59 protein-coding genes (2 of these 59 cut by a window edge) are annotated in these 57,671 nt (G+C 41.0%); 26 read left to right on the plus strand and 33 right to left on the minus strand.

What is annotated here, in order from left to right; genetic code table 11:
- The 5 genes from H0R92_RS01945 to uxaC all read right to left on the minus strand — a co-directional run.
- A protein-coding gene (locus tag H0R92_RS01945) for a GntR family transcriptional regulator (protein WP_432960625.1) crosses the window boundary here: on the minus strand, positions 1 to 534 show its 5' portion. 129 nt of this gene lie to the left of the window's left edge; only the first 534 of its 663 coding nucleotides appear in the window; its start codon is at positions 532 to 534; the stop codon falls past the left edge of the window.
- Position 535: 1 nt separating this feature from the next.
- A complete protein-coding gene (locus H0R92_RS01950) occupies positions 536 to 1,081 on the minus strand; it encodes a GntR family transcriptional regulator (protein ID WP_432960627.1) in 546 nt (181 codons plus the stop codon).
- A gap of 182 nt (positions 1,082 to 1,263) precedes the next feature.
- Positions 1,264 to 2,097 (minus strand): SDR family oxidoreductase, encoded by an 834-nt coding sequence (locus H0R92_RS01955; RefSeq protein ID WP_432960629.1) that lies wholly within the window; start codon positions 2,095 to 2,097, stop codon positions 1,264 to 1,266.
- A gap of 35 nt (positions 2,098 to 2,132) precedes the next feature.
- Positions 2,133 to 3,185, minus strand: coding sequence for a mannonate dehydratase (gene uxuA / locus H0R92_RS01960; protein WP_432960631.1), 1,053 nt, complete (start codon positions 3,183 to 3,185; stop codon positions 2,133 to 2,135).
- Positions 3,185 to 4,606, minus strand: coding sequence for a glucuronate isomerase (gene uxaC, locus H0R92_RS01965; RefSeq protein ID WP_432960633.1), 1,422 nt, complete (start codon positions 4,604 to 4,606; stop codon positions 3,185 to 3,187). The genes uxuA and uxaC overlap by 1 nt, the downstream gene beginning before the upstream one ends.
- A 135-nt stretch (positions 4,607 to 4,741) precedes the next feature.
- Between uxaC and H0R92_RS01970 the strand changes: the two genes are divergently transcribed.
- The 10 genes from H0R92_RS01970 to H0R92_RS02015 all read left to right on the plus strand — a co-directional run bounded on the left by H0R92_RS01970 (position 4,742) and on the right by H0R92_RS02015 (position 16,509).
- Complete coding sequence (locus H0R92_RS01970) at positions 4,742 to 6,289, plus strand: sensor histidine kinase (RefSeq protein WP_432960635.1); 1,548 nt, start codon at positions 4,742 to 4,744, stop codon at positions 6,287 to 6,289.
- On the plus strand, positions 6,282 to 7,121 hold the full coding sequence (locus tag H0R92_RS01975) for a response regulator transcription factor (RefSeq protein WP_432960637.1): 840 nt from the start codon (positions 6,282 to 6,284) through the stop codon (positions 7,119 to 7,121). Before H0R92_RS01970 ends, H0R92_RS01975 begins: the two co-directional genes overlap by 8 nt.
- 65 nt (positions 7,122 to 7,186) lie before the next feature.
- Positions 7,187 to 8,179: a TRAP transporter substrate-binding protein gene (locus H0R92_RS01980; RefSeq protein ID WP_432960639.1), complete on the plus strand. Its 993-nt coding sequence runs from the start codon at positions 7,187 to 7,189 to the stop codon at positions 8,177 to 8,179.
- Positions 8,180 to 8,255: 76 nt separating this feature from the next.
- Positions 8,256 to 8,765, plus strand: a complete 510-nt coding sequence (locus H0R92_RS01985; RefSeq protein ID WP_432960641.1) for a TRAP transporter small permease — start codon at positions 8,256 to 8,258, stop codon at positions 8,763 to 8,765.
- Between the two features lie 4 nt (positions 8,766 to 8,769).
- A complete protein-coding gene (locus H0R92_RS01990) occupies positions 8,770 to 9,906 on the plus strand; it encodes an alpha/beta hydrolase (protein WP_432960643.1) in 1,137 nt (378 codons plus the stop codon).
- Positions 9,907 to 9,927: 21 nt separating this feature from the next.
- Positions 9,928 to 11,730 (plus strand): alpha/beta hydrolase family esterase, encoded by a 1,803-nt coding sequence (locus H0R92_RS01995; protein WP_432960645.1) that lies wholly within the window; start codon positions 9,928 to 9,930, stop codon positions 11,728 to 11,730.
- A gap of 120 nt (positions 11,731 to 11,850) precedes the next feature.
- Complete coding sequence (locus H0R92_RS02000; RefSeq protein ID WP_432960647.1) at positions 11,851 to 13,149, plus strand: TRAP transporter large permease; 1,299 nt, start codon at positions 11,851 to 11,853, stop codon at positions 13,147 to 13,149.
- 43 nt (positions 13,150 to 13,192) lie between these two features.
- The gene (locus tag H0R92_RS02005; RefSeq protein ID WP_432960649.1) at positions 13,193 to 13,984 is read left to right on the plus strand and encodes a uracil-DNA glycosylase; all 792 of its coding nucleotides are present in this window, start codon (positions 13,193 to 13,195) and stop codon (positions 13,982 to 13,984) included.
- Positions 13,977 to 16,061 carry a replication restart helicase PriA gene (priA, locus tag H0R92_RS02010; protein WP_432960651.1) on the plus strand — a complete coding sequence of 695 codons (2,085 nt, stop codon included), beginning with the start codon at positions 13,977 to 13,979 and terminating at the stop codon, positions 16,059 to 16,061. The genes H0R92_RS02005 and priA overlap by 8 nt, the downstream gene beginning before the upstream one ends.
- A gap of 7 nt (positions 16,062 to 16,068) precedes the next feature.
- Positions 16,069 to 16,509, plus strand: a complete 441-nt coding sequence (locus H0R92_RS02015; protein ID WP_432960653.1) for a metal-dependent transcriptional regulator — start codon at positions 16,069 to 16,071, stop codon at positions 16,507 to 16,509.
- Here H0R92_RS02015 and truA read toward each other — a convergent pair.
- The 9 genes from truA to H0R92_RS02060 form a co-directional block, all read right to left on the minus strand.
- Positions 16,506 to 17,318 (minus strand): tRNA pseudouridine(38-40) synthase TruA, encoded by an 813-nt coding sequence (gene truA / locus H0R92_RS02020; protein WP_432960655.1) that lies wholly within the window; start codon positions 17,316 to 17,318, stop codon positions 16,506 to 16,508. The two genes, H0R92_RS02015 and truA, sit on opposite strands and share 4 nt — an antisense overlap.
- A gap of 26 nt (positions 17,319 to 17,344) precedes the next feature.
- Positions 17,345 to 18,244 carry a DUF2225 domain-containing protein gene (locus H0R92_RS02025; protein ID WP_432960657.1) on the minus strand — a complete coding sequence of 300 codons (900 nt, stop codon included), beginning with the start codon at positions 18,242 to 18,244 and terminating at the stop codon, positions 17,345 to 17,347.
- Positions 18,245 to 18,272: 28 nt separating this feature from the next.
- Positions 18,273 to 18,650, minus strand: a complete 378-nt coding sequence (locus H0R92_RS02030; RefSeq protein ID WP_432960659.1) for a holo-ACP synthase — start codon at positions 18,648 to 18,650, stop codon at positions 18,273 to 18,275.
- Positions 18,651 to 18,656: 6 nt separating this feature from the next.
- Positions 18,657 to 19,676 carry a CdaR family protein gene (locus H0R92_RS02035; RefSeq protein ID WP_432960661.1) on the minus strand — a complete coding sequence of 340 codons (1,020 nt, stop codon included), beginning with the start codon at positions 19,674 to 19,676 and terminating at the stop codon, positions 18,657 to 18,659.
- The gene (cdaA, locus tag H0R92_RS02040) at positions 19,673 to 20,464 is read right to left on the minus strand and encodes a diadenylate cyclase CdaA (RefSeq protein WP_432960663.1); all 792 of its coding nucleotides are present in this window, start codon (positions 20,462 to 20,464) and stop codon (positions 19,673 to 19,675) included. Before cdaA ends, H0R92_RS02035 begins: the two co-directional genes overlap by 4 nt.
- Before the next feature lie 18 nt (positions 20,465 to 20,482).
- The gene (gene folP / locus H0R92_RS02045) at positions 20,483 to 21,379 is read right to left on the minus strand and encodes a dihydropteroate synthase (RefSeq protein ID WP_432960665.1); all 897 of its coding nucleotides are present in this window, start codon (positions 21,377 to 21,379) and stop codon (positions 20,483 to 20,485) included.
- The gene (dxs, locus tag H0R92_RS02050) at positions 21,370 to 23,355 is read right to left on the minus strand and encodes a 1-deoxy-D-xylulose-5-phosphate synthase (RefSeq protein ID WP_432961175.1); all 1,986 of its coding nucleotides are present in this window, start codon (positions 23,353 to 23,355) and stop codon (positions 21,370 to 21,372) included. The genes folP and dxs overlap by 10 nt, the downstream gene beginning before the upstream one ends.
- Before the next feature lie 277 nt (positions 23,356 to 23,632).
- Positions 23,633 to 24,595: a tRNA (adenosine(37)-N6)-dimethylallyltransferase MiaA gene (gene miaA, locus H0R92_RS02055; RefSeq protein WP_432960667.1), complete on the minus strand. Its 963-nt coding sequence runs from the start codon at positions 24,593 to 24,595 to the stop codon at positions 23,633 to 23,635.
- Entirely contained in the window at positions 24,570 to 24,764 is a 195-nt protein-coding gene (locus tag H0R92_RS02060; protein ID WP_432960669.1) for a DNA-directed RNA polymerase subunit omega, read from the minus strand. Before H0R92_RS02060 ends, miaA begins: the two co-directional genes overlap by 26 nt.
- Positions 24,765 to 25,250: 486 nt before the next feature.
- Between H0R92_RS02060 and namA the strand changes: the two genes are divergently transcribed.
- Positions 25,251 to 26,270: an NADPH dehydrogenase NamA gene (namA, locus tag H0R92_RS02065; protein WP_432960671.1), complete on the plus strand. Its 1,020-nt coding sequence runs from the start codon at positions 25,251 to 25,253 to the stop codon at positions 26,268 to 26,270.
- Positions 26,271 to 26,351: 81 nt separating this feature from the next.
- Here namA and H0R92_RS02070 read toward each other — a convergent pair whose 3' ends face one another.
- The 8 genes from H0R92_RS02070 to H0R92_RS02105 form a co-directional block, all read right to left on the minus strand.
- Positions 26,352 to 27,188, minus strand: a complete 837-nt coding sequence (locus H0R92_RS02070; protein ID WP_432961177.1) for a carbohydrate ABC transporter permease — start codon at positions 27,186 to 27,188, stop codon at positions 26,352 to 26,354.
- Between the two features lie 15 nt (positions 27,189 to 27,203).
- On the minus strand, positions 27,204 to 28,121 hold the full coding sequence (locus H0R92_RS02075; protein ID WP_432960673.1) for a carbohydrate ABC transporter permease: 918 nt from the start codon (positions 28,119 to 28,121) through the stop codon (positions 27,204 to 27,206).
- A 124-nt stretch (positions 28,122 to 28,245) separates the two neighbouring features.
- Positions 28,246 to 29,511: an ABC transporter substrate-binding protein gene (locus H0R92_RS02080; RefSeq protein ID WP_432960675.1), complete on the minus strand. Its 1,266-nt coding sequence runs from the start codon at positions 29,509 to 29,511 to the stop codon at positions 28,246 to 28,248.
- Between the two features lie 172 nt (positions 29,512 to 29,683).
- A complete protein-coding gene (locus H0R92_RS02085; RefSeq protein WP_432960677.1) occupies positions 29,684 to 30,163 on the minus strand; it encodes a pyrimidine dimer DNA glycosylase/endonuclease V in 480 nt (159 codons plus the stop codon).
- A gap of 1,069 nt (positions 30,164 to 31,232) precedes the next feature.
- Positions 31,233 to 31,595: a hypothetical protein gene (locus H0R92_RS02090; RefSeq protein WP_432960679.1), complete on the minus strand. Its 363-nt coding sequence runs from the start codon at positions 31,593 to 31,595 to the stop codon at positions 31,233 to 31,235.
- Positions 31,596 to 31,665: 70 nt separating this feature from the next.
- Complete coding sequence (locus H0R92_RS02095; protein ID WP_432960681.1) at positions 31,666 to 32,247, minus strand: hypothetical protein; 582 nt, start codon at positions 32,245 to 32,247, stop codon at positions 31,666 to 31,668.
- A gap of 28 nt (positions 32,248 to 32,275) precedes the next feature.
- Positions 32,276 to 32,647 carry a hypothetical protein gene (locus H0R92_RS02100; protein WP_432960683.1) on the minus strand — a complete coding sequence of 124 codons (372 nt, stop codon included), beginning with the start codon at positions 32,645 to 32,647 and terminating at the stop codon, positions 32,276 to 32,278.
- A gap of 53 nt (positions 32,648 to 32,700) precedes the next feature.
- Positions 32,701 to 32,826, minus strand: a complete 126-nt coding sequence (locus H0R92_RS02105; protein ID WP_432960685.1) for a hypothetical protein — start codon at positions 32,824 to 32,826, stop codon at positions 32,701 to 32,703.
- Between the two features lie 203 nt (positions 32,827 to 33,029).
- On the opposite strand from H0R92_RS02105, the gene H0R92_RS02110 reads away from it, so the two are divergent.
- The 6 genes from H0R92_RS02110 (at position 33,030) to H0R92_RS02135 (ending at position 39,066) form a co-directional block, all read left to right on the plus strand.
- Positions 33,030 to 35,354, plus strand: a complete 2,325-nt coding sequence (locus H0R92_RS02110) for an alpha-galactosidase (RefSeq protein ID WP_432960686.1) — start codon at positions 33,030 to 33,032, stop codon at positions 35,352 to 35,354.
- A 1-nt stretch (position 35,355) separates the two neighbouring features.
- Positions 35,356 to 36,720 (plus strand): glycoside-pentoside-hexuronide (GPH):cation symporter, encoded by a 1,365-nt coding sequence (locus H0R92_RS02115; protein WP_432960687.1) that lies wholly within the window; start codon positions 35,356 to 35,358, stop codon positions 36,718 to 36,720.
- An 87-nt stretch (positions 36,721 to 36,807) separates the two neighbouring features.
- A complete protein-coding gene (locus H0R92_RS02120; RefSeq protein ID WP_432960689.1) occupies positions 36,808 to 37,077 on the plus strand; it encodes a type II toxin-antitoxin system RelB/DinJ family antitoxin in 270 nt (89 codons plus the stop codon).
- Positions 37,070 to 37,333, plus strand: coding sequence for a Txe/YoeB family addiction module toxin (locus H0R92_RS02125; RefSeq protein WP_432960690.1), 264 nt, complete (start codon positions 37,070 to 37,072; stop codon positions 37,331 to 37,333). The genes H0R92_RS02120 and H0R92_RS02125 overlap by 8 nt, the downstream gene beginning before the upstream one ends.
- On the plus strand, positions 37,320 to 37,976 hold the full coding sequence (locus H0R92_RS02130; protein ID WP_432960692.1) for a response regulator transcription factor: 657 nt from the start codon (positions 37,320 to 37,322) through the stop codon (positions 37,974 to 37,976). The genes H0R92_RS02125 and H0R92_RS02130 overlap by 14 nt, the downstream gene beginning before the upstream one ends.
- 1 nt (position 37,977) lies before the next feature.
- Positions 37,978 to 39,066 carry a sensor histidine kinase gene (locus H0R92_RS02135; RefSeq protein ID WP_432960694.1) on the plus strand — a complete coding sequence of 363 codons (1,089 nt, stop codon included), beginning with the start codon at positions 37,978 to 37,980 and terminating at the stop codon, positions 39,064 to 39,066.
- Between the two features lie 38 nt (positions 39,067 to 39,104).
- Here H0R92_RS02135 and H0R92_RS02140 read toward each other — a convergent pair whose 3' ends face one another.
- From H0R92_RS02140 to H0R92_RS02150, 3 genes are all read right to left on the minus strand, one after another.
- Entirely contained in the window at positions 39,105 to 39,989 is an 885-nt protein-coding gene (locus tag H0R92_RS02140) for an Rpn family recombination-promoting nuclease/putative transposase (RefSeq protein ID WP_432960696.1), read from the minus strand.
- A 79-nt stretch (positions 39,990 to 40,068) separates the two neighbouring features.
- Positions 40,069 to 42,690 (minus strand): FtsX-like permease family protein, encoded by a 2,622-nt coding sequence (locus H0R92_RS02145; RefSeq protein ID WP_432960698.1) that lies wholly within the window; start codon positions 42,688 to 42,690, stop codon positions 40,069 to 40,071.
- Positions 42,687 to 43,364: an ABC transporter ATP-binding protein gene (locus H0R92_RS02150; protein WP_432960700.1), complete on the minus strand. Its 678-nt coding sequence runs from the start codon at positions 43,362 to 43,364 to the stop codon at positions 42,687 to 42,689. Before H0R92_RS02150 ends, H0R92_RS02145 begins: the two co-directional genes overlap by 4 nt.
- A gap of 211 nt (positions 43,365 to 43,575) precedes the next feature.
- Between H0R92_RS02150 and H0R92_RS02155 the strand changes: the two genes are divergently transcribed.
- The 4 genes from H0R92_RS02155 to H0R92_RS02170 all read left to right on the plus strand — a co-directional run bounded on the left by H0R92_RS02155 (position 43,576) and on the right by H0R92_RS02170 (position 45,422).
- Positions 43,576 to 43,794 (plus strand): hypothetical protein, encoded by a 219-nt coding sequence (locus tag H0R92_RS02155; RefSeq protein WP_432960701.1) that lies wholly within the window; start codon positions 43,576 to 43,578, stop codon positions 43,792 to 43,794.
- 216 nt (positions 43,795 to 44,010) lie between these two features.
- On the plus strand, positions 44,011 to 44,454 hold the full coding sequence (locus tag H0R92_RS02160; RefSeq protein WP_432960703.1) for a hypothetical protein: 444 nt from the start codon (positions 44,011 to 44,013) through the stop codon (positions 44,452 to 44,454).
- Between the two features lie 69 nt (positions 44,455 to 44,523).
- A complete protein-coding gene (locus H0R92_RS02165; RefSeq protein WP_432960705.1) occupies positions 44,524 to 44,976 on the plus strand; it encodes a hypothetical protein in 453 nt (150 codons plus the stop codon).
- A gap of 11 nt (positions 44,977 to 44,987) precedes the next feature.
- Entirely contained in the window at positions 44,988 to 45,422 is a 435-nt protein-coding gene (locus H0R92_RS02170; protein WP_432960707.1) for a hypothetical protein, read from the plus strand.
- Between the two features lie 26 nt (positions 45,423 to 45,448).
- On the opposite strand, the gene H0R92_RS02175 is transcribed toward H0R92_RS02170, so the two are convergent.
- The 6 genes from H0R92_RS02175 to H0R92_RS02200 all read right to left on the minus strand — a co-directional run bounded on the left by H0R92_RS02175 (position 45,449) and on the right by H0R92_RS02200 (position 50,232).
- On the minus strand, positions 45,449 to 45,880 hold the full coding sequence (locus H0R92_RS02175) for a DUF2141 domain-containing protein (protein ID WP_432960709.1): 432 nt from the start codon (positions 45,878 to 45,880) through the stop codon (positions 45,449 to 45,451).
- Positions 45,881 to 45,924: 44 nt separating this feature from the next.
- Positions 45,925 to 46,563 carry a hypothetical protein gene (locus tag H0R92_RS02180; RefSeq protein WP_432960711.1) on the minus strand — a complete coding sequence of 213 codons (639 nt, stop codon included), beginning with the start codon at positions 46,561 to 46,563 and terminating at the stop codon, positions 45,925 to 45,927.
- A 58-nt stretch (positions 46,564 to 46,621) separates the two neighbouring features.
- Entirely contained in the window at positions 46,622 to 47,428 is an 807-nt protein-coding gene (locus H0R92_RS02185) for an MBL fold metallo-hydrolase (RefSeq protein ID WP_432960713.1), read from the minus strand.
- A 49-nt stretch (positions 47,429 to 47,477) separates the two neighbouring features.
- Entirely contained in the window at positions 47,478 to 47,855 is a 378-nt protein-coding gene (locus tag H0R92_RS02190; RefSeq protein WP_432960715.1) for a hypothetical protein, read from the minus strand.
- A 76-nt stretch (positions 47,856 to 47,931) separates the two neighbouring features.
- Positions 47,932 to 49,653 (minus strand): tetratricopeptide repeat protein, encoded by a 1,722-nt coding sequence (locus H0R92_RS02195; protein WP_432960717.1) that lies wholly within the window; start codon positions 49,651 to 49,653, stop codon positions 47,932 to 47,934.
- Positions 49,654 to 50,232 carry a LiaI-LiaF-like domain-containing protein gene (locus H0R92_RS02200; protein ID WP_432960719.1) on the minus strand — a complete coding sequence of 193 codons (579 nt, stop codon included), beginning with the start codon at positions 50,230 to 50,232 and terminating at the stop codon, positions 49,654 to 49,656. It abuts the gene before it with no gap.
- A 64-nt stretch (positions 50,233 to 50,296) separates the two neighbouring features.
- Here H0R92_RS02200 and H0R92_RS02205 point away from each other — a divergent pair, with 64 nt between their 5' ends.
- From H0R92_RS02205 to H0R92_RS02215, 3 genes are read left to right on the plus strand one after another with little or no spacing between them, the layout of a single operon-like run.
- Positions 50,297 to 51,388, plus strand: a complete 1,092-nt coding sequence (locus H0R92_RS02205) for a tetratricopeptide repeat protein (RefSeq protein ID WP_432960720.1) — start codon at positions 50,297 to 50,299, stop codon at positions 51,386 to 51,388.
- Positions 51,389 to 51,404: 16 nt separating this feature from the next.
- The gene (locus tag H0R92_RS02210; RefSeq protein WP_432960722.1) at positions 51,405 to 52,616 is read left to right on the plus strand and encodes a transglycosylase SLT domain-containing protein; all 1,212 of its coding nucleotides are present in this window, start codon (positions 51,405 to 51,407) and stop codon (positions 52,614 to 52,616) included.
- Positions 52,617 to 52,627: 11 nt separating this feature from the next.
- Positions 52,628 to 54,040: an OmpA family protein gene (locus H0R92_RS02215; protein ID WP_432960724.1), complete on the plus strand. Its 1,413-nt coding sequence runs from the start codon at positions 52,628 to 52,630 to the stop codon at positions 54,038 to 54,040.
- A 128-nt stretch (positions 54,041 to 54,168) separates the two neighbouring features.
- Here H0R92_RS02215 and H0R92_RS02220 read toward each other — a convergent pair whose 3' ends face one another.
- Positions 54,169 to 54,837 carry a hypothetical protein gene (locus H0R92_RS02220; protein WP_432960726.1) on the minus strand — a complete coding sequence of 223 codons (669 nt, stop codon included), beginning with the start codon at positions 54,835 to 54,837 and terminating at the stop codon, positions 54,169 to 54,171.
- Between the two features lie 161 nt (positions 54,838 to 54,998).
- Here H0R92_RS02220 and H0R92_RS02225 point away from each other — a divergent pair, with 161 nt between their 5' ends.
- Positions 54,999 to 56,990 (plus strand): DUF4139 domain-containing protein, encoded by a 1,992-nt coding sequence (locus tag H0R92_RS02225; protein WP_432960728.1) that lies wholly within the window; start codon positions 54,999 to 55,001, stop codon positions 56,988 to 56,990.
- Positions 56,991 to 57,048: 58 nt separating this feature from the next.
- Positions 57,049 to 57,375 (plus strand): hypothetical protein, encoded by a 327-nt coding sequence (locus H0R92_RS02230; protein ID WP_432960730.1) that lies wholly within the window; start codon positions 57,049 to 57,051, stop codon positions 57,373 to 57,375.
- A gap of 81 nt (positions 57,376 to 57,456) precedes the next feature.
- Here H0R92_RS02230 and H0R92_RS02235 read toward each other — a convergent pair whose 3' ends face one another.
- A protein-coding gene (locus H0R92_RS02235; protein WP_432960732.1) for a hypothetical protein crosses the window boundary here: on the minus strand, positions 57,457 to 57,671 show its 3' portion. It continues 100 nt past the right edge of the window; only the last 215 of its 315 coding nucleotides appear in the window; the start codon falls outside the window, past its right edge — the gene reads right to left on this strand; it ends in the stop codon at positions 57,457 to 57,459.

A 57,671-nucleotide genomic window follows, 5' to 3' on the forward strand; every position in this document is an offset into this window, starting at 1 on the left:
CTGTAAGGAAATATGTGCATATTCGGCAATAGTAGATCTTATTCCCACAGAAAGACCGTTCCACAGTTCGGACAAAATATTTTTAAGCTTTTGATTGCCGCCTGCCAGCCAAATTTCATAATGGAATGACTGATTAAGATCGCTGTATTCATCGATATTATTTTTTTCTATACTTACATCGGCTTGTTTTATGACATTTTCAATATCAGTTAAATCCGCATTATTTTGGCAGCAAAGCATACATGCCTCAGACTCCAGCGCAGCGCGGACTTCATAATGTTCCCTAAGAAATTTTTCATTAATTCCTAAAACAGTTGCACCCTTATTTGTTTTCAGCTCTACCAGACCGTCCCTTGCCAAGATTTGAATGGCTTCCCGCACGGGAGTAGCGGAAATGCCCAATTCACCTGCAATCTCGTCTAAGATAAGAGGCTGCCCTTCTTTTAACTGTTTTGAGATTATTGCCTTTCTTAAAGCAGATGCAACTCGTTCTCTGGCAGGAAGAAGTTTTATCGGTTTAAGTCCTTTTATCATTTCAGCGATTCCTAATATTCCATGCAGACTCTGCAAGTCCATTAAAATACAGAAAAAGGTTTTCTTTTACTGTATCTTTTCTACCCGATTTAATGTCTATAATTATTTTCTGCAAATATTCCGTCATATCCGAACGCCGGGAATCATTAAGTACAAAAGAAATAAAAATTCTCAAAATCGAATCCAACATTTTTTTTATAAAAGTATTTTCAGAAAGCCGGATGATATTCCGGTGAAAAGACATTTCATCGCAAAAGTCAAAATCTTCAAAATTTTTTTCTAAGATTCTCAATTCAATTTCCGCCGCTATTGAAAAAATCTCTTGAAAATATGATAAATTAATTGCAGCTACTCGCACATGTTGATTGGGCAGTTTTTCGATAAGTCCGATATATTCTAAAATAATAAGAACTTCCCGCACGGGAATTCTGGAAATACCCAGGCTCTGAGATAGCTCATTCTGTGTAATTTCCGATCCGCTTTTGATTTCATTCTGTAAAATTAAGGCTGTAAGCTGTTCGATAACCTCATCACTTTTTCTCGGCATTTTTAGCGTATTCAAAGTGTAATAATTTTATCGGAATGAAGTGTAAAAGTCAATGATTTGGGAAAAGGGCATGTAAGCATGAAAAAAACACAAACCCGCAAGGGTAAAAACCGTGTACACTTTTTATATACAGTCTACCGTTGCGGGTTTGAATGTTAATGAGTACAGCACTTTTATGCGGCTTAGACACCCGAATATGCGCTGAATCCGCCGTCAATGGGCAAAATAACGCCGTTTACAAAGCTTGACTGTTGTTCGTCCGCTAAAAAAAACAAGCCACCGAGCAATTCGTCGGCTTCGCCGAATCTTCCCATGGGCGTGTTACGCAAAATCTTTTCCGTCCGTGCGGTCGGCTTACCGTCGGCATCAAACAATAAGGCGCGGTTTTGGTTGCTGACCAAAAATCCCGGTGCAATGGCATTACAGCGTATGCCCGTTTTGGAAAAATAAACCGCAAGCCACTGGGTTAAATTGGAAACGGCCGCCTTTGCGCCGGAATATGCGGGAATTTTTGTAAGCGGGGTAAACGCATTCATACTCGAAATATTAATAATATTTGCTCCTTTTTTACCCATCATATCTGCGGCAAAAACTTGCGTAGGTATTACCGTTCCCAGAAAATTCAAATTAAATACAAATTCAAAACCGGATTTATCCAAATCAAAAAACGTTTTTGTGTCTTCAGGTAAATCAAAATCATGAAATTCATTATCAGTCGTCGCCCGCTTATTATTGCCGCCGGCGCCGTTAATTAAAATATCGCATGTTCCCAAATCGGCGTTAACCCGTTCGCGCGTTTGTTTTAAAGATTCTTGATCCAAAACATCCGCTTTATATCCTTTTGCCGTGCAGCCTTTTTCAGTCAACATGCGGGCATTTTGCATTACCGCTTCTTCATTTATGTCCAATAACGCAACCTTTGCACCTTCTTCGGCAAAGGCCGCCGCAAATGCATTGCACAAAACACCGCCCGCTCCGGTAATAACAACTACCTTATTTTCAAATCTTTTTCCCATAATTAAACCTCTTTTTTCTTACATGTGCCGTAATTTTAACGCGCTTTTTTTGCTTTTTCACAGGCTTCCCATAAGCCGGCCAAATACGATGCTCCCAAAGCGCGGTCATACAAACCGTAGCCGGGTTTACCGGTTTCTCCCCAAATCATACGGCCGTGATCGGGACGGATGGGACCGGAATAATTGTATTTACTTAAAGTATTTATAAGTTCAAACATATCAAGAGAACCGCAGCTGCTCATATGGGCGGTTTCGGCAAAAGAACGTCCCTCTTGCAATAAAATATTGCGGGCATGTACGAAATTTACACGGTCTTTTTTACAAAAATAATCGAGCATTTTTACAAAATCGTTTGACCGTACACAACCGAGCGAACCGGCACACATGGTTAAGCCGTTATGCGGGCTGTCGTATAAAGAAATAAAACGCTCCAAATTTTCCTGACTTGTAATAATTCTGGGCAAACCGAAAATATTATAAGGCGGATCGTCGGGATGAATAGCCATTTTTACATTCGCTTTTTCTGCGGCAGGAATAATACGCTGTAAAAAATAATTTAAGTTTTCCCAAAGTTTTTCTTCATCCACCTGTTTATACGCATCAAACAAATCTTTTAAATCGGCCTTTGTATAACTCGAATCCCAACCGGGAAGCGAAAATTCACCGCTTAAGGGATTTGCTTTTTCGATAATACTTTCTTCAAAAATCAACGAGGTTGAACCGTCGGCGGAACGATGATTTAAATTTGTTCTTGTCCAGTCGAATACCGGCATAAAATTGTAGCATACGACACGAATGCCGAGTTTTCCCAAATGCGTCAAAGTTTGTGCATAATTTTCGATATAGCGGTCGCGTGACGGTTTTCCCAATTTAATATCCTCATGAACGGGAACGCTTTCTATAACCGAAAGTTTTAATCCGTGAGCTTCCACATCGCGTTTTAATTTTTCGATACGCTCAAGCGGCCATACCTCACCGACGGGAACGTCGTATACAGCCGATACAATTCCAGTTACAGCAGGAATTTGTCTTATATATTCCAAACTTACCGGATCATCGTGTCCGTACCAGCGAAATGTCATTTCCATTATAAAGCCTCCAAATTTGTTTTATTAAAATATTCTGCCGCATTGGCATAACAAATATTTGTTATTAATTTCTTTAACAATTTTTCATCATCGGGGAATTCTCCGCTGTCGACTTTTTCCCCGACATATGTACAAAGAATCCTTCTAAAATATTCATGACGAGTGTATGACATAAAACTGCGCGAATCCGTCAGCATTCCGACAAAATTCATCAAAACACCCTGTGTCGCAAGGGAATCCATTTGATCAATCATGCCGCGCTTTGTGTCGTTAAACCACCACCCCGAACCGTGTTGAATTTTGCTCCGAACGCCCGTTTCCGTTTGAAAATTAGCAATTGTCGTATCAATAAGATCGTTATAAACGGGATTTAAATTATAGAATATACATTTCGGCAGTGTTCCGGCCGCATCCAACCTATCCAAAAAACCGTTTAAAGCTCCGGCAAGACAGTTTTGATCTTTTATGGAATCATATCCGGAATCGGCCCCCAAGCGTGTAAAAGCTTTTGAATTGTTATTCCGCAGCGCCCCAAAGTGAATTTGCATTACAAAAGCATGTTTATGATACAGTGTTCCCAAATCGTGCAGCACTGTCGTTTGAAACAGGGCTTTTTCCGCTTTTGTTACGGAATTTCCGCTAAGGCGTTTTAAGAGTATTGCATTTGCCTCATGCACATCGGGTTCAACCGCATACAAACTTCCTATTCCGTGATCGGAAACGTTTGAACCGAGTTTTTTAAAATGCAAAAGCCGATTTTCCAAAGCTGCAATTAAAGACGGATAGTCGCCTATCGTACAGCCGGAGGCGGTTTCAAGGGAATGAATATACCGACAAAAATGCTCGGCATCGATATTAAAAGCCTTATCGGGACGGAATCCGGGAACAACGCATGTTTTAAAACCGGTATCCTGCATAATCAATGAGTGATATTCCAACGTATCGATAGGATCGTCGGTTGTACAAATAAAACGCACGTTTGACTGCGTGATAAAAGTTCTTGGCCTCAAAGATTCCTGTTGTATTTTTTCATTGCATTTATTATAAATTGTTTCCCAATTATCGGTTGTAAGCAATTCATCAATGCCGAAATATCGTTTTAATTCCAAATGACTCCAATGATAAAGCGGATTGCCTACTAAATGCTCCAATGTATATGCCCATGCTTTAAATTTATCTTTTGAGCTTGCAGAACCGGTTATACAATCTTCGCTTACTCCCATTGCACGCATTGCACGCCATTTATAATGATCTCCGCCGAGCCATAATTCGCTGATATCCGAAAAAACTTTATTTTCGTATATTTCTTTAGGACTTAAGTGACAATGATAATCGAAAATCGGCTGCATTTTTCCGTAATTTTCATATAGCTTTTTTGCGGCTTTGCCGTTTAACATAAAATTTTCATCAATGTATGACATGGTAACCGTCCGTCCTCTGCATATAGAGTTTTTTACCGAACACCGGTCGGCAATACAAATAACTATAAGATATCTGTTTTCAGCTGTCAATAAGCAACATGCAATATTTTTTAATTTGTGATACAATAGAAACGCATGATGAAAAAACTATACGATATATGGTACGGTTTATCCATCCGAAGAAAACTGATTTTATATTTTGCCCTGCTTACCTTTGTAATGCTTATAGTAATACTCTATTCTTTCGGAGTTACATACCGGTATACAAAGCAATTTCAATTGATATTGGAAGAACATTTTTTACTTAACGAATTTTTAACGGAATTACAGTTTTACGGGAACGAAATAGATGACTTTTTACGTTATAAATCAGAACGGTCCGAAAAAGAAATTATTGCGCGTGTAAAAAAAAGCCAAAATAAAATGACTCGCGTTTTAATGAAAATGCGACAGCATATTCCCGAGTCGATTGAAGCGCTTTTTGAAATAAGAGCTTTGGAAAACTGTCTTGAATCATATACGCAATTAAGTTCATCCCTTTTTTTAGAACAAAACAAGCATTCGCCCGATTTTTTTCAAAAATTATACACTGTTTCACGTATGCAATATTACATGGAAAGATATATTGCAAACCTACAGCGTATCCGTTTAACCGAAGACAATCTATATTGTGAAAAAATCGAAAATGATATTTTCTTTTTTCGAACAATGTTTTTAGCGGTATTAACGCTTTTTTTATTCTTTTTGATTTCTTTTTCGGTTATTTTTTCCCATCGGCTTTCAAAACCGATAACAAAATTGGCTGAAGTGTCGCTGCGTATGGCAGACGGCGACTTATCCGTTTCTCCGATAGACAATACGTTTAAAACCGGCAAAGAAATGGAAACCGTTATATCGGCTTTTAACACTATGAGCCGAAATATAAAAGATATGGTCGACGATTTAAAAATGAAATCAAAATTGGAAACAATGCTTCATGCGGAAGCAATCGAAAAAGAAAGCGCATTAACGGCCCTGCGTGAAGCCCAATTGGTGAGCCTTCAAAATCAAATAAAACCTCATTTTTTATTTAATACGCTCAACACGATAAACCGACAAGCGCAAGAAGAAAAAGCTTTTCAAACCGTAAACTTGATTTTAATACTATCGAATCTTATGCGCTATAATTTACTTTCGCACCGCCAGTCCGTATCGTTAAAAGACGAATTGTCGGCTTTAAAAGATTATATGCATTTACAGCAAAAACGCTTCGGTAAACGCATCCGTTTTAAAATAGACGCACCTGAAGAAATATTATCGGTGGAAATACCGCCGTTTGCAGTACTCACCTTTGCGGAAAATTCCGTTCGGCACGGTCTTGAACCCTGTATAAACGGGGGCACCCTCTATGTGCGCATATGCAAACGTACCGATACATGCAGAATACAAATTGCGGATACGGGAGTCGGTATGGATAAAGAAACGCTGTATTCGCTTGTCCACATACAAGAAATTCCGCCGAAAATACGAAGTGACGGTTCAGAAGCGGGTATCGGAGTACGTAATATTATGACTCGACTGGATTTATTTTACGGTACCGAATATGCTTTTAAATGTTATTCAAAACCCGGCAGAGGAACTTTAACCGTAATTTCCATTCCCATCCATCCGATGCGGACATTGAGGGAGGAGATACATGTATAAACTGCTTATAGCCGATGATGAGTCCATAGAAAGAAAAGCACTGCGAAACATTATCGGATCACAGTACCCTACAACAATTGAAGTTATCGAAGCGGTAAACGGTATTGACTTGCTTGCTAAATTCGATTGTTTTAAGCCGGATATTATTTTTTGCGATATAAAAATGCCGGGGAAAAGCGGACTCGAAGCTATGCGTGAAATAAAAGCAAAAAATCCCGATCAAATTGCCGTATTTTTATCCGCATACGATTATTTCGATTACGCCCGTGAAGCGGTATCCTTAGGTGTAAAAGAATATTTGATAAAACCGGCAGCGGATAATTACGTTATCGATTTGGTTCAAAAGTTGATTGATATATTGGATAAAAAAAAGCTGCAAGAACAAGAATTATCGGCTCAAATGGAAAAATTGGCAATGCTCGATACGTATTTTCAAAATACTTTTAAAACGGAACAAAACAGCGAACAATATAATCTCTACGAACAGCACGGCGAATTATCGGCCAGATTGGAAAAACTGCTTAAAACCGCCTCGAATATAATGGAACGGGAATATATGTATCCCCTAAATTTGGAAAGTATTGCAAAGCGGGTAAAATTAAGCAGCTTTTATTTTAGTAAAATGTTTAAACTCTATTGGAAAAAAAGCTTTACGGATTATTTGGCCGAAATCAGAATAAGAGAATCGTGTAAAATGCTTGCCGACCCTTCTTTTTCGATAAAAGAAATTGCCGCCGCTGTAGGTTTTTCCAATTCAAATTATTTTTCCCGTGTATTTAAACAAATCAAAAACATAACTCCGGTTAAATATCGCAACAAAATTTTGAATTAAATAGCAAGATATTTTTATTGTGTTCGTTTTTTTTTACCTTTATACTAAAAACGGAGGTTTTGTTTATGAAAAAAACAATTTTAATTATTGCATGTGCGCTTTTAGTTGTTTTCGGTTTTTCCGGAGGAGCCAAAGACGGTAATGGCGGCGGAAAAAACATAGTACTCCGGCTCGCCGATAACCATCCCGACGGTTATCCGACAGTTATCGGAGACTTGGAATTCGCCCGCTTGGTAAAAGAACGCTCAAACGGACGTATCGTTATTGAAGTGTATAACAACGGCGTTTTAGGCGATCAAAAATCCGTTGTAGAACAAGTACAGTTCGGCGGTATAGACTTTGTCCGCACGTCAATTTCATCCGTAGCACCCTTTTATCCCGACATTAATGCTTTACAAGCTCCCTATTTGTTCCGCGATGCGGATCATATGTGGAAAGTGTTAAACGGTGAAATCGGCGATTATTTTTTGAACAGTGTAAAATCAAGCGGCTTTGTCGGTTTATGCTGGTTTGATGCCGGTGCGCGTTCTTTTTACAACACAAAAAAACCCATCTATACCGTTGCCGACTTAAAAGGTATGAAAATCCGCGTACAGGAATCGGCCTTAATGATGGGTATGATTCAAGCTTTAGGTGCCGTTCCCACTCCGATGCCTTACGGAGACGTATACAGCGCTTTACAAACAGGGGTTATAGACGGAGCTGAAAACAACTGGCCCTCATACGACACCGCAAGCCATTATGAAGTTGCACGTTATTTTTCCATAGATGAGCACACCCGTGTTCCGGAAATGATTATCGCATCGAAAATCACTATGGATAAATTAAGCGCCGAAGATCAAAAATTGATTGCCCAAGCGGCAAAGGATGCCGCACCCGTCCAAATAAAAGCATGGGCGGATATGGAAAAACGTTCGGAAGATAAAGTACGCGCTGCCGGATGCAAAATCAACACAATAAGAAATCAATCGGAATTTTCGAACGCTATGGCACCGCTTTACAATTCCTTTTCCGCAGGACAAAAAGAGTGGATCAAAAAGATTCAAGCGGTAAAATAAAATTATAACATTGTTTATAAAAAGGCTGACAGGTATACTGTTCAGCCTTTTTGCAAATTGCAGTATTAGGAATAACATGAAACTTATACAAAAAATTTCCGATATTTTTTTCTCCGTTTTGCTTTATGTTGCCGGTTTTTTACTCACGGTAATGGTTTTATTGGTTTTTACAAACGTCGTTTTACGCTATGTTTTTAATTCGGGCATATACTGGTCGGAAGAAGCGTCATTAATTATCGTTATATGGTTTACGTTCATTGCTTTTGCCCTCGGTGTAAAGGAAGATTTACATATCAGTATTAATATTTTACCGAAAAAAATACCTTCGAAGATTATATCGGTAGTGGGCTTTTTAAAATATGCGGTAGAGATTTTTTGCGGCGGAATCTTATTTGTATACGGAATAAAACTGACACGTGCGGGAGCTTCTTCCGTTTTACCCGCAACAGGTTTGTCGAATGCCGTTTCATATCTTATTGTTCCCGTCAGCGCCGTATTTGTCGTTTTATTTGCACTGCTTCATTTCGTTAAAAAGCATAAAACCAAAAAATCTTTAAACAATAATTCAGATTTGCAAGGAGACTAAGCTAATGTTAAAAAGAAAATCGATTGTATTCAGCTCCATATTAGTATGCTTATTTTTTTCCGTATCTTTGTTATGCAACGCAGAAAATATGCTAACCGATGAAAAAGTGGCCTCTTTAGCCCGTAAAGAGCTAACGATTTGCCGGAATTTTGCGTACTACCCGCATGCTTTTAATGGTGACTTTGAACAATTTTATGTTGACTTTCATAAGCTTTCTCGAAAACTGCGAAAAGGTATAACGGTAGCGGATTACGATGCAGTAATTGAGTTAGGACGAAAACGTGAAAAACTCATACAAATTGTTAAAAATCCGAAAGACACTGTTTGGGATATATGGGGGAAAAAAATGGCATGTGAGAGTTACCCAAAAGCAGGCTGGGATGTATCATATGATAATGAAGGTTTTAGGCCATTCCTCAATCCATATCTCAATGAAAACCAAAAAAATGTAAAAGGGAATGTGATTATCATTGCCGGAGGAGCAAATACTCATCGCTGTAATCAAGTTGAAGGGTACCCCGTTGCAGCATTCTTTCGTGCCAATGGCTATAATGCCTATGTACTGCAACGAAGAGTTTTACCTTATGCGGATATTGATGCAGTACTTGATCTTGCACGAGCAGTTCGCTATATTCGTTACAATGCGAAAAAATTGGGTATCGGAAAACCCGATACAATTATTGCAGTCGGATTCTCTGCAGGCGGCATGAATATTATGACTGCAATTGCTGAACAATACGGGCATGTAACACCGGACAAGTATTACAGTGACTATATTTGTGACGCAGTAGACGCAGAAAGCGCAGATATTACTGTTGCAGTTCCTATTTACGGAGTTGTAAACAAAGGACTTGATTATTCAAAAAACATCAATATCCCGCCTATTTTTTCCGTAGTTGGACAAAACGATGAATATTTCTCGAAGAGCATCCCTGCCTCTATTGAGTTTTTACTCAGTCTAAAAACTGATGTTTCTTTCTGGGTAGTACCGGATGCAAAACACGGGTTTGGTTTATCTACCGGTGTTAAAAATTATGTAAACGGTTATACAGTTGCGCAGTTCTGGCCGGAAATATTACTTAGTTTCTTAGACACCCAGTTAGGCTACAAAGAACGTGTAATAAAATATTTACCGAATTAAGTAATATAGGAACGAGGTTTTATGAAAAATCAATCTTTCTGTGTTTTACTATTTTGTCTATTAGTAGTGTTTCCTTTCAGTATCGCGGCAGATGCAAAATATGTTTTTGACTCCAATACGCCTTATAATGGAGTCGTTGTCGGGCAATATACGCAGACAATTACTGCAAACAATGAAATAGGCGAGTCCGTTATTTATTTACCAAAAGGGTTACAACCATGGACACCGGCCGTTATTATCCTTACTCCAAATGACACAACAGCAATACAATTTGCAGAAAGCAAAGACGGACAAGAATGGAAAAAAGTTGCAGATACCAATCTTATCGCTCTTGCATTTCTTTGCCCACATAACGGAGAAAAATGGAATCTTAATTGTAACACAAATGAACGTAATGACAGTGCAATTTTATCGCAGTTATATATGACTATGCGCTCTAAAAGTACTAAGAATGTAGCACCTTTCTCTATGGACAAATCTCATACCACACTAGTAGGATATGCAGAGGGAGGCGCAGCAGCTTTGCTGTTTGGCACCATGTGTTCAACTGAGTTTAGCGGAATTGCTGCCATTAATGCCACCTCTATAAATAAAGAGGTATTAACTTTGGCTGGAGAAAAGTATGTACTACCCTTTCCGGCGGATACTACTGTTGCTATTGAAGAAATGGCAATAAAAGCAAATAGTGTTAATATCCCGGTTTGGTTTATTAATTCTAGCAATGCTAATTCAGCAGCACTGGAGTATTACATCAAAGCAAATAAAGCTGTTAAATCTAAATCAAACAAACATGCACAAACGGTTTATACAAGTACCACCTCTGTAGCTGAGATATGGATTAGTAATAAAGTAAAGAAACCGTCAGTTATTTATAGCAATTTTCTTTCCAAAACAAAACGGTTTATGGGCATGCAAAGAGGCGGTCGCCTGGCCTTAGCAAAAGATTTTACCGACAAAAAATTTACTATATATGAAAAAATAATCAATGGGGAACAGCGTCGCTGGATGACTTATGTTCCACAAACCTATAATCCGACTAAAAAAACTCCGTTAGTCGTTGTTATGCATGGGTATACAGCATCAATGTATGCTATTGCAGAAGAATCTCAATGGTATGATATTGCAGAAGAAAATGGGCTTATTGTACTGTTTATGCAAGCACTTGTCCGTGAAACACCTATGATTAAGAACATACCTGCTGCAGCATGGATAGCAGGGAAATTTGCTTCTATGTATAAAGATACTACGGTTGACGTTTCTTTTATTTCTGATGTTATTGAGATGACCAAAGCAAAGTACAATATCGATACTGGACGCATTTATGCAACAGGCCATTCAAATGGAGCTATGATGGCTGCACAATTAGGTATGGATAAACCGAATCTTTTTGCGGCTATTGCGCCAGTAGGATATATGACTCCTTCTAATAAGAATAAGTCGCAAAACATGGTCCCCATATGGTTTATTGTTGGAGAATATGATTCTGCTGTCACTGCGGCACTCATAGAGGGAAACAATACTGTAAATACAATCATTAGTTGGAATGATTTTAACGATATTGATGAAAATCTGATTATAAAAGAAGAGCAGTACAACGGTCAATGGCAAACTTTGATTTTTAATACAGTGCAAAAAATACCACTTGTACAATATACGGTTATTAAAAACACTCCGCACACATACATGCCAGAAGAGAGCAAGAGTATCTGGTATGATTTTTTCAGTAAGTATAATCGTGATTCAGATGGTACACTCTATTATCAGAATAAAAAAATTGACCGAGGCGCTTATATTCAAGCGAAAAACTGGTATACTGCACAGTAATTATAAAAGTATTTTAAAAAAAAGTTTAAGATACTTTTATTTTACAATAAATTTATGTCCGTGATAGGATTTATATTTTAAATAACGTCAAATATTCGATTTGACATAGGAGAGATTCCGATGCCTGATTTTACCGTAGCTTCATGGCTGTTGTTAGGGAGTTTTCTATTATTATTGATTTTAAGAATACCCATAACCTTTACTTTATTTACCTCTTCCATCATTACCGCCTTGTATTTAAAAATACCGCTGATGTCAATCGTTCAAAGAATGGTAGGCGGGGTTAATTCTTTTTCTCTTTTAGCTATTCCGTTTTTTATCCTTTCAGGCGAAATGATGAGCCGCGGCGGTATATCGCGCAGATTGATATTATTTTCAAATGTTTTAATCGGACGGGTACGCGGAGGCCTTGCACAAGTAAACTGTTTGGCGTCAATGTTTTTCGGGGGTATTTCAGGTTCTGCGGTAGCCGACGTATCTTCTATCGGAACCATGTTAATTCCCATGATGAAAGAAAAAGGATATGACGATGATTTTTCGGTCGGTGTAACCGTTACCAGCGCATGTCAGGGGGTTATCATACCTCCCAGCCATAATATGATTATATTTTCACTTGCCGCAGGAGGAGGAGTATCGGTCGGTAAATTGTTTATGGGCGGTATTGTTCCCGGTATTATGCTCGGCGTTGCATTAATGATTATCAGCTATATTATCGCCGTAAAAAGAAATTATCCTAAAGAGCGAAAATTCAGCTTTAAAGAGGGAATAGTAATAGCAAAAGATGCAGTACTCGGATTGTTGACTATGATTATTATTATCGGCGGCGTTGTTTCCGGTGTTTTTACCGCAACGGAATCGGCTGCAGTCGCCTGTGTGTACGCATTTATTATTACCTTTTTTGTATACCGCGAAATCAAAATAAAAGAATTCGGCGCAATTCTTTTAAATACACTCAGAACATTGGCAATGGTAATGAGCCTCATTGCAGCGGCAAATGCATTCGGATGGCTTTTAGCATTTTTGAGAATACCGGGCAGCGTTACTTCATTTTTGTTGGGTATATCGCATAATCGAATCGTTTTACTTTTACTGATTAATGTAATGTTATTAATCTTAGGCTGCATTATGGATATGGCACCTTTAATTATTATTACAACTCCGATATTGTATCCGGTTTTGGTAAACAGTTTGGGTATGGACCCCATTCAATTCGGTATTATGCTTATACTCAATTTATCTATCGGTTTATGTACGCCTCCGGTCGGTTCCGCATTATTTGTGGGTTGCGCTATCGGCAAAATATCAATCGAAAAAGCTGCAAAAGGTATGCTTCCCTTTTATATTGCAATGATAATAGTTTTACTTCTTGTTACCTTTGTACCTGCAATATCTACTGCAGTGCCCGATATGTTACATTAATCCCCGATCTTGCAAAAAAAGCTTTGTCGAGGTATAGTAGAGCATGCACAATTTATCCGCTTCCGATGCCCGGCTTTTGACGGACGTACTTAATCTTGTCGATACATGGGTATCGGGAGTGCATACAACACGATTTGATGCTCAAAAAATCCGCTCGACTGCGCCTTCGGCCTTTGTCAACGGTAAAATGCAAGCCTCTAAAACCGAAACGCCGGAAAATACCGATTCAGCCGCAAGTGAAACAAACGCTTTTTCTATGCAAAACATTGCCGAAAAAATAGCACAATGTTCTCGCTGCGAACTGTGCCGTATGCGTACCAAAACGGTTCCCGGCTTCGGCTGCCCCAATCCGGTTGTTATGGTTATAGGTGAAGGACCGGGTGCAGATGAAGACAGGTCGGGTCTTCCCTTTGTCGGACCTGCCGGGCAGCTTTTGGATAAAATGCTTGCAGCCATTCAACTTTCGCGCCATTCAAATTGCTTTATCGGAAATGTCGTAAAATGCCGGCCGCCGCATAACCGCGACCCTAAACCCGAAGAATCAGAGGCATGCGCTTCTTTTTTACATGCGCAAATTCAAATCTTAAAGCCGAAAATGATTTTAGCCGTAGGACGCATTGCCGCACAAAACCTCTTAGCCACAAGTGAGGGCATAGGTAAACTGCGCGGCCGTTTTTTTTCGTATCGGAACATTCCGCTTATGAGTACCTATCATCCGAGTGCCCTTTTGCGCGATGTTTCTTTAAAAAAGCCGGCATGGGAAGATTTAAAGCTTTTCCGCTCACGGCTTTTAGAGCTTGATCCCTCCTATACGGAAACATTTATCGATGGCTGATATACCATATAACGATACCGAAAATCCCGTACATATGTTATGGGTTGAAGTTTTTTTAAACCTGCCTTTAAATAATTCGTTTTTTTACCGTTGGGAACAGGGAAATGCTTCCGATACGGTACCTAAAACAGGGTTACGCGCTCAAGTGAATTTCGGCAAACGAAAAATGACCGCCTTTATTGTCAAAACATACAAAACGGTGCCGGAAAAAGTCGATTTTCCCTTAGAAAAAATAAAACCGCTTACCCGTATTATAGATACGCTTCCCTTGTTTACGGAAGAACAAATACAACTTGCTTTATGGATGGAAGAATACTATCTATGCTCGCGCGGTGAAGCTTTAAGCGCAATGCTGCCGTCCGGAAAAAAAGAAAGCGGAACACCGGCTTTTCCTTCCGGAGCCGAAGCCGAAGAATTCGAAAAAAAAACGCTTTCGGCCGAACAACGTAATGCCGTAGACGAAATTCTCGGCAGCGACGAAACGCTTCATTATTTATACGGAACAACAGGATCGGGTAAAACCGAAGTTTTTTTACAAATTGCGGAACAAAAACTGGCCGAAGGCAAGGGAGTCATATACCTTGTGCCCGAAATAGGACTCACAACTCAAGTAAGGCAAGCCGTTATATCCCGTTTTGGAGAAACCGCAGCCGTTTTACATTCGGCCCTTACCGGAAGTCAAAGGCTTTTACAGTGGCGCAGAATAATACAAAAAAAAGCCCGTGTGGTTATAGGTGCGCGCAGCGCAGTATTTGCGCCGGTTCCGGATTTAGGCTTGATAATTATAGATGAAGAACACGACGGCTCTTATAAATCGAGTAATTCGCCGCGATATTCCGCACGTCAAATTGCGATAAAGCGCTGTACCGAATGCCGTATTCCGCTCGTAATGGGCAGTGCAACACCTTCGGTAGAAGCATGGTACATGATAAAACAGCGCAAAATACAAGAGCACCGTCTCAGCAAGCGGCTTGCAGGGGGCAAAGAACCGACAGTAGAACTTATCCGCTTAGCAAACGCCGGTTCGGAAAGCGGACACACGGAAAGCGGGCGTATGGAAAACGGAATAAAAAAAAGTCCTGCGTCCGGTTGTATTTCACTTTATCTTGAAGAAAATATACGGCAAACACTCAAAAACGGCCGTCAAGTAATTTTATTTTTAAACCGCCGCGGCTTTACGCATTTTTTCAGATGTAAATCCTGCGGTTTTGATTTAATGTGCAAAAACTGCTCCGTATCGCTCACTTATCATAAAAAGGAACGAATATTACGCTGCCATTACTGCGGCTGGTCAATAAAACCGCCGCAAGAGTGTCCCGAATGTGCATCTTTGGACATTGAGTATGCAGGATTCGGTACCGAATTTATCGAAGAAGAAATTCGTATAAAATTTCCCGAAGCCCGTATTGTACGTGCAGACAGCGACAGCTTAAAGCATCGCGGAGAATTGGAAGAAAAACTCACCCTTTTTAAAGAAAAAAAAGCGGATATTTTACTGGGAACACAAATGGTCGCAAAGGGATTAAACTTTCCGGGCGTACAACTAGTAGGAGTTGTGATGGCGGATACGGGCTTACATTTGCCCGATTTCCGTGCGGCGGAGAGAACGTTTTCCCTTATCGTGCAGGTGGCGGGAAGAGCGGGACGTTTTTTTCCGGATGGAAAAGTTATCGTACAAACATACAATCCCGATAAAACCGCTATCGCATTGGCTTGCAGCGGCAATATCGATGAATTTTACGCACAGGAATTGCAGGTACGTAAAGAACTTTTTTTTCCGCCCTTCAGCCGCTTGATACGCTTGGTTTTCAGATCTGCAGATCCCCGAAAAGCATACAATGCAGCCGAAGATGCGGCACGGATTATCAATGATGCTTTAACCTCCGAGCACGTGCAGCTTTTAGGGCCTGCCGAATGCCCCCTTGAAAAAATTGCGGCAAACTATCGTTATCAGCTTTTATTGCGCGGAAAACGGTTGGTTTATATTCAGCATATCGTACGCTTTTTTTTATCCTCATATAAACCTGCTGCAGGATTGTATATTGAAGTTGACGTAGACCCGATAAGCCTGTTATAATATATGTATGACACAAAGCCTTGAAGATTACCTTGAAACAATAGGAAACCTTGCCCAAGACGGAAATATTCCGCGGGTAAAAGACATCGCAGCAACTCTCAAACTTTCAAAGCCTTCCGTTCATGTTGCACTTCATTTGCTTGAAGACAGGGGGATGATAGAACACGAACCCTACGGTGATATTATTATAACCGAATTGGGTAAGCAAAAATACCTCGAAATCAAACACAAGCACGATACGATAAGCAGCTTTTTGCGGAATAATTTGGGAGTGTCGAGTGAAAATGCCGAAAAAGATGCCTGCTTGATGGAGCATATTCTCAGCGATGAAACACTTGAAAAAATAGAAAAATGCGTACAAACTGCGGGAATTAACACCTGTGCCCTGTGTTCCGAAGTTGCCGTTTCACATAAAAGCGGCACTGCCAAAAAGAAAAAAACGAACTAGGGATAAACTCTTTTTCCTTTAAATGCCACGTTCCATAAAAAAAGTCCCTGCGCAGGAGCGGTTAAACCCGCTTTTTTTCTGTCGCCCGCTTTAAGGACCGAAAAAAAATCTTCGGCAGTGCCGCCTTTTTTTTCGAGTTCAATAAACGTACCTGCAAGAGAGCGTACCATTTTCCATAAAAACGCATTTGCACAAATTTCAAACACCAACTTTTCTCCCTGCATAAAAAAAACGGCATGGTCTATAAAACGGTACTTTGAAACGCTTTTATCTCCGGCGGCGGCAAAAGCCGAACAATCCGTTTCCCCGCGAAGGCAGGAAGACATTGCATTAAGTTTTGCAACATCCGGATAGCGGTATAAGGGCCATACATAATTCATTTCCCACGCAGGCGGTGTTTTTCCGCAGTAAAAAAAATAACGGTACGTACGGTTTACGGCATTAAAACGGGCATTAAAATTGAGCGGTTTTTCTTCCGCCGTATGTATGCGTATATCGCGGGGAAGACGGGCATTTAAAGCGGGAATATAATTTTCAAGCGGAATACTGTCTATCGGTGAAATAAAATTTGCAGCTTGCGCCGCCGCGTGCACCCCCGAATCGGTACGCCCGGAACCGTAAAGAACGACAGGCTGTTTGTGCACAATTTGTAAAGCGTTTTCGATTTCTTCCTGAACCGTTCTAAGCTTTTTGGTACAACGCGTTTGTTCCGTCTTCCCCTCGCCTTTTGAGATTTTTCGGTACTCCTGCCGCTGCCAACCGCAAAAAAAAGTTCCGTCGTAAGAAAGAGTCAGTAAAATATTACGCATAGCAGCTGTGCCGTATATTTTTAAAATCAATCATCATCGTCAAAAGAAAGAACATTGGCTTCTTTTAATTCTGCCGTTAAATTATCATATAAATCGCGCGAGTGTTCCAAAAGAGGGCCGGGTTTGCTTTTGGATGATTTTCCCAAACCGAAAATACGGGCAATTGAACGTTTTAATTCTCCCAGCTTTTGCAAACGTTCATTAAGATTTTGACGCTGTCCGTATTTATATTCCAAAAGTGCACATAAATACACAACACCGTCGTAGCCGTAATTTTTATCGATATCCGGGCCGAAATTTCCTATAGCAGTAATATTTTCAATACGGTTTATTTCGTAGTCCAGAGCTTCTTGATATAAAAACAGAGCTTTACGGTAAAAGCGACTTTGTATATAGTCAAACCCCCGATCCGGGCATAAGTTATTTAAATCACCTGACAACCATGCAAGCCGCAAACTGATTTGCGCTTTTTTTATTGTCGGAGAATATGCGTGCGATAATTTTTCGTAACATAACAGTGCAAGATAATAGGCCGCAGCACCGTCTAACAAGGTTCGCTCCCGTTTTAAATCGTAAAACGGAAATACGGTTTGAACCGATTTTTTACGGGCATCTTCATTATCGAGAATGGCTTCTATGCTTTCTTCATCGGCAAAGCGTTCAAAATCGCTCCACAATAAAGCGGCGTGACACACCGGGCAGGCGGCAACCGAATAAATCATCGGATAAACCGGGCCGAATTTTACGGAAGGCTCAAAAATTCTGCGAAGCTCATCGGTCAACTCTCCGGCTATCATTCTTCCGCCGCCGGAAAGCATTTCTTCTCTTGCAAATTGTTTTTTACAAAAAGGACACAAAATTTTTTGCTTTGAATAAAATGAAATAGCGAGATTTTTAGGTTCTTCCTTTTTCTTATACCGGTTCATTTATTCTCCTCATATGCGGCTTCCCGTTTTATACATATTCCAATATAACTTGTGCAACGGCATAGTGTTTTTCATGCGATAAGGAAAGATGTATGCGGTTTGCACCGTTTTTTTTTAAAAGTTCCGCAGCCGCTCCGGAAAGCCGCATAACAGGTTTTCCGGCTGCATCCTTATCCACACATATATCGCTTAATTTAAATCCGGAAAGACCCGTTCCGAGCGCTTTACCGAAAGCTTCTTTTGCCGCAAATCTCACCGCCAAACTTTCCGCAGCTTTTTGGCTGCCGAAAGCGTTTATGTACCGGCTTTCATCCGGATGAAAAAAACGCCGGACAAGCGGCGGATTTTCCAACCAACCCGAAAAGCGCTCCACATTTACGATATCGATACCGCAGCCTGTAATCATTTTATTTTAACCTTTTTTATCCAAAGCGGCTATAGTATGAGAACCGAAATCTTCGTCGGCAAAGTCGTCCGGCGGAAAAGTCACGGATTCTTTTTCTATAATTTCAACCTGCAAAACCGGCGGGTTAATACTTACAATAGAAAATTCATTGGGAATATTTATCCGCAGCGGAACGGTATACGTTCCGATACCGTTTACATGCGTGAAGTCGGCTTGAACGGTAGAAACGTCGGGAATAAAAGCCGACAAACTTTTTTTTGCTCCCGATAAAACCATATTGATTTTTTGAAGCTCTTTTGCAGGACGGAAAGCGGGATTTAAATATACGGCTTGAACTCGTAAAGACAAGGAACGGGTAAGGTCTTGCGCTTTAATCTCAACTTTCACTTCGGCCCTTTGGTTGTCCGGTATGCGTATGTTTTTTAAATTATTTTCAATCGTTACAAAGGCGGTAAACGATTTTGTTTTATTTTGCAAATCTATACTGCCTGTATAAAGCACATCGGTGGATTCTACGATTGATTTCGCTCCTGCAATCTTTATATTTTGCGGTTCGATACTTTGAGAAGCGATTTCATATCCGTCCGGTAAGGTGCCTAAAAAAAACGGTTGTATTTGTACGGATTTATATACATTCGGTTCACAATTGAGGATTAAACGGTTCGGTTTTACCTGTACATCCAGCGGATCCATAAGCGTAAAATAATCTTTTAAATCCAATAAAACCGGCAAAACGGCATTCCCTTCGGACGAAACGAGGGATGTATCGATATATGCTTGTATATCGTTTTTTTGCACAGCTGCAATTTGCTCCGGTTTTCCTCTTACCGTAACGCGCACAAACTGCGGGGGGTCTTCCGCTAAAACAAAATTGCCTCCGTCGTTTACGCGAAGGGGTATTGAAAACGATTTTGAATCAAGAGATACTATTTGATAGGAAAAATATAAAATAACGGCGGCGGCAAGAGAAAGCAGCTTAAACGGTAAATTATCAACCAGTCCGGCAAAGAATTCCCGTACTTTCATACTTTTTCCTCCTGAACCATATCTACGGCAATATCCAAAAGCATTTCAAGGGTGGCCGTTAATTGTTCCATCGTCAAATCATAATGTAAATGAGAATCGTAAGCTAAACTTACGGCTCCCGTTTCTTCGGAAACGACCAAAATAACGGCATCGGTTTCTTCGGACAATCCGAGTGCAGCCCTATGACGGGTACCGAAGGTTTTGCGTATATCATATTGTTCCGACAGCGGCAAAAAACACCCGGCAGCAATAATTTTCCCGTTATGTATAACGGACGCACCGTCGTGCAGCGGGGTGTCGTGGCCGAAAATCGTAACCAAAAGACTGGAGGTAAGGTCCGCATTTAAATACGTACCCGTGTCCATAATATCTTTTAGGGAGGTTTTTCGGGTAAAAACGGCAAGCATACCTCTTTTTTGTTTGGAAAGCATTTCCGCCGCTATCAATACCGAATCAAGATACGTATGTTTGGTTCGATTGCGGATTTTAAACCATTGGGTTTGTCCCAATTTAAAAACTATTTTACGCAATTCGGGCTGAAAAACAATTGCAAAACCGATAAGAACTCCCGGAGCAAATAAATTCAATATCCACAATAAGGTCGATAAATCAAAAAAAACCGCAATGGCATAGGCGGCTAAAATGGTAAATGAAAATTTGATAATTTGTAAGCTTTGCGTTTTTACGATGATGCCGTACATTTTATATAAAATAAACGCAAGCACTCCTATATCCAATAGCGGGCGGATATAGTCATGTATTTCCGGAAAAATTCCCAAACTATCCATAGTACTCCCTTTAGACCGTCACGTTTGCCCGGTTTGTAAAAAAGCGGTCAATACATTAAGCATATCGGCGGTTTGTGCCGTATCATGAACACGTAAAATATTAAAGCCGTGTTGTACGGCTATAAGGTTTGCCGCTATCGAACCTGCTAAGCGTTCTTCGGTATTTTTTCCCGTAAGAGCACCGATAACGCTTTTACGGGACAGCCCCATAAGCATATGCTGCAATTTTACGCCGCTTTGTTTATAAATCAATTCGGCAAGCGAATATCCGCCTTGAATAAGCGCAGTGTTCGCACGAACATCTTTTCCAAAACCGATCCCCGGATCCGCAATAATTTTATCGGGCCGTATTCCCTGCGATACCGCATATTGTATTCGGTTTGAAAGATACAAAGCAATCTCCGAAACAATATCAGTATAATAGGTATTGTTTTGCATGATAAGAGGGGTTCCCCGCTTATGCATCAAAATAACCGGAATTTTTTCTTTTGCAGCCCAAATTCCCAATTCCGCATCGTCTTCCAATGCCGATATATCGTTTAAAATATCCGCCCCTGCTTGACGTGCGGCTTGCATAACAGGCAAAAGGCGGGTATCGACAGACAAGGGAATGTCGCTGTGACGCCGTATCTGTTCAATAACCGGAACGATGCGCTTAATTTGCTCATCGGCACTTACATACTCCGAGCCCGGACGGCTTGATTCTCCTCCTATATCTATAATATCGGCACCGCACTCAAAATGAGCCAGTGCTTGTTCGGCAGCTTGCGAAGAAGAATATGTACGTGAGAGCTCCCAAAAAGAATCCGGAGTACAATTTACAATCGACATAATATAGGCGCTTCGGCGGGCTGTAAGTACGCGATCCGCTAAGGATATGGGCGGAGGAATAACGGAACCCATAATCAATCCCACATTTTTAAAGCTTTATGTGCGAGCGAGGAGCCGTCCAAATGGGCGTCCTGCAATATTTCTTCTCTGGTTCCCTGAGCCAAAAAGCGGTCGGGAAAACCGCTGACGCCAGTTTTTTTACCGTCCAAATGACGGTCAAGCAGGGATTCCAAATAAGTACCGATACCGCCGATTCTTATACCGTCTTCGATAAATAAAACGCGTTCATAAGCCGAAGCGACGGACAAAAAATAGGCTTTATCAAGCGGCTTTAAAAAACGTAAATTGTAAATATCCGCCGATTTACCCTGTTTTTGTAATTCGCATGCGGCCTCCAATACTTCGGGAAAAATGCCGCCCGTACATACTAAAAGTATTTTATTTTTTGATTGTATGTTTTTTTCCGCAGCGGAAGTTTCGGCGGCAGGATTTTTTGCCGAAACGGTTTCACTGACGGAATTTTTCGGCAAAGCGGGATTTTTTAGCAAAACGCCGCGGCCGATACAAATGCTTTGGGAAAACTCGTCGTATTCGGAAGGGCATAGGGCTTTCGGGTAACGTATGACGACCGGACTGTTTTGTTTTAGCGCCCATTCAAAACACAGTTTCATCTCTTTTTCTGAAGCGGGTGCCAAAAGAGAAAGATTCGGTATGGGGCGCAAAAGCGAAATGTCGAAAATCCCCTGATGCGTTTCTCCGTCGCCGGGTACCGCCCCGGAACGGTCGAGTACAAAAACCGCCGGAATATTTTGTAAAGCTATATCGTGAATAAGCTGGTCTACCGCGCGCTGAATAAAGGTTGAATAAATCGCCGTTACGGGTTTTAAGCCGGATTTTGCCAAACCGCCGGCAAAGGTAACCGCATGCTGTTCGGCTATCCCCACATCGAAAAAGCGTTCGGGAAAACGGTGCTCGAATTCGGCTAAACCCGTACCGTCGGTCATTGCGGCGGTAATTGCGGCAATACCGTGATCTTTTTCGGCGCATTGTACGAGAATGCGGGAAAACACTTGCGTAAAAGAAGGCTGCAAAGCTTTTTTTGAACCCTGCGGAGAAAATCCGTGATAGGAAACCGGATCGTTTTCCGCAGGCGCATATCCCCTGCCCTTTTGGGTTATCAAATGAACGACAACCGGCCGGCGCAGTTTTTTTATGCGCTTGAATACCGTAATCATTTGTTCCATATGATGACCGTTTAAAGGGCCGACATATTCGAAGCCCAAATCGGAAAAAAAGTTACTCGGAAACACCAAACCTTTTACCGCCCGCTTTAAGCGGAATACAACATTCATAAAGGGTTTTCCGATAAGGGGAATTTTTTCAACCACGCGGTCAAAATTATATCGGAAGGTTTGATAAGGAGCGGTCATCGTGAGGCGGCTTAAATAACGCGAAAGCGCTCCGGTATTGCCGTTTATGGACATTTGATTATCGTTTAAAACAATCACCAAATCTTCGGCAAGCTGCCCCGCATGCGAAAGAGCTTCCATAGCCATTCCGCCGGTAAGCGCTCCGTCGCCGATAACGGCAATTACTTTGCCTTTTTGACGATTTAAGCGCTTTCCGACAAGCAATCCTAAAGCCGAAGAAATGGATGTGGAAGCATGACCGGCATCAAACCAATCGTGAGGACTTTCTTCATGTTTGGTAAAACCGGCAAGACCGCCTTTTTGACGCAGCGTGTGAAACTGTGCGTTACGGCCGGTAAGAATTTTATGGGCATAGCATTGATGGCTGACATCCCAAATAAGGGCATCGGACGGACTTTCAAACACCCTGTGCAAGGCAATGGTTAAATCCACCACTCCCAAATTACTTGCAAGATGTCCTCCGGTTCCGCTTACGACGTCTATAATACGCCGACGTATTTCATCGGCCAGCTGTTTGAGTTCTTTAATTGTAAATTGCTTTAAATCATCCGGACCGTTTATTTTTTCAAGCAGCGTAAAGCACTCCTTAGTATATGGGTTAACATCATTATTTAAATACCGTACCTTAATTCAGGTTACATACTGTATTAAAGTATAGATACGGTAAAAAAAAGACCGCCGGACGATAACATTTTATCGAACCCGCAGCCTTCCTGTTGCATAGTCAATAGAGTACACAAAAGAGAATCTATTTGTTTTTATGCCGATTTCTTCTGAGCTTTTTTTTCCTCTTATGAGTAGCTATTTTTTGACGCTTTCTCTTTTTTCCACAGGGCACAACAGCACTCCTTATCTTATTTGAAAACTTAATATATTATGACCGAATTTCAAATCTCCGTCAAGTACATCACGCCGTACCGCTTATAAATTCCCCTATTTTTTTTATACCGCCTTGAACATCTTCGGCTTTGAGCGTACATGCGTCGGAAAAAGCTTTAAAAAAAGTTTGCTGCCGCTTTGCATAGGCGCGGCTGTCTTTTTTTATGCGCTCTTTTACCACATCGGTATCGCTTTGCAAAGCGCCCTTGTCGGTAAAAAATTCGCGGTAACCTATAGCCTGCATTGCAGAATCCTCTGCACGGCAGCCCGATGCGACTAAAGACCGAACTTCATCGCAAAGTCCCTGTTCAAACATAAGGTCGACGCGCTTATCGATACGCTCGTAAAGCTCCGCTCGGCTTCGCTGTAAGGATAAAATCAAAAACCGGAATCCGCCGCGCGGCTTCGGGGCGACGGAAAACGCGCTTAGGGGTTGCCCGGAAGCGGTACATACTTCCAAAGCACGCTTTATGCGGTATTCATCGTGAATGTGAATTTTTTGTGCGCTGACCGGATCTAAAGATGAAAGTTCTTCCCACAGCTTTTGTGCCCCTTCCCGTTCCATTCGGCGGGCTATTTGTTCGCGCAAAGTCATATCGGCGCGCGGAGTCGGCGGCAATCCGTACATAAAATTCCGTATGTAAAAACCCGTGCCGCCTACAATAACGGGCAGTTTTTCGCGCCCGTATATATCCGCACAGGCTTTAAGGGTTGCACGCACAAAGTCGCCGGCCCCGAAACTTCCGCGCGGATCACAGATGTCGATAAGATGATGTGGAAGTTTTTTAAGCAGATTTGCATCCGGTTTTGCCGTTCCGATATTAAAGCCGCGGTATACTTGCATGGAATCCGCGCTGATGATTTCGGCTTTTCCGGCAAAAGGCGAATCGGCATCCGATGCAAATAAAAGTTCGGCAAAGGCGGTTTTTCCGCATGCGGTAGGAGCGCAGATAACGACGACGGGCTTATTCTTTTTCGATACGGTATTCAACCTGTTTTGAAAAAAGCTGACGGGCGGCAAGAGAAACAACTTTTCCGTCGTTTTCTTCAATACCGGCATCTTTTACCATTGAAAGCTGGTATGCACGGCGGCTTGCCGCACAGGTTATTTCGTAGACATTATCTTCAAAACGCACCAGTTCCTGTAAGGGAAAAATCATATATAAAACTCCGTCATATAACATTCGGCTTATGCCGAAAATCAATGTATTATATAAGAATAACAAGTTTTTACCGATTGGTCAATAGGAAACACAGCGTTTTACGTTTTGTGCAAAATTTCAAAGCCCGTTTTTTATATATTCATATATTTTAAAGAATTTTGCCTTCAAAGACGGAAAAAAAATCGTTCCGCTGTATGCCGCCTTTTGTATTTAACCCCGAACCGGCAAAAAAGTAATCGACTTTTTAGCCGAAGGCGGTTATAATAGGGTTTGGACATGTGAAGAAACCGTCAACTTTTGAATGATTTTTTATAGGAGAATGGTTAAAGCGGGCGTCTAAAATATCGCCGCCCGCTTTAACTTGAGTTTTGCGCCTAGCGCAAAACATCATATGATTGTATGCACGTTCTCACTTTGTTGCGAACGTGGGTAAAAAATCATTCAAAACTGTCAACTTTCGAATGATTTTTTATAGGAGAAAAGATGGCTCATTTATTCAGTAAATACGCGATTAAAAATCTGGAACTTAAAAACCGGCTTGTGATGGCGCCGATGTGTATGTTTTGCGCACCGGAAACGGGTACGGTTACGGATTTTCACATTATGCACTATGCAGCAAGGGCGCTCGGAGGAACAGGCCTTATCACCGTGGAAGCGACGGCGGTCAGTCCCGAAGGAAGAATCTCGGAAAACGATTTGGGGATTTGGAGCGACGATTTTATTCCGGGATTACAAAAAATAGCGGATGCAATTCACGATTACGGAAGTAAAGCCGCCCTGCAAATCGGTCATGCAGGAAGAAAAAGCCGCGTGCAGGGTATAGAACTTGAAGCGCCTTCGGCGATAGCCTTTGATGAAAAATCGGCGGTTCCCAAAGAGATGACAAACGAGGATATACAAGATACGGTGGAAGAGTTTAAGCAAGCCGCCGCAAGGGCCGACAAGGCGGGCTTTGATATGATTCAACTTCACGCCGCACACGGCTATCTTTTAAGCGAGTTTTTATCGCCGCTTACGAATAAAAGATGCGACGAGTACGGCGGAAATCCCGAAAACCGGGTACGAATTTTAGGCGACGTACTCGACGCGATACAATCCGTATGGAAGGATAAACCGATTGAAGTGCGGGTATCCGCCGATGACTATGCCGAAGGCGGCAATACGGCCGAGGATATTGCGCTTATGCTCAATATCGTAAAACATAAGGGGATTGACTCGGTGAACGTCAGCACCGGCGGCACGGTAAATGTTGCCCCGAATGCTTTTACGAATTACCAGATTCCTCATGCAAAGGTGATTAGGGAACAGACGGGACTTCCCGTCGCGGCGGGCGGTCTCATCGTGAGTGCAAAAGAGGCAAACGATGTGATTGCAGCCGACGGCATCGAACAAGTGTATGTAGGAAGAGAACTTTTAAGAAATCCCTACTTTGCATTGAATGCTGCCAAAGAGCTTAAAGCGGATATAGAGTTTCCCAAGCAGTATATGAGAGCTTATGTATAAAAAACGCTGTGTTAATTTGATTTAAGACAGCCCGAGTTTTACATCCCCTTATACAGGGTACATAATCCGTCAGCTTGTAACTCAGCCCTTCACAGCTCCTGCGGTTAAACCTTTGATAAAGTTTTTGGACATGGTAAGATACAAAAGCAAAACGGGAACGGCCGAAAGAGTAAGAACTGCCAAAATGCGCGACCAGTCGGTCATGTATTGGCCGAATAAGCGCGTTACGCCGAGCAAAAGAGTTTTATGTTCGTCATTATTGATAAAAATCAAGGGAAACCATAAATCGTTCCAAAACGGAATGAGGTTGTAAATGGCAACGGTTGCAAGGGCGGGACGCAAAAGCGGCAGGATAACAATCGTAAAAACCCGGCTTCTTCGCGCACCGTCGATTACGGCGGCTTCCGTCAATTCGGCGGGAATTTGCCGTATAAATTCGGTTAAAACAAAGACCGCTATCGGTAAGCCCATCGCCGTATACACGGGAAAAAGGCTCCATACGGTATTTAAAAGGCCGAGGCTTTTTACAAGCTGCAAAAGGCGGATACTGCCTATTTTTATCGGAAGCATCATACCTGCAATAAAAAACACGTATAAAAAGCGCGAAAGTTTATGCTTCCAATTTACAATCGCATAAGAAGCAAGGGCGCCGAAAAGGAGCACTAAAAAAATGGAACCGAGGGTTACAAAGAGGCTGTTTCTGAAATACAAAAAAAAGTCGCCCTCTTTGATAACCGAAACATAGCTTCCGAAATTCCATTTTTTAGGCAGTCCGAACGGATCCGTATAAATGTCGAATTTAAATTTAAACGAGTTTATAATCATTGTCCACAAAGGGAATATAACCAAAAATGTCCAAAACAAAAGGACTATATGGGAACCGAGATGCAGTCTTTCGCGTGCCAAAGATGATTTTATTTTCACGGTGTTCTCCTATATGTCTTTGTCGCCGCGGGTTAAGCGTAAAATAACGGCAACACCCGCCATAAGCATAATAAAAGTAACGGTTGCAATAACCGAGCCCATTCCCGGATTGGGTATTCCCACCGGATGCTGACCTGCAATTCCGACGCGGTAAAAGAGGGTTCCGATTAAGTCGGTTGCATACTGGGGAGCTCCGTTTACGTTTTCCATTGCAAAAACGACGTCAAATGCATTAAAGTTGTTGACAAAGGTAAGGATGGCAACCATACCGATAACCGGCTTAATAAGCGGAAGCTTTATATACCAAATCTTTTGCCAGCCGCTGCATCCTGCAATATCGGCGGCTTCAAACAAATCGTCGGAGATGGTTTGTAAGCCCGCCAAAATCATCATTGCCGGAATGCCTACCCACTGCCACGAAGAAACCAGCGATATGGCGGTAAGCGCATACTTTTGCTCGCCGAGCCAAGGCTTTACGAATGATTCAAGGCCGATATTTTTTAACAAAAGCGGCAAAGCGCCCCACTGCGGATTTAAAATCAATTTCCATAAATAACCGGTTACCAAAATAGCGAGGGTTACCGGAATAAAAATAATCGTTTGATAAAAACGTACCCCCTTCATTCCTTTGGAGGTAAGCATCAATGAAAAAACCAAGCCCAAAAAGTTTTGTACGAGTATGTGGATTAAAAAAAAGTACCAGGTATTGCCGAAAGCTCCCCAATAACGCCGCGCATTTTCCGCATCGGAAAAGAGGGCCCGGTAGTTGGCTAAGCCTGCAAATACGTTTTTACCGGAAGCGTTTGACGTAAAAAAACTCATACGGATTGAATCGGCCAAAGGAAAGGCCATAAACACGGTATAAACGATTAAGGCGGGAATGATATACGGCAGCCAGGAATACCGATCGTTTTTTTTCATAATCATTTAAAAATACCCCTGTATTTTAAAATAATTTTTATGATGTATTTTATACATACCGTTAAAAGATGAACGGGAAGCCCGAACGGGGTTCTGGCCCCCGTCCATCAAAAGCAGCACAATCCCTCTGTCAGGGTTTATACCACTTAGCAACACCGGCAGCCAATTCGTCTGCGGCTTGCTTGGCGGTTTTTTCACCCTTCATGACGGAAATAACGCCCTGATTCATAAGCACGTAACCGCTGGGCTGCTCATCCATAAAGCGTTCCCAAACAAAGCGCGCATCCTGTAATTTGCCCTGTGTAAGGGCGAGGATTTCGTTTGCATGTGCGTTTTCGATTTTAATCGAAGCGTTTATCATCGGGAAGAATCCGGTAGGCATAAATTTAGCCGAAACGGTAGCGCCTTCAATCGTACAAAGCCATGCAAGAAATTCCTTACATTCTTTTTCGTGTTTTGTGGCCTTGTTGTAAGCCATACCGGTGTCGGGATGGAAACAAATAGCCGCTTTTTTACCTGCAGGGGCGGGAAGCGCAAAGGTGCCCCAATTAAAGGGTACATCTTTAAAAGCGCCTGCATTCCATGAGCCGTCTACCCACATTGCCGCTTTGCCGGTTGCAAACAAAGCAATCGAATCGTTGTAGGTAAGAGCGGAAAATCCTTCGGGGCAGTATTTGGCAACATCCGCCATAGCTTGGAAGGCGGCTACCATCTTTGCATCGTTTAAAGGAACCTTACCTTTTTCGTAAGCGGCACGGCCCTCGGCTCCGCCTACAAAGCCGGGCAAAATACCCATCATAAAGCATTCGTTAATGTCCCATTCATCGGCAAGGCCGTTTGAAAGCGGGGTAATGCCGGCTTTTTTCAAGGAGTCGCATGCTTTAAGGAAGTCTTCCCATGTTTGAGGAATAGCGACACCGGCTTTTTTGAAAATATCTTTGTTGTAGTAGACTACCTGTACGATAGCGTTAAAAGGAACTGCAAAGGCTTTTCCGTTCGGAGCAGTCCACGGAGCGCGGTTTCCGGCCGTAAAGTTTTCTTTTAAACCGGGAATGTCGGTTACATCGGCAAAATAACCGTCGGTAAAAAGTTTTGCGCCGGTTGCATAGGAACGGGCATACATTAAATCGGGGCCGGTACCGCTTTCCAACTGTAAACGCAATGTCGCATTATAGTCGACGTTGATTGTGGGCTTAAACTCAATCGTTACATTAGGCTTTACTTTTTTGTACTCTTTGAGCAGCGCGGTAATTTGCACCACATCATCGGTTCTCCATGAGCCCATAATCAAAGTTACTTTTTCGCCGTCTGCGGCATCTTTGGAACCGCCGGCAAAAACAGGCAACAATGCCGCGACCATAAAGACTGCAAGCACCGAGATTGCAATTTTTTTCATACAATACTCCTTTGTGGGATTTAAAGAAATGCAAAAGAATAAAACAACTTCAGCCGCCGCCCAGGCAGGCTGTAATCGTTTACATTCTTTTATATATTATCACCCTGAAAATTCAATCTGTCAAGAAAAAAATCGTTTTTACATATAAGAAAAACCGAAAAGCACTCGGTTTTTAGACATCCTCGTATATGTCCGGCATCGCTTTTACCTTTTCCCAGTCGGCTATTCCGCCCGGAACAACCTTAAAAACGGGATTGACGGCAATATCGGCTGTCAATGCACGGTTTTCGTTATATTTTTTTATATCGCGTTTTAAAAGTTTGTGCTGTAAAAAACCGAATTCATATTGAAGCTGCCCGTCGGTTACCGTAATAAATTCGGCGATGAATCCGCTTTGCGGTTGAGGCGGAATGTCTACCTTTGTTTTATCGAACGTATAACCGCGCAGGCATGCTTCGGTATATACTTCATGCAAAAATAAATTGATGAACTTCAAGGGATCGCCGGACGCATAAAAACGCGCAAGCTGAGGATGATGTTTATAGCCCCTTGTTTTATTTTCCAGCACTTTCCGGGCAAGCAGGGCTTCCCGCCACAAGGCAACCAAGCCCTTGGCGTCAAGATATTTCGGGTGTAAAGACCATAAGCGCATGTTTAATTACCTAAGATATTTTTCCGTCACGGCATCTTCAAGAAGTTCCCGGTAATCGGAACCGACCGGGAAACTCGTCAAATCGGCTCGGCAGCACCGCCGTTCCTTAAAATTCATTAACCGAAAACTCTATAAAGAGTTGAGATTGATGACTTGCCGCCTCTTCGTAATACAATAAGAAACGGCATATAATCTTGCGACGTTTGCCGAAAGGCAAACTCGAGTTAAAATGAGCGGCGCTGTTTTAGACGCTCATTTTAAACAGTATCACATAAAAAAGAGCGGCGGTCAAGTTCGGAAAAGCACTTAAAAAAACGGTATTAAAACATCACAAATTTTTTCAAACATTATTTACTCCTGATGATTGTGCATACTCGCAAGCTTTGAATATACAGTATAACTCCCGCATGCCATAGCAAAAAACACAATTATAAAAATGTCCATAATATATATATCAGTTGTTGCGATTTTTTTATGCATGAATATTTTTAAAAGGATTCCTGCAACTAAACAAAGAACACTGTACAGCAAACATAAAAAAGGCACGATTTTATTTATATGCGTATTTTTTAACCTTTCCATAACCGATAGACTTACTATATGCGTAATTACGAGCATAAAAACATATATACACATCATAAATAAAAACAGGCCGAAATGTACTTTCGAAATTTTAATAATCCCCCATAAAAATGTTATCAATGTTAAAAACATTACGGGTATTTTTTTCATTGTCCGCTCCTTATGAATAACAACTAAACAAAGAACACTGTACATCATCCCAAACCGAGCGGGAGATAAACTACCTTTCATATCTTGTATTCCGTTCTTTTACTCTCCCGGCCTCTTAAAAAACCGTGTAAAAAAATCAAAAAGAAAAGAATACTTAAAACCGATAATCCTTTGGGCATATTGCCTAAGTAAAAAATATATGATACGGAAATTATAAACGATATTATGGGAAACTGTGAAGTCTTTTTTGTAAATTCAGTAGACTGTGATAAAAAATAATGATGCGGGTATATCCCGTAAGCAACTGACAGCGGCTGTTTCTTTATCTATCTTTGCTCTAAAATGTAACACATTTTCCATACTCAATAGAATAGAAAACAACCCCTATATCATTTTCATTTTTTGACCAAACTTGAAGAGTCGAATAAGTAAATTTCCAAACGATATGTCTAACGGTAACTCCGCCATCCAACTCTTCTTTGGTAAAATATGCGTTAAAATCGGGTTCCATTTCATATCCCGAGATATCTTTGGGAATGGTTTTGTATTCATCTAAATACGGAGCACCGATTTTTTTAATCAGCTCATCAATATTTTGTCCGACATACGTATCATATGTACAGCGGGGAACGCATAAACAATTCATGCAGCTACATAGACAGATAACGGCAAAAAATAATAAAAACAACTTTTTTATCATTGACATCCCCCGGTACAACATCCGCCAAGGCTTCATATTCCCACATTTACGCCGATATCGATACTATAAATCAGCGGATAGCTTCTAAATACGTATCGACATAATCGATAGACAAAGCGTTATTCTCCGATTTTAAATGAGCTAAAAATAGTTTTTGTATCACTTTGCCTTTAGATCCCGACACATGTACGACAGTTAAAAAAGTATCATTTTTTGAAACAGCTTGATTATAACTTTCCAGATATTTTTGTATTCGTTTGCGCTCGCTATACAAAAGTTCTTTTTCAAAAACGGTATATTCTTTTTCTTCGAATTCTTTTTTATGGTAAGAAAAATAATCCTTATAATTTATAAATGTTTGTTTATCTATATCCGCTACAGTGAGAGCATACCGATGTGAAGATAAAAGATAGCTGCCTTCCTCTATACCGCTCCATTTGTAAGTATAATCCGGTATAAAAGATAGACCGACACAAGCTGTTCCCGACACAAAAAGAATTATAGACAGCATTATAAAAGCTCTTTTTCTAAAAACTTTATCCCGCTCGGACAGCGCAAAACTATGTTTTATTTTTTTTACGACAATAGTTAAAAACAAAAATCCTGCTGTAAAAAAAGAAAGTCCTGTTAAAAGATATCGTATGTTATTCATTTTGTGTGTCCGAATTATTGTCTGTTATTTACTTTCCACATTCCGTTAAATTATTACGGCGAGTATACGAATTTACAGCTTTTAAATCATCATATAAGATTCCGTCGTCATGTGCTCTCAAAGAAAAATCTCCTTTAAGTTCTTTTTCCGTAAACGTCTTTATGATAAGCGTTTTTCCGTCATATTCTTCGTATCGTTCAAAGGATCGATAAGGTATACCAAGCACTCGGTCGGAATTGTTCCGCAATAAAACTTCTACTGTTATTTTTTTTCCAACCGGAATGTAATTAAGACCGATACACTCCATTTCTTCTTTTATTTTGTCAACATCTTCAGCGGAAGCATATACCATTACAATGCTCAAAGCCGAAGTTACTGCCGCCAACACTATTTTTTTCACTTATCCGGCCTCCTTATTTCATAGTCCGCTTCGGGAGCCGACGTTTAAGCATTTTAATCAACATCGGCACGTTTCTTTTCTATTTTGATTTTCTCATCTTCATCGATGTTTTTACACATATACAAAAAATCATTCAAACCTTTTTGCGTTTTTTTTGTTATATAAGCATTACTATCCATAAAACTGTTTGTATCGCGACATAGATTAATATTCTTTTATATCTTAACTTCATTATGTACTCTCAAAACCCCTTTCACAGTAGCATAAGAAACTTTTGCGGTCAAGTTCGGAAAAGTCCGCTTTAAAAAGCGGCAGGAGTAAAAGCAGGACAGTCTCCCCCGCCCCTTTATATTTCCGGCAAAAATCGTTATACTTTTCGGGTATGATTCACTGTGAAAACAAGGTATTTAATTTGGAAACGGATAATTCAAGTTACCGCTTCCGTGTTACCGAGTACGGACATTTGGAAACTCTTTATTACGGCACAAAGCTCGCAGATGAGGATGTTGAAACCCTTGCTTTAAAACGTACGGCGCAAAGAGGCTCTTCGGTTTGTTACGACGAAAAAAATCCCCTCTACGTACTCGATAACATTCCCTTACAGTGGTCGGGAAACGGACGCGGAGATTACCGGTATTGCCCTGCGGAAATCCGTATGCCCGATACAAGCTTTACCCACGACTTTATATACACATCTCATAAAACGGAAAAAGGCTGCATGCCGCCCTCTTCCCTCCCCTCGGCCGTTGACGGAAACAAAGACGCCGAAACCCTCGTCATCAATTTAAAAGATGCGACAGATGTCGAATTGATACTCTTTTACACGGTTTTTCCGTCCTGCGATGTGATTACGCGGCGGGCGCTTTTAATTAACCGAAGCGAAAAACCCTTGGAAATACGGCGCATAATGAGTATGATGATTGACCTTCCCGACAGAGGATTTACCATGCATACCTTTGACGGAAGCTGGGCAAAGGAAGCTCATATTCATTCAAAAGAAATTGCGTACGGAATGTGGGTAAACGAATCGACGACCGGAACAAGTTCCAATCGGCACAACCCCGGTTTTTTAATGACTTCGCGGAACGCCGATGAAGATTCGGGCGAAGTGTACGCCTTTAATCTTGTGTACAGCGGTAATCATTTCGGATTTATTCAAAAAAGCCATACGGATTTAATACGCATCGGTATCGGTATAAGCCCCCACTGTTTTTCGTGGGATTTAAAACAGGCAGAACGTTTTGAAACACCGGAAGCGGTTCTTTCGTTTTCGGCGGCAGGGTTTAACGGTATGCGAAAAAATATGCACCGTTTTGTAAACAACTGCATTGTGCGCGGCGAATGGAAGGAAAAAGAACGCCCGGTTTTATTCAATAATTGGGAAGGAAACTTTTTTAAGTTTAACCGCCGCTCGCTTTTAAAGGCGGCACAAAAGGCAAAAAAAATCGGCATCGAACTTTTTGTACTCGATGACGGATGGTTCGGAGAACGCAACAGCGATACGGCAGGCTTGGGCGATTACAGCGTAAACACTAAAAAACTTCCCGGCGGTATAAAACGCCTTGCCGACAGCGTACGCAAAATCGGCCTTGACTTCGGGCTTTGGTTTGAACCGGAAATGGTAAACGAAGACAGCGATTTATTCCGCACTCATCCTGAATGGGCGGTAAAAGAACCGTCAAGGCAGCCGGTACGCGGCCGCCATCAGCTTGTTTTAAACCTCTGCCTTCCGGAAGTACAAAACTATATCGTAAAAAACGTATGCCGTATTTTGGATGAAGCGGATATCTCCTATGTAAAATGGGATATGAATCGTTATCTGGGCGCAGCCTTTTCGCCGTCTCTCGAAAATCAGGGTGAGTTTTTTCACCGTTATGTTTCGGGCTTGTATGAAATCCTTCACCGGATTTTCGATGAGCGGCCGCACATCCTGCTTGAAAGCTGCTCGTCCGGAGGCAACCGCTTTGATTTGGGTATGCTTTGTTTTTCGCCGCAAATATGGACATCGGATAACACCGACCCTGTCGAACGCCAGCGGATTCAATCATCTTTAAGCATTTTGTATCCCCTTTCGACAATGGGTGCCCACGTGTCGGCGGCGCCTCACCAGCAAACGCTGCGCGAAACTTCTTTAAGCACACGCTTTAATACGGCCTGTTTCGGTGTTCTCGGCTATGAACTTGATTTGCAGTTTTTAACGTATGCGGAACAAAAAGAAATACAAGAACAAATCGCTTTTTATAAAAAATACCGAAAAGTGTTTCAATTCGGTGATTTTTCGCATACGAACGGTTTTAAAGACAATCAGTTTTTTTGGCAATGCACACGGGATAATATCGCGCTTACCGGATTTTTTCAGGGGACTGCAAAGACCGCCGACACTCATACGGTTTTAAAAGTCAGAGGCCTTAAAAGCGATACCGTCTACACAATCAAAACAAAACCGCAGCGGCTTTTTCTTAAACGTTTCGGCGGCCTTGTAAAGCATATACTGCCGATAAGCCTCGATCCGGACGGTTTTATTTTGCGGACGGCAAACCGCTTTTATACTTTGAATGACTGCGTTGAAACCTATAAGGCTTCGGGCAAACTTTTGGAGCAGGGCATTTTTTTAAACAACCAGTTTACGGGTTCGTATTATAATACAAAGACACAGCTTTTAGGAGATTTCGGCTCCTATTTATTTATAACAAAGGAAGCGGGATAAAATGAAACAAAACAGATGGACCTTCGGCTTGGGAACGATAGGCCGCGATATGGTGTATTCCCTGGTCAGCATGTATTTGATTTTTTACATGACCGACGTTATTTATGTTCCGACAAACGTATTGTGGAGCATTACGGGTATAGTCCTTGCAGCCCGCATTTTCGACGCATGTAACGATCCGATTATGGGCTTGATAGTCGATAATACCAAGACCAAGTACGGAAAGTTTAAGCCTTGGATAGCCTTCGGTGCCCTGACCTCGGGGATTTTAACAATCCTTCTTTTTACCGATTTCGGGATTAAGGGCGGGGTCTATGCTGTCTTCTTCGGTATTATCTATCTTTTATGGGGAATTGCCTTTACCACAAACGATATAAGCTATTGGTCAATGCTTCCCTCTTTAAGCGTCGATCAAAAAGAACGGGAAAAAATAGGCGCTATTGCCCGTATTTGCGCAAATGTCGGCCTTTTCTTTGTCGTTGCAGGTATATTGCCTATTACAACCGCTTTAGGCCATAAAACGGGCAGCCTTGCCAAAGGATATTTTTTCTTTGCAATTATGGTTACCGTGATTATGTGGTTCGGTCAAATTATAACCTTAATCGGAGTAAAAGAACCCGAAATAACAAAGCCTCAAAAGCATACCTCCCTCAAAGAACTTTTAAGCGTTATCGCAAAAAACGACCAGCTCCTTTTGACGGCAATAGCCATGACCCTCTTTATGATAGGCTACATGACTACAACAAGTTTCGGCCTCTACTTTTTTAAGTACGCTTACGGCGATGAGGGTATGCATTCCGTATTTGCGGTTATTCTCGGCCTTTCCCAAATTTCAGCCCTCATTATTTTTCCGGTTTTAAGTAAATTTTTTGTAAGGCAGAACATATATACGGCTTCCATAATAATGGTTTTGGCGGGCTACCTCATCTTCTTTTTTGCACCTGTAAATACCATGCTTTTTATAGGCATTTCGGGCGTTTTGCTCTTTGTGGGTCAAGCCTTTATTCAGCTTATGATGCTCATGTTCCTTGCCGACTGTGTTGACTACGGCCATTGGAAACTTGGCAAGCGGAATGACAGTATTTCGTTTTCGATTCAGCCCTTTATCAATAAGCTTTCGGGAGCTATCGGAAACGGCATCGTAAGTGCAGTCGTCATCCTTTCGGGAATCAAAGAAGCTTCATCCGCCGCCGAGGTTACAAAAGAAGGCCTTTTGATGATGAAAAGCGCCATGCTCGTCTTTCCTCTTTTTTGCATTGTCGGCAGCTACATCCTCTACCGCCTCCGTTATAAAATCGATGAGAAAACCTACGAGCGCATTTTAACGGAACTTGAAGAGCGCGGAGAGCTGGTAAGGAAAGAGTAAATTTATCATATTTGTAAACAATTATATTGACATTGTAAATAATCGTATGTATAATATAAATATATTTTAAGACAATGGAGATTTTCTATGGCTCAAATAAATGTTAATATAAGAATGGATGCTGACATAAAAAAAGAGGCCGAACAGCTTTTTGATAGTTTGGGAATGAATATGACAACAGCATTTAATATTTTTATTCGTCAATCGTTAAGAATCGGCGGTATTCCGTTTAAAATTATGAGTGACGAAAAAGGTTTTTATAATAAATATAATCAGGAAAGACTAAAAGCGGCAGCTGAACGGATGAATCAGGGAAAATATATTGTGCATGACACGATAGAGGAAATAAATGATTAAAGCATGGGATGAAGATGCTTGGGAAGATTATATTTATTGGCAAATAGAAGACAAAAAAGTATTAAAAAGAATTAATCAGTTAATTAAAGATATTGAGAGAAACGGCAATGCGGGTTTAGGGCATCCTGAAGCATTAAAAGGAAATTTATCCGGATTTTGGAGCCGCCGAATTGATCAAAAAAACAGACTGGTTTATAGAATACTCGGTAATCAAATACAAATAATTCAGTGCAAAACTCATTATGGTGAGAAATAATTTGGATAAAGATTCCGATGTAATTCTTATGACCCTCCTTATAATTGAAGACGATGATGCGATACGAAAAGAGATAAAAACCTTTTTTAAGGCGGATTTCGATATTGCGGAAGCCGCCTCGATAAAAGAGGCTTTGCCCTATCTTGATTCCGATATTATACTCCTCGATTTAAACCTTGGCAGAGAATCTTCTTTACCGCTTATCCCGAAAATAGAATCGGCTTGCATAGTTATTTCGGTTCAAGATGATGAGCAAACGATTGTCAGGGCCTTGGAAGAAGGTGCTTGCGATTATGTAACAAAGCCTTTCAGCCTCAATGTGCTTAAAGCGCGGATAAACGCAATTTTACGCCGGAACAATAATCAGGATATTTATTTGAATATAAAAAACGGAGAGCCTATAATTCTCATCGATAAAAAGGAAATTATATTGACAAAAAAAGAATATCAAATAATGAGCCTTTTTTTAAATAACTCGAGCACGGTTTTAACGCGCAGCCTTATCTTGGAACATATTTGGGATAAGGACGAGGCATTTGTCGAAGATAACACGCTGACCGTTACGATGAGCCGCCTTAAAAACAAGATAGGCAGCTCAAAGATAGAAACCGTAAGAGGAATAGGCTACAGGTGGAAGGGTTAACATGCGAGGCTTAAAAATACTCTTTGCCGTTTATTTTTGCATTTTGACGGCTCTCGGTTTTTTTGCTTACAAAAACTTTCAGGAAAAATATACGGCTTCTCTTTCCGCAGTTTTACAGTATCTTCCCGATGAACAAAAGATTGAAGCCCTGCAAAAAATAAAAACGGATAGTATACGGACGGAAGGCGTAAAAACGGAACTCCTTGAAAAACTCATGTACAGGGAAGACAATTCCCCTTTTTATCTTATGCTCTGTGCCGTTTTTGTTTTGATTTTGAGTGCCTGCCTTTTGGAATGTTTTTTTTACAGGCGGCAGAATAAAAAAGAAACGGACAACATCGCCTCCTACCTTGATTCCCTTGAAAAAGGAGAGGGAAAACTGATTCCTAAAAACGGGGGGATTCTTTACGATAGGCTTTACAAGCTGTATACCGAACTCATTTTTGAACGGGAAAATGCTCAAGCCGAAAAGCTTAGATTTCAAAAAAATCTTGAAGATATAGCCCATCAAATAAAAACACCCATTACGGCAATGCTCCTTTCCTTGGAAAACTCAAGCCCGTCCGCAGATAATTCTCCGCTGCACCGCTTAAATGAGCTTACCGAAAGGCTGCTTCATTCGGCAAGCCTTGAATCCGGAACCGTGCCGATGAAAAAAGAACCTGTTTCCGTTTATGAAGCTTGTTTTGAAGCTTATGAGGCTTGCGAACATCTTTTTGAACAAAAAGGCATTGCCGTTCATATCGAATCTTCCGGTATCCTTATAAGTGCCGACTATTATTGGATAACCGAAGCCTTTATGAATATTTTTAAAAATGCAGCTTCCTATCTTTCAAAGGGAAACACTGTAAACGTCTTTTTTAACGAAACACCCCTTTACACGGAAGTTATCTTTAAAGATGACGGGAGCGGTATTCAAAAAGAAGCCTTGCGCTCCGTCTTTAACCGCTTTTATAAAACTCCCGATTCCAAGGGTTTCGGCTTAGGTTTAAACATCACAAAATCCATTGCCGAAAAAAACAACGGCACCCTTTGCGCTTACAACGAAAACGGTGCCGTATTTAAATTTACGTTTTATAAGGGAATTTGAAGAATATTATTGCGAATAATTAACTTATACTTTTTCAATCACAAATTTTCCACTTCCTCTATGGAAAGACCTGTAACCTTTGAAATCAAATCACTACCCAGATTTTCAAATCTCATCAGCTTTGCCGTTTCAAGAGCTTTTTGATATAAGCCATCGGCAAAGCCCTCGCTTCTGCCTTGAGCTATACCCGCTTTTATACCCTCTTTTCGGCCTTCTCTTATACCTTCTTTTCGGCCTTCTTCTCGGCCTTCTTTTATACCTTCCTGTCTACCGTAATAGCGGGCGTCCATTTCAAATCCGGATATAAAGCGGTATTCATTTCTTGCCTGTTCAGTGCTTTTTACTTTTTCTATCATCTTTTCTATCCTCCCTGTAAACTCTGTCGTAACCGTGCCGGTTTTGACGTATTCCAGAAAGCCGCTTAAATTTTTGTCTTCGGCTTTTTTAAAGGCGCTTGCATTTATTATAATCTTTTTTGTGCCGTCTTGTAAGAGTGTTTGCCTGTCTTCAAGGCAGACATTTTCAAATGTGTAAACAGGTTTATCTTTTCCAACCGAATCGAAAAGACACAAAAAGATTATGTAGGTATCGTTCAGGCTGCTATAATGCTCCCCCTTGTCTAAAAACAGAATATCGATAGCCGCCTGATAGTAACGCATTCTTTTCGGAAGATTATGTTCATTAACGGCCTGCATTTCTATATCGTAAGTTTTACCGTTTTCATCTTTGGCCAGTATATCAAGACGTATGCCTTTTGCTTCCGAACCGGTGATTATTGCGTTTTGCGATGATAAGTATATGATTTTTCCGATTTGACCGGTCAGGGTCATTTCAAGAAAAGTTTTGCAGACTTCTTCATCCTGCATTACCTTGCAAAACATAAAATCATCGGCGATGGTTAAATCATCAAAACTTTTGTGCATTTTTAACCTCCCCACGCCTTTAATTATAGCACGAAAATCACACGTTTTCAATTCATAATGCAATAATTATCCGCTTTAGTTACTCCCTTACTTCCTCCGCTATATTCATGCCTTGAAAACGCTTTGCGCCAAGGCGGAAAAAGAGGTAGACGGCAGCGGCAATCAGTACGGTAAGAACTGCGAGCACAGGATAGTTCATATTGAGCAAAAAGCGTTTAAACGTAAACGAAATGCTCACTGTTCCGTACCAAAGCGTTAAGCCTGTACAAAGCGGTACGGCATACAGCACCGAGCGAAACATAAAATAAAAATAGTCGCGCATAAGTAAGGCTTTTAGTTCAGCTTCCCGAATGCCGCACGATTTGAGCAAAAATATTTCGCGCTTGCGGCGGGCAAAAAACATGTTTACGGCAGCGTACACGGTAGCAAGGGTAATCAAAGTGCAGACGGCACATACCGAATACAATAAAAGGGAAAGCACATCGGATGCCGATTTATTGGCCGAGCGCAATTGTTCACCGTCAACACTGAACCGCTCTTTTTCCTGTATGTAATTTTTTAAAAGATTGTTATAATAGTTTTCATCGGCAAGCGGAGTGTTTTTATGTTCTTCGGTGCGGAGATTCATAAAGTATTGGGTAAACGTATAATCGTATTCGTTTTTCGGAGTAAAATGTTCATGCAAAAGCCGATCCAGTTCTTCCGCCGGAATAAAGATTACCGCATCATAGCCGCTTGCAATTTCGTTTCTATCGTATAAAAAATCCTGAGGAAGTTTCCTAATGTATTTTTCGACAACGAATTCTTTTTCCGCCATATCACTGCCTGTACTGCCGATTCCGTACAGAGTTATGGGAAGACTTTTTACGCTTTCGTCAAAATAGGGAATATATTGAGCTTTGGAAACCTCATCTTCAAAATTTTTGCGGACAGAGTTAAGCACCACAATACCGCGGTAATCGCTGTGCCCCGTTAACTTTTTAAAATCATCAGGCAAAAGGCCGGTAAAAAACACCGAGATAACCGCCTTACCGTTTTCTCTTTTAAAAAGTTTACCCTCCGCCTTTTTATAAAATCCCTTTTTTTTAAACTCGCTCGACAAAAACGCTTCAGGCTTCATTGTTGCATATTTTTGCGTGTAAATTAAATAATCTTTTTTATCAAGCTTGTCTTGCAGGTGCTGAAAGGGTTCGGGGATTCCCTTTCTGTGGGTGCGCAAAAAAAGATAAAAATTGTAAACGCTTTCGCTTTTCCAATAATTAAGCTCTACATGGATTCCCGTTTCCATAAGCAAAATAAAAAAGATGAGGCTAAGGGAAAAGATAACAAGGGCGGTACTCGCTTTAAAAAGAGTAAAGTTGTTTTTGCGCAATTCTTTTTCAAGGCTTTTTGCCTGCCTTTTCCGTTTATCTTTTTTAAGCTCAAAGCCGCCTTTTAATGCTTCGATAATGTCCATGCGGGAAAGCTTACGAGCGGGAAGGCTCGCCGAAAGCGCAACGCAGATAAAGACAAAGACTCCTGCAATAAGATTCATCGTTATACTGAAATTATAGCTCGAAACAATTTGATATTGAGCGTTTTTAGAAGTCCCCTTTATAAACTCGATAATAAGAAACGAAAGGATATTGCCGGGAATAAGGCTGAGAAGGACCGCAGGCAGGGCTTGCTTTAAGGCTTCTTTTACCACGAGTTTTTTGAGCTGTTTACGAGAGGAGCCGATACTTTTATACATTGCAAGCGTCCGTATTTTATTGAAGGCCCAAATGCCGTAAATATTTTTAAGCATCAGCACAAAGACGAGAACCGTTCCCACCGCAAGATAGAGAGGAAAAAGCGTTACCGTAAGGATTTGCTCAATAGAAATTTCTTTTCGGTCAAAGGCTCCGTATACGGCAAGAAGAAGATCGTTTACAAAAAAGACATTGCGGAAGTCTTCGGTTTCAGGCTCTATTAAAGAAGCGAGATCTTTTACGGTTTTATAGCCCTTCCATTTATTTGCAAAAACAAGGGCTATGTTTGCGGTCTTTCCGTCCTTAAAAGCATCGCCTACGGCTGAAGTCTTCACATTCGGATTTGCCGCGACGGTAGTCCTGTTATTTTTAAAAATGCCGGTAATGGTAAAGGAGCGCTCTCCTTCAGGACGGAAGATTTCGCCTTTTGCAGGATATTCTCCCGCAGGCACAATCCGCTCATTACCTTCTTCGGTGCCGGTTTCGGCGGAAGTTTCGCTTTCGGCTGCCTTTCCCCCTTCCTTTAACCGCACAATGCGCTTCCCCGCGGTTACGCTCAGTGTATCGCCTATTCCAAGACCGAACCTTTCTTTAAATTCCGTAGAGATTATAAGCTCCGTGTTGTCTTTCGGGAACTTCCCTTCAATCAAGGCATCTCGGGTGAGCATACTGCCTTCCGCTTCTTCAAGCGTGCATAAAACACCCTCATGCCGAATCGAAATCAAATCCCGAATGATGCGGGTTTCCTTGACGTTTTTGTGAGCGGCGATGAGGCTCCGCACTTCCTGCGTATAGGATTTACGCGTAACGGCATCGTAGGGGAAGCGTTCTTTAAGAGAAGCAATCTTACTTGAATATGAAGAATAAGCTATATTCACAAAGAGCGAAAAAAATATGCCCGTCATTGTAACGGCGAGGAGGACGGCTCCGTTTTTTTTCACATCGTAATTTTTTATGCAGAGTTTTTTCATACAGCCTCGTCCTTTACAATTTTACCGTCCGACAATTCCACAATCCTTGACGCGGAAAGGGCGAGCCGATCGTCATGAGTTACCATTAAAACGGTTTGATTATATGTTTTATTTGCATATTGAAGGAGGCTCATAATCTCGTCGGTGTTTTTGCGGTCAAGGTTTCCCGTAGGCTCGTCCGCCAAAAGGAGGGCGGGAGAATAAATGAGGCTCCGCGCAATGGCCGCCCTCTGCTGTTGTCCGCCTGAAAGTTCGTGCGGAAAATTGCTTAGCTTATTTTTTATGCCGAGCTTTTCGGCAAGATTGATAAGTTTATCCTTGTCGACCTTTTGCTTATCAAGCACAAGCGGCAGGCCGATATTTTTTTCGATAGAAAGGTTCGGGATAAGGTTATAAAACTGATAGACAAGCCCCACCTTCCGCCTTCTGAAAAGGGCCAGTTCATCTTCCGTGTATTTCGAAATCTCTTCACCTTGAATAAAAATTTTCCCCGAATCCGGTGAATCTACCCCTCCCAAAATATGTAGGAGGGTACTTTTTCCGCTCCCCGAAGAACCGACAATCGCAACAAACTCACCCCTGCCAACCGAAAGGCTTACGTCATCAAGGGCTTTTACCGGTATATCGCCCTTGCCGTAGGTCTTGGACACATGTTCAATCCGTATAATTTCCATAAAAACCTCACAAAAAACAATGCAGGTGCTCCCACAGCATAATGGTAGACGGTCTACCATTATAATGACGGACGGTCTACCATTACAATGACGGACAGTCTACCATTACAATGGGGCACCTTCTTTATGGTACCCGGTATAGCAGATAAACCTTACATTTATGTGACATTTTACAACTTATATGCTATAATCTTTAATATAGGAGGAAGCTATGTCCTATGAATTGTTGGAGCAACGCATAAAGGCTTTACCGTACTATTACTATCAGGAATCGGTAAATTATCTTGATTATCTTACCGAAAAGGCTGCCAAACATAAAACCGTATCTGAAGAAAATACTTTAAAAAAAATGAGCGAAGCAAGTATTCAAAGCGTATGGGAGACTTTAAAGAATGACACGTGGTGGCGAAAAAGTGTGAACGTTATTTAAAGTCTATATTCCCGAGAGCAACGCTGTACCATGGAAGAATTTGAACATTTACCGCCGTATAACGGATTTAAATCATATCGAATATTAAAATACGCTGATTTTAAAGAACACTATCTTGAATTTATTACCTGTTTTCTTATGGGAAAACACTTAAAAATTATCGAAAAACGAATCATAAAGAATTTTAAAAAGAATATATACATTAAAGAATCGTTTATGCTGCTTGATGAAATGTGCGGCCGCTCAAAAAAGATATTCAGACTGGGTACGCTCTTGGATATTTTTTCAAGAATCGATTATATAAAATATAAAAAAGAAATCCTGAATATTTTATCTCTACAACTTTTTTTCGTAAGTTTTAATAAAAAAAGAAAATTTAAAAAAGAATATAAATTATATACGTATTTTAAGAAAGAATACGTAACATTTGATAAAGAGGATTTTGAAAATTACAAAATAAAAACAGATTCACTCTTATATATTTTTTATCAAGCATTGATATATACCTGTGGAAAGAATATTTTTGAAAAACTGTGGAGAATCGATAATCTCCTTTTTATACTTGAAAAAGATTCCATAATGGAAATTAAAGATTTCCTTGAAAGCAGCACAGCGGGATTGAATACATTGATAAAGCGGCAATCCTGCAGCCCGATATAATACTATCAATCACTCCCTTGTATTCTCAATAGAAACATGTATAATAGATAGAATAGGAGGTATATTTAAATGAATATTTATAAAACAAAGGTGTACAGAATTCTTTTGAATTGCATATACGGATTTTTTGCCGCTGCAATTATCGCCTTCATTGTAAGCAGGTTTTCAAGTGCCGTATTCGTCGGGTGGCTGATTTTTTTCCTGGCTCTCGCCGTTTATTTTAAGGTAATTATAGTTGATAATATAATGACCGTTACCCTTGACGAAAAAACGCTTACGGTAAAAAAAGGTAAAAAAACCGATGTGTTTCCGTTGGACAAGGTGTCGTTTCGGGCAAAAATCGTAAGCTCAAGAGGAGAAAATGCCTGTACCCTGTACGCCGTCGATTCCGGCGGTAAAGAAACGAAAATAAATTGTGAATTGATCGGTATTACGCAATTTGAAGATATGCTGGAAAAACTCGGCGTTACCGGAGATAAAAGTCCGGCAACAAAGCTCGATACAATCGAAAAAAATAATTAAGGAGAATGTATATGAATAATGTTCCGATACTGTATATCGCTATTCCCGTATTTTTTATCCTGTACGGAATAGTAATAACGGTAATGACGAAGGGAAAAAAAGGCCGTGTAAAAAAATGGCTGGAACAAAACCCGAACGCCGTAAAAGTATATGTCAATAAAACAAGTATAGCGGCGGCCGTTTTTTCGGGACAGATTACCGTGCACAGTGTAGACGGCGAAGAGCCTCAATTTTTCTATGAAAAGGTCAGTTGGGGGTTTTACGTTACGCCGGGAAACCATATAATCGAGTCTTCTTTTTCGAATACCCGTCCCGGTATATTGCATAAACGAGTTACAACCGTTTTAGGGCCTTCAAAGCAGGAAATAAGTGCGGATACGGGTAAAACATATAATTATGTTTTTGACAACAAAGAAAAAGCCTACCGGTTTGAAGTGCTGAGTTAACGCCTATAAATCCGGTACGGAAAGCGTTATTTTCCCTTCATCCGCAAAAGCTTTACGGTTATTTCCGTATCGGACTGCACACTGAACTTTAATTTTTTAAAGCCGCCGGGAGGTCCTCCGCCTTCATAGTTTGAAAAACCGGCCGGTTCTTTGGGAATGCCGATAAAATTTGTGTCGAGCTGCCCGTTAGCGTTTTCATCCTGAAATACGGCGCATACGTATTCGCCTGCGGGAACGGATTCGGCTATTGTAAGGGTTTGCGAATCCGGAGAAAGCTCAAACAGCTTGAAAAACTTTTTTTGCTTTAAAGCTTCGGCACTGTCGTGAAGGCCTAAAAAAACCGTTCCGCCCTTCGGAGTAACGTTTTCGAGGGTAATCGTCAAATTAAAATTCTCGCCGAAAAGAAAAGCGGCGGCACACATACAAAGACACAGGATCAGCGCTTTTTTGACATTCATTTTAAACACACTCCGTTGAGGAACGAGGATACGGCGCAAAGTTTTCAAAAAAACGATATTTCTAATTCCACGGCAACCGCTCCGATAATGGTCATGGGCAGCTGAACAAGATATGTTTTTCCTAAATCAATATAATCGCACACAATATTTTCATAGGGAGTTTTAAGAACAACTGTATTGATGTTTGACACAATCGATTTGTCAATCAATAACTTATATTGTGCCATAGCCAATAAAAATTCGGTGTCGTCATCAAGTTCTTCATCGGGTTCGATAAAAGCAAAATCGAGCGGCAGCACAATCTTATTGCGCTCATAGCGGTATAAAAAAGGGAGTTCATCGAAGTCGGATAAAAATGCTCCTTTAACATCAGGATCATTGTAATCCATATTTATTTGCATTACAAAGCCCGTATCAAAGTCATCGTCTATATTTTCTATAGTGGCCGATATTCCTTTTTCTTCAAAAGAATCCGCATGCACAAAAAAGAATTCTTCCCCCATATCGTCAACTATTTCCTGATTTTCCCCCAAAAGCTCAAAAAGCGCCTTCGGCATGGTGAACCGTATAATATTATTTTCCGTGCCGTCGTCTTTGCGGCTTATCGAGTGGAAAATATCAAAAAAAGCAAAAAGGTTTCCGCACACAAAGACAGCACATATAAAGCCGACAATCTTTTTCACAGCTTCCTCCAAAAAATCGGTTTCAAAAAATCGGTTTACAGATTATACATTTTTTATATCAACAATACAAGTCATCGGGTGCATCTTTAATAAAGGCGAAGTTTTTACGCTTCCACTGCGGAACCTTATCTATGCGCGAAAAGGCGGCACCGACATTCATCGTAAAGCCCGTATGCGAAGTGATAATGAGTTTGCAGTGCCGCTCGAATACAAGTTCTTTTAATTTAAATAAAGATGCGATATTTAAGGGCGTGTCAACATTCCATAAATCGTACATTGACCAGCCGCCCTCTTCGTTTAAAAGAAGGCAGTCGCCCGTAAAAAGGATGTCGCGGTTTAAAATATAGCACACGTGCCCCAGCGTATGGCCGGGCGTATATACGGTTTCAATCGATATTCCGTCAAGTTCGGTAACTTCACCGTCGCGTAAACAGGTATAGGGCTTGCCGATTTGTATCGGTGTTTTTAAGTTAAAAAAAAGAAGCTTTTTGCGAAAATAAATCGATTTAAGATATTTTTCTTCTTCTTCGCTCAAATACACATGAGCATTCGGAAACACATCGGTACAGCGCTCATCGACGCCGCCTGCATGATCCAAATCAAGGTGGGTTAAAAATACCGCCCTCACCTTTTGAGGATCGATGTTCAGTGTTTTTAAGCCGCACTCCACATTTTCGCTGTTTTTATAGCCTGTATCGATTGCAATGTAAGCTTCTTTTGTTTTGATTAAAAAGAGGTTTACGTCTTTGTCGCGTATGCAAAAAATGCGTTCGGCAATGCGGCCCGTTTCCAAAGGTTTGAGCATTTTTTTTCCCTTTGTAATAAACGGCTTTACCGTTGTACCGAAAAACTCGATTGTATTCACAGCGCCCTCCTGAAAATCGAATTCAGTATTATGTTAAACTAACACTTTGTCAAGGATTATTTTTTAAAAGGGCGGCAAGTTTTCGAGCCTGCAAAAAATTGTCGTCGGTCGGTTCATATTTGTAGACAATCCGATTGCGCTTTTTATTATCACGGACTGTTACAACTATAGCACAGTATTCATTTGTATGATAAGTAAAATTTCCGGCCGGTAAATCCTTTTTAAAATTCTCGCCTATCTTTATTTTAGTCATTTTCGGTACACGTCCTACATACGCCGTACGTAATTCTGCATGGACTTCAAAATGCGAATATCCTTGTGCGGCAAGGGTTTGAAGTTGTGAAAAATCGGCAAAAATATCGACATGTAAGATTCGTTTTCGCTCGTAAGTCACTGCAATAAACGAAGCGACACAGAGGCATAGCAATATAGAGCATATAATAATTATAATAATAGAACCTCTTTTTTTTAACAGTATCGGCGTTAATTAAAGCGTAAATCTTTTATTTTAACAAGGTTTCCAATTCCGCATTGAGTTTTAAAAAGCCGGCGTCGTTGGGATTAAGGGCAATAACTTGTTTAAGGTAGTATTGGGCTTTGCGGTAATCTTTTTGGCGGTAATAGTATGCGTACAAATCGTAAAGGGCGTTTTCGTTGCGCGGATTTGCCGTAAGACTTGAACGAAGGTCGGCAAGCACTTGGGCGTCGCTTGAACCTAAGCGGCTGCGTTCATAATATAAAACGCTTTTCATTTTCCCTGCGGCATTCGGCAATAAACCGTTTATAAGCGAAGCCGCTTCGTTTTTTTTGCCTTCGGCAATCAAAAGGCGGATATACCATTGCCGGATATGCTCATCGGTTGTTTCGCTCGTATACAAATCTTTTAAAAGAAGGCGCGCTTGCTCGATTTTATTAAGGGCAAGGCAGATTTGCACATATAAAAGAGTATGTTCCACCGAAAGCGTTTCCAACTGCGCCAAAGCGGTAACGGCATCGTAGGCATTTTGCCAATCCTTTCTTTTTACGGAATCTTGTGCAAGAACGGCAAGAGCGCGCGGGTTTCCGGGTTCTTTTTCCAAAACGGCGGCGGCCAATTCAAGGGCTGTTTTGCCGTCAACGGTTTGACCTGAAACGGCGGAAAGTTCGGCTGCAAAAATCAATACATCGGTATCGTCCTTATACTGTATAAATGCTTCTTGAATTGTGGCAACCGCGGCACTGATATTTTTATTCCATACGGCTTGAAGCCGTGAACGCAGTAAAAGATATTCTTTAGAGGTTTTGTCGCTTTTTGCGCATAAATCAAGTAAGGTGGATACGCTTAAATATTCTTGAAGTTCAAATAAAACACGTGCACGAAAAAGCAAAAACTCAATATTATCCGGTTCGCGCTGAAGTACACGGGCAGCCGAATTTTCCGCTTCCGTATAACGTTTTAATGCAAAAGCCGAACGGGCATAGAGCTTAAGGTATTCCGCATGCTGCGGTTCTTTTTGTAAAAAAGTATGCGTAAGTTCATAGGCCGCCGCCGCTTTTCCAGACTGCAAAAGCGCATTTATGTACATGGGAACTATATACTGATTATCCGGTTCAATATCAACCGCTTTTTTAAAAAAATATGCGGCCCGCTCATATTCCTTTGTCCTGAATGCAACCGTTCCCGCCAAATATAAATTAAGCACCGAGTCAGGATAGATTTTTAAAACTTTTTCCAAAGAAAGGGCTGCTTGCGCATAAAAACCGTTAACTGCGGAAGAAGAAAAAACGGCCAAACAAGGAAGCGTAAGCATAAACACGTCATCATCGGCAGACGGAAAGGCAAAAATACCCTTATCGATTGAATCGAGGGTTGCCGTATATAAATTATCGACCGACACGGAAGGAAGCGTCCATGTTACCCTCTCTTTCGGCCATGCATATTTTATAATTGCAGAACATATTGCAAAAAGAACCTGTTCTTGTTCCGAATATCTTCCGTCCGGTTTATGCAAAGCCGAAACGGCACGGCGTATTGCAAGCGGGCTTCCGTTTTGTATATCAACTAAAACGGAGGTATTTACCCCCTTAAAATACGAAGAAAAATATGTGCCGGCAACCGGTGTTTTTATAACCGGCAAAGAATTCCCTTCGGAATCCTGAACGGGCGGAGAACCTTTTTTTTGCGGAGCCGACGAGCAAGCAACAAATAAAAGTAAAGCGGCACAAACAGCAAAAAAACGAGTCATTTATTGCAAATCCTCTTCGTCATCGTCCTCGGAATCTTCACAAAAAACCGGTTGTTTTTGCTTTTGCATATAAAAGAATAAAATAACCAAGGCCAAGCCGAAAATAATAAAAATAATAGGCCACCATGTCCGGGCAAAATCCGCAAACGATATTTTAATGATATCAAGCGAAAAGCATAAAAAAACAAAGCCCAAGCCGGTAAGCGTCAGCCCCGGAACAAGATAGGCTGCTTGCAATTTGCGAAAGCGGACATAGCCTGCAGGAAATAAAAACAAACCCGATAAAACAACCAAAAGCGGCCATATTTCATGTAAAGAATACGGTAGAAGACGGGCATCCGTAATTAAAAACAACAAACTGCATGACGATAAAAATAAACCGGTAAAAATAAAAAATGCGGGTTTTGTTCCGGTAAGGGCAAGATACAGTGCTATGCCGCCGCTTACGGAAAACAACAAAAACCGTAAAATATACATACCGAGAAATATATCCGAAGTCAAATGTACTAAAAGCAGGATTCCGCCGAAAATAAAGAGTAATCCCGCTGCAAGCAGAATGTTATTTTTATCGTGTTTCATTCTTATAGCATACATTATGTACGCAGTCTTGCCAATAACCCGCCGTGCATGTTACAATAAAAAAATGTTCGGAAAGGTTAAAAAAAGCGGTTTTTCAAAGGCCGCAGTGTTTTTTATTTGTGCAATGTTGCTCTCTTTATTTGTTGCAGCCTGTATGTTTCCGGCGGGAAAAAACAAACACAATAAAAGCGGCGATAAAGAATTTTACCGCAATCAAAATGAATTATTCGGTCTTTTGGAAAAAACGGAAACGGCAACGGAACGCCGTTTTTCGATTATCAATCAAATAGCTTCAAACTACCGCCGAGAAAAAAAAGACAATGAGCTTATATTGTTTTTAACCGATTATGTAAAAAAATATCCCGACGATAAATATAATGCGTATTGGCTGCTTTTAACCGCCTATATTTACCAGGAAAAAGGGGCCGAGCCGATTGCCGAAATGTATTTTGAACGCATTATAAAAAATTACGGCGATTTAAGCATACAGGGAAAATCCATTCATATTTTGTGCTTACAAAACCTTGTACAAATCAGTACCAGCCCGGAAAACCGTATCGATTATTTTAATCAGCTTATCACACATTTCCCCGACGAAATAAACAAAACCGAATTATACGTGCGCCTTGCCCTCGAATACGAAAAAATGGGCGAATGGAATCAAGCGCTGCAATCCTATTCTCTTTTTTTAGCGCAAGAAGACGCTTCAAAAATTCAAATTCCGACTATTCCGGATGCATACAGCCGCGCACGGCGGCTTGTCGATTTTAACAATTCGCCCAAAGATTGGACATTCGAAAGTCTTGCCGCTTTGGAAACGGCGGTAAAAGATGCAATTTCGGCACAACGCTTTACCACCCTCGATAAATACCGCTCAAAGGTAAACTTTTTTGCGATGTCGTGGAAACAGGATGCCGGCGATCCTAACTCGCAGGTAACTTTTTCAATGCGCGATTTCGGCTATGCAAGCCGTATACGGTACAATGTCCGCTTGGATGCGGCATCGAATCCGAACGAAGCGTATTTGCGTACGTGGGGATGGCGTTCGTATATAAAAGTGTGGTACTTGTATTTTAGAAAGGTAAATTTTCCGCTTAATCCGGAAATTCACGGCCGCTGGGAATGGGCGGGAATTTATTACGGAGAAAAACTGTGAAATACGGAGAAAGATTGTGAAACGTGTATTTGCCGGTGCCGCCTTTTATATGTTCTGCTGTGTTCTTATTTTTATACGTTTTCCTCTGGCCGCCGAAGAAGACACTATGCAGAGTCCTGCGGCGCATACAAAACCGACAGTACAGACCGGAAGTGCAGTTCATTCGGAAACTGTAATACAGACCGAAACTGCGGTACAGTCGGAAACTGTAGTACAGACTGAAACTATGGTACAGTCGAAAACTGCAGTTCAGGCGGCACAAAAAATAAAACCCGCCTATGTTCCGCTTGACATTCCTTACAGCGAACATAAACTGATCGATAAATACCGTAAAGAATTTATGTCGGATTTCGGGCGCAAATGGCTTGCAAGCGTTATGCAAAATGCAGCCGTATACCGCCCCTACATACGCAAAAAACTTGCCGAATACGGTTTGCCCCAATGTTTGGAATTTTTACCCGTAATAGAATCAAGTTACAATATTTACGCCGTATCCAAATCGGGAGCAACCGGTTTGTGGCAATTTATGGAAAACAGTATCACAGGTCTTTTGGAAAAAAACGAATGGCTTGACGAACGCAAAGACCCTTGGTTCAGTACAAGGGCGGCGGCGAAAAAACTGAAAAACAATTACGATTATTTTTCGAACTGGGAACTTGCCCTCGCCGCTTACAATATGGGTTTAGGCGGCATAAGCCGAATTGTGCAAAAAGCAGGCAAAAAAGATTTTTGGTATTTGGCGGATAAGGGACTTTTACGGACGGAAACAAAAAATTACGTGCCGAAGTTTATCGCTATTGCCGACCTTATAACAAATGCCGCATATTACGGTTTGGAAATACCGCCTTATAACGCAGATGCGGCTCTTTCGTTCAGCGAATGTATCTTGCCCCGACAAATTAATCTTGAAGTTCTTGCCGAAGATACGGGAATTGAATATGAAATTTATAAATTCTTAAACCCATCGCTGCGCTATCCGATAACGCCGCCCGTTGAATCATATCGGCTCAGAATCCCTGAAAACTGCGAAAACCTCGTCCTAAATGCACTTTCAAACCAACAAACAAGCCCTTTTACCCACACATATACGGTAAAACAAGGAGATACCCTGTGGGCGCTTTCGCGGCGTTTCGGCATAAGTGTAGAAACCCTTTGTGCGATAAACAATCGGAACCCCGATGCAATTTTAGGTATTGGGACCGTCTTATTTGTGCCGATACTTAAATGAGGTAATCTAAAATGTCAGCCAAACAAAAAACCGTTTGTGTACATACCCTTGCGAGTGTCTATAAGCGTCTTACAGTGTATATGTTTATCGCATGTATCGGTTTAGCGGGACGTTTTTACACGCTTCTTTCGGCACAAACCGTTGCCAAACCAAGTATTTCATCCGAAAGTTTTATAAATTGGCAAACAAATATGTTTTTATCAAAAATAAAACTCGATATGAATGCGGCAGGCTTTGCCTTACCTGCGGGCCGCACGGCAGGAATAAACCGTATGCATCAGCAACTGCCCCTGCTTATAAAATCTCCGCTTTTAACCATTACCGTCGATTCGTCCACTCTTCTAGGAGATGTTATCATTATGAACATACTCAGTTTGGAAGAATTGACCAATATAATCGATGAAGGTTTCGTAAGTGCGGGCGTATACGGTAGAGAAACGGAAACTCTTCACATGGAACACCGCATTGTGCTCCATAAAATAACCGAACATATGGTACTGCACAAAACCCCTTATGCCCCGAAAGTTCCCATAGAACAAGTATCATCCCGAGCCTATACGGGTATCATTATAGATGCACGAGGAAGTTTACCCGTACACGGCGAATTCATAAACGAAAAAGCAAACCCCTGTTTGTTTCCCAAAATTTGGGACAGCAATATGGAACTTTTATATGAACGCAATATGGCAGACCCTGCCGTTGTAAAAACAAAGGGGCTGGTAACATACGGTGCATTTCCCGGTTTACGCGAATATGCGGACAGAATCGGTAAAGATCCTCTGTATATAGCGGCAAAAGAAATATTCGGTATATACCGCACCGATCCGGTTATATCGCGCGCGGATGCATTAAAGATTTTATCGGTAGAAGAAAACCGAAAGCTTCTTACAACGGGAAAAATCGTCATACTGCTCGATGAAGATGTTCTTACACATGCCGTTGCCGCCCCGCTTAAGGATAAAAACTACTATTTTGAATACAAACAACTTGAACAATTTGTCTTTGAAAATAAAATCCCCGATGTTGAAGTAAGCAATCCGCCGAAAGGAAAGCTTATATCCATTCGCAATCTGCGTTTTAAAGCGGACTCCGCCGTATTGCTCGCAGACGAAGAAAAACGTCTTGATTTGCTGGCCGAAGCGTTGAAAAAAGCTACAATCGGAAGCGAAAATACGATTTTGGTGGAAGGCCATACGGCAAGCGTCGGAAAAGAACAGGGTGAAAAAATACTTTCGATTCAGCGCGCCAAAGCAATTATAGCGGAAATGGTTAAGCGCGGCGTAGACGAAAAGCTTTTTTCTCACCGCGGATACGGCGGAACCCACCCTATAGGCGATAATACTACCGAAGAAGGCAGGGCACAAAACCGTCGGGTGGAAATTACGATTATTCCCAAGGCAACGTATATTCAAAGAATTTATTAAAAATATATGTTGTATCCGAAAGAAACGCTTTTTATATAAAAAACCGGGCCGGCGAAAAAGTTGCACACTTTTTTGGCAGCCCGGTTGAGTTGTTGAGTCAGTACTGCAGCATTAAAAAACCGAAACTTTTAAAGACCGCTTTCTTTTATAAGAGCTTTTACTTTGTTTACGGTTGCTTGTTGGTCGGCATTCAATTTTGAATTTGCCGCTGTTTTATCGATAACCGAAAGCACTTGGCGATCCAGTAAATCACGATCTATCGTATAAAAAACATATACGCGGTATTGATCCGAATATTTGCTTTTTACGTTTTGATCGTAGCGGCGCACCAATACCCACCAATCGTTTATTTTACGTACACCCGAATATTCTATATTTGAAGACGTTTTTACAACGTTTTCAAAATACGTACCGTAGGTTCCGTCGGTTCCGCCGCTGGAGGCCCCGCTGAACAAGGCATCTACCCGGGTTGAAACATTCCGCGCAATCGTTTGAGGCATATTAAAGCTGTTTACCCACGCTTGTCCCGCGTCAAGATTTGAAGCCGTTGTTTCGGCAACAAAACAATATACGTTTTTATAATCGTTCAGTTTTTCCAAACCGGTAATCCCCGTTTGAATATAGGTTTGTACCCAAACCGGCAATTCGTTTATTCCCAATGAAGAACCTTTATGTTCAAGAACTTCGGATCTTACGGTTCCCTGCAATTCTTTTGCCTCAGGTTCTGCTTTGTTTGTTTTGCATCCGGCAAACAAAAGCGCCAAAGCCAAAACGGCAGTAGTGATTTTAATATGCATTATAATACCTCCATATTAATGTTTTAACTATAACATAAATAAAAAAGACAAACAAGACACTGTACGAACCTCTATCGCAGAAACAACAAGCATGATATACTGTGTATACAAAAAAATATTTTAAAAGGCAAATCGGTAAACTTATAGCGGAGGGTGCAGCGATGAAAACAAAAAATAAAATACCGTTTATAGTAATTTTTACAATTTGTATGTCCGCCTTAATCGCGGGTTCCGGCAAAAAATTCAATCAAGACGATATTCCGCTAAAAAACGTAACGCTGTATTCGTCAGGTGTGGCTCATTACGAACACGAAGGAACGGTTATCGGTTCCGGCAAAATAGATTTACTTTTTTTACCTTCTCAAATAAACGATGTGCTAAAATCGATTTTCATAAAAGATTCCGCCGCAAAAAATTTAAGTATCAATTACCAATCGGAAGATACGTTAAAAAAAACAATGGAGAGTTTAAAAATCGATTTATCGTCGGACGATTCTCTTTTTAAACTTTTGCGCGCACAAAAAGGAGCCGCTATTGAAGTTTATACGCCGAACAAAACAAGCGGTAAAATTTTAAGTGTCGATAAACTCGATTCTGCCGATACGGGTATAATTCTTTCTATAGCTTCGCATGAGGGCGTTAAGGTAATCCCTTTTAATGATATACAGTCCTTTAGATTTACGGATTCTCAAAGAAACGAAGATTTGCATAAAGCTTTGGAATTAATTTTGGAAGCTGCGGCAAAAACGCGAAAACAAATTTCAATAGATATAGAAGCTGCCGGCGAGCGAAAGATAGGCATTTCGTATGTAATGGAAGCTCCCATTTGGAAACCGACATACCGATTGGATATGGCCGGCAATACCGTCTCTTTTCAAGCTTGGGCAATAATCGATAACTCTACCGACCTTGATTGGAACAATGTAAAGCTTACCCTTACAAGCGGCCGTCCGGTAGGCTTTAAGCAAAATTTATACGAACCCTATTATACCTACCGCGAAACAATTCCCGTTTTTGCAGGTCAAGCCGCACGGCCTGAAACCTTCGATTCCGCATATGACGAAGATTCGGTTGCCTACGAGCAAGCTGCTGCGGCACCGACGGAAATGACGGCAAAGCGCTCTTATATGAAAATGTCGGCAGCTTACGATGATGCTTCTTATTTTAAAAATCAAACGATTTCGGATTCGGGTGCGGGTGAAATGTTTGCTTTTACACCGGTTAAACCCGTTAATTTGCCGAGGCAAAAAAGCACAATGATTCCTTTAAGTCTTACTTCGCTTCCCGCAAAAAAACACTCGGTTTTTTCAAATATACCTTACGGATCCAGCGTGCATCCGAAACTGTGTATCGATATCGAAAATAATTCGGGGCTTAAATTTCCTGCAGGGCCGATAACGGTTTTTGAACACGGCGAATATGTAGGCGATGCACTTTTGGAATTTTTGCCTGAAAATGAAAAGCGCTTAATCGCTTTCGGAGATGATATGGATGTGCGCGGCACAAAAACCGAGGAAACAAAAAAGGAAATTCAAAGTATTAAAGTCGTACAAGGCGTTTTAACGCGCACATACAAGTCTGCAAAATCCGCCGTTTACACAATTAAAAATTCCGGTTCACGTGAACGTTCCGTCATCATCGAGCATCCTATAACTTCAGGTTTTAAACTTTCCGATCAAAAAGCATTATCGGAAAAAACCGCAAGCAAGTATCGATTTAATATAAAAGTAAAAGAAAACTCGCAGGAAAAACTTTCCGTTATTGAACAAAGATTCTTTGAAGATTTTTTACAAATAAGTACTATGGACAACACCGCTTTAGCCGCCGTTTATTCCGATTCCGAGATTCCCGAAAAAATAAAAAAGGTTTTTAGAAGTATTGCGGCCGAAAAAACGAAACTTGATGAAGCTCAAAGACTTGTGGCTAATTTAGAAAACAATCAAAAAAACTTACATACGGAACAAGACAGGGTACGCAAAAATCTTCAGGCACTCGGCGCCGAAACTCAACAAGGAAAACAGTTTTTGGATAAATTACTTCAAATCGAAAACGATTTGGATAAATTGAAGCACAAAATCGCGGATGCCGAAAAAAAATATGCAAAGCTGCGCGCCGATTATTTTGAGTATATTAAAAAGATACATATAGAATAAAAACAAAATAAAAATGTCGGCTTTTGAGGCTGCCCCACATCGATTTTAAGGAAGGTATATGCACTATAAAGTTTTATTTCGAATCGAAAAACTGCACTTGATTGAAAAATTGCGGCATAAAATCGACAACTATAAAAAATACTGCGAAGAAATGGGCGATACGGCGGAAATAGAAGTGGTTTGTGCAGGCGATGTTGTAGCGTATTTTAAAAATCTTGAAAATAATTTAACCGACTCCGGTATAGATATTGCACTTTGTCATAATGCACTTTCTGCGCAAAACATGGAAGATATACAGTACAAAAACATTCGAACCGTAAGGGCGGGTATAGGAGAAATAATCAAGCGTAAGGCGGAAGGGTTTATCGAATATACAATCGAATAGAAAGCAAAGCAAACAAAAAAGATTGCGGTCCGCCAAGAAATTTTAACAATGTTTGAGAATATTTTTCAGAACTTCTCGCTGTTATTCATAAATGCAGCCAGCATTTTGTAAATTACGTTTGAGTTCTCGTTTTATCCAGCCTGTTTTTTCGTTTTCCAATAGGCTTTTTATTTTTTCCGTATAGCGGTAAAATTTTAATTTGTTCAGTTCTTTAACGGCAAAACCGTACAGGTCATTATCTTCCAAAAGGATTCCCAATACATTCACAATAGATGGTATATCCGAAAAATAATGTA

The organism is Treponema sp. OMZ 840, assembly GCF_050937815.1.
GTDB lineage: Bacteria > Spirochaetota > Spirochaetia > Treponematales > Treponemataceae > Treponema_C.

Bases quoted from the DNA above. Each gene is read 5' to 3' on its own strand.
- H0R92_RS02005 (WP_432960649.1), top strand. From the start codon at position 13,193: ATGCACAATTTATCCGCTTCCGATGCCCGGCTTTTGACGGACGTACTT.
- H0R92_RS02200 (WP_432960719.1), bottom strand. From the start codon at position 50,232: ATGAAACACGATAAAAATAACATTCTGCTTGCAGCGGGATTACTCTTT.
- H0R92_RS02105 (WP_432960685.1), bottom strand. From the start codon at position 32,826: ATGGATAGTAATGCTTATATAACAAAAAAAACGCAAAAAGGTTTGAAT.
- H0R92_RS02170 (WP_432960707.1), top strand. From the start codon at position 44,988: ATGAATAATGTTCCGATACTGTATATCGCTATTCCCGTATTTTTTATC.
- H0R92_RS02075 (WP_432960673.1), bottom strand. From the start codon at position 28,121: ATGATTATGAAAAAAAACGATCGGTATTCCTGGCTGCCGTATATCATT.
- H0R92_RS02000 (WP_432960647.1), top strand. From the start codon at position 11,851: ATGCCTGATTTTACCGTAGCTTCATGGCTGTTGTTAGGGAGTTTTCTA.
- H0R92_RS01955 (WP_432960629.1), bottom strand. From the start codon at position 2,097: ATGGGAAAAAGATTTGAAAATAAGGTAGTTGTTATTACCGGAGCGGGC.
- H0R92_RS02090 (WP_432960679.1), bottom strand. From the start codon at position 31,595: ATGATAAAAAAGTTGTTTTTATTATTTTTTGCCGTTATCTGTCTATGT.
- H0R92_RS02220 (WP_432960726.1), bottom strand. From the start codon at position 54,837: ATGCATATTAAAATCACTACTGCCGTTTTGGCTTTGGCGCTTTTGTTT.
- H0R92_RS02125 (WP_432960690.1), top strand. From the start codon at position 37,070: ATGATTAAAGCATGGGATGAAGATGCTTGGGAAGATTATATTTATTGG.
- H0R92_RS02060 (WP_432960669.1), bottom strand. From the start codon at position 24,764: ATGATTTTTCCCTTACAGGAACTGGTGCGTTTTGAAGATAATGTCTAC.
- H0R92_RS02085 (WP_432960677.1), bottom strand. From the start codon at position 30,163: ATGCGCTTATGGTCTTTACACCCGAAATATCTTGACGCCAAGGGCTTG.
- H0R92_RS02080 (WP_432960675.1), bottom strand. From the start codon at position 29,511: ATGAAAAAAATTGCAATCTCGGTGCTTGCAGTCTTTATGGTCGCGGCA.
- H0R92_RS01985 (WP_432960641.1), top strand. From the start codon at position 8,256: ATGAAACTTATACAAAAAATTTCCGATATTTTTTTCTCCGTTTTGCTT.
- priA (WP_432960651.1), top strand. From the start codon at position 13,977: ATGGCTGATATACCATATAACGATACCGAAAATCCCGTACATATGTTA.
- H0R92_RS02205 (WP_432960720.1), top strand. From the start codon at position 50,297: ATGTTCGGAAAGGTTAAAAAAAGCGGTTTTTCAAAGGCCGCAGTGTTT.
- H0R92_RS02140 (WP_432960696.1), bottom strand. From the start codon at position 39,989: ATGCACAAAAGTTTTGATGATTTAACCATCGCCGATGATTTTATGTTT.
- H0R92_RS02015 (WP_432960653.1), top strand. From the start codon at position 16,069: ATGACACAAAGCCTTGAAGATTACCTTGAAACAATAGGAAACCTTGCC.
- H0R92_RS02155 (WP_432960701.1), top strand. From the start codon at position 43,576: ATGTCCTATGAATTGTTGGAGCAACGCATAAAGGCTTTACCGTACTAT.
- namA (WP_432960671.1), top strand. From the start codon at position 25,251: ATGGCTCATTTATTCAGTAAATACGCGATTAAAAATCTGGAACTTAAA.
- H0R92_RS02215 (WP_432960724.1), top strand. From the start codon at position 52,628: ATGTCAGCCAAACAAAAAACCGTTTGTGTACATACCCTTGCGAGTGTC.
- H0R92_RS02225 (WP_432960728.1), top strand. From the start codon at position 54,999: ATGAAAACAAAAAATAAAATACCGTTTATAGTAATTTTTACAATTTGT.
- truA (WP_432960655.1), bottom strand. From the start codon at position 17,318: ATGCGTAATATTTTACTGACTCTTTCTTACGACGGAACTTTTTTTTGC.
- H0R92_RS02230 (WP_432960730.1), top strand. From the start codon at position 57,049: ATGCACTATAAAGTTTTATTTCGAATCGAAAAACTGCACTTGATTGAA.
- H0R92_RS01975 (WP_432960637.1), top strand. From the start codon at position 6,282: ATGTATAAACTGCTTATAGCCGATGATGAGTCCATAGAAAGAAAAGCA.
- H0R92_RS02160 (WP_432960703.1), top strand. From the start codon at position 44,011: ATGCTGCTTGATGAAATGTGCGGCCGCTCAAAAAAGATATTCAGACTG.
- H0R92_RS02195 (WP_432960717.1), bottom strand. From the start codon at position 49,653: ATGACTCGTTTTTTTGCTGTTTGTGCCGCTTTACTTTTATTTGTTGCT.
- H0R92_RS02035 (WP_432960661.1), bottom strand. From the start codon at position 19,676: ATGAAAGTACGGGAATTCTTTGCCGGACTGGTTGATAATTTACCGTTT.
- H0R92_RS02030 (WP_432960659.1), bottom strand. From the start codon at position 18,650: ATGATTACAGGCTGCGGTATCGATATCGTAAATGTGGAGCGCTTTTCG.
- uxaC (WP_432960633.1), bottom strand. From the start codon at position 4,606: ATGTCATACATTGATGAAAATTTTATGTTAAACGGCAAAGCCGCAAAA.
- H0R92_RS02130 (WP_432960692.1), top strand. From the start codon at position 37,320: ATGGTGAGAAATAATTTGGATAAAGATTCCGATGTAATTCTTATGACC.
- uxuA (WP_432960631.1), bottom strand. From the start codon at position 3,185: ATGGAAATGACATTTCGCTGGTACGGACACGATGATCCGGTAAGTTTG.
- H0R92_RS02145 (WP_432960698.1), bottom strand. From the start codon at position 42,690: ATGAAAAAACTCTGCATAAAAAATTACGATGTGAAAAAAAACGGAGCC.
- H0R92_RS02175 (WP_432960709.1), bottom strand. From the start codon at position 45,880: ATGAATGTCAAAAAAGCGCTGATCCTGTGTCTTTGTATGTGTGCCGCC.
- H0R92_RS02025 (WP_432960657.1), bottom strand. From the start codon at position 18,244: ATGAACCGGTATAAGAAAAAGGAAGAACCTAAAAATCTCGCTATTTCA.
- H0R92_RS02135 (WP_432960694.1), top strand. From the start codon at position 37,978: ATGCGAGGCTTAAAAATACTCTTTGCCGTTTATTTTTGCATTTTGACG.
- H0R92_RS02165 (WP_432960705.1), top strand. From the start codon at position 44,524: ATGAATATTTATAAAACAAAGGTGTACAGAATTCTTTTGAATTGCATA.
- H0R92_RS02150 (WP_432960700.1), bottom strand. From the start codon at position 43,364: ATGGAAATTATACGGATTGAACATGTGTCCAAGACCTACGGCAAGGGC.
- cdaA (WP_432960663.1), bottom strand. From the start codon at position 20,464: ATGGATAGTTTGGGAATTTTTCCGGAAATACATGACTATATCCGCCCG.
- H0R92_RS01995 (WP_432960645.1), top strand. From the start codon at position 9,928: ATGAAAAATCAATCTTTCTGTGTTTTACTATTTTGTCTATTAGTAGTG.
- H0R92_RS01950 (WP_432960627.1), bottom strand. From the start codon at position 1,081: ATGCCGAGAAAAAGTGATGAGGTTATCGAACAGCTTACAGCCTTAATT.
- H0R92_RS02120 (WP_432960689.1), top strand. From the start codon at position 36,808: ATGGCTCAAATAAATGTTAATATAAGAATGGATGCTGACATAAAAAAA.
- H0R92_RS01970 (WP_432960635.1), top strand. From the start codon at position 4,742: ATGATGAAAAAACTATACGATATATGGTACGGTTTATCCATCCGAAGA.
- H0R92_RS02110 (WP_432960686.1), top strand. From the start codon at position 33,030: ATGATTCACTGTGAAAACAAGGTATTTAATTTGGAAACGGATAATTCA.
- H0R92_RS01990 (WP_432960643.1), top strand. From the start codon at position 8,770: ATGTTAAAAAGAAAATCGATTGTATTCAGCTCCATATTAGTATGCTTA.
- H0R92_RS02095 (WP_432960681.1), bottom strand. From the start codon at position 32,247: ATGAATAACATACGATATCTTTTAACAGGACTTTCTTTTTTTACAGCA.
- H0R92_RS01980 (WP_432960639.1), top strand. From the start codon at position 7,187: ATGAAAAAAACAATTTTAATTATTGCATGTGCGCTTTTAGTTGTTTTC.
- H0R92_RS02115 (WP_432960687.1), top strand. From the start codon at position 35,356: ATGAAACAAAACAGATGGACCTTCGGCTTGGGAACGATAGGCCGCGAT.